General features: G+C 72.7%; 51 protein-coding genes and 1 pseudogene (1 of these 52 running past the window's edge). 22 read left to right on the top strand and 30 right to left on the bottom strand.

What is annotated here, in order from left to right; translation table 11 throughout:
- Both ACFYR0_RS02410 and ACFYR0_RS02405 read left to right on the top strand, forming a co-directional pair.
- On the top strand, positions 1-248 hold the 3' portion of the coding sequence (locus ACFYR0_RS02410) for a hypothetical protein (RefSeq protein ID WP_389321119.1). The gene continues 220 nt to the left of window position 1, outside the view; 248 of the gene's 468 nt are visible here — the last part of the coding sequence; the start codon falls outside the window, past its left edge; the stop codon is at positions 246-248.
- Positions 245-574 (top strand): hypothetical protein, encoded by a 330-nt coding sequence (locus ACFYR0_RS02405; protein WP_389320863.1) that lies wholly within the window; start codon positions 245-247, stop codon positions 572-574. The genes ACFYR0_RS02410 and ACFYR0_RS02405 overlap by 4 nt, the downstream gene beginning before the upstream one ends.
- A 10-nt stretch (positions 575-584) precedes the next feature.
- On the opposite strand, the gene ACFYR0_RS02400 is transcribed toward ACFYR0_RS02405, so the two are convergent.
- On the bottom strand, positions 585-761 hold the full coding sequence (locus ACFYR0_RS02400; RefSeq protein WP_389320861.1) for a hypothetical protein: 177 nt from the start codon (positions 759-761) through the stop codon (positions 585-587).
- A gap of 147 nt (positions 762-908) precedes the next feature.
- Between ACFYR0_RS02400 and ACFYR0_RS02395 the strand changes: the two genes are divergently transcribed.
- A complete protein-coding gene (locus ACFYR0_RS02395; protein WP_389320858.1) occupies positions 909-1961 on the top strand; it encodes a chitinase in 1053 nt (350 codons plus the stop codon).
- 122 nt (positions 1962-2083) lie between these two features.
- Here ACFYR0_RS02395 and ACFYR0_RS02390 read toward each other — a convergent pair whose 3' ends face one another.
- Positions 2084-3466, bottom strand: a complete 1383-nt coding sequence (locus ACFYR0_RS02390; protein WP_389320855.1) for a glycine--tRNA ligase — start codon at positions 3464-3466, stop codon at positions 2084-2086.
- 216 nt (positions 3467-3682) lie between these two features.
- Between ACFYR0_RS02390 and ACFYR0_RS02385 the strand changes: the two genes are divergently transcribed.
- From ACFYR0_RS02385 to ACFYR0_RS02370, 4 genes are read left to right on the top strand one after another with little or no spacing between them, the layout of a single operon-like run.
- Positions 3683-4642, top strand: a complete 960-nt coding sequence (locus ACFYR0_RS02385; protein ID WP_389320852.1) for a metal ABC transporter substrate-binding protein — start codon at positions 3683-3685, stop codon at positions 4640-4642.
- A gap of 17 nt (positions 4643-4659) precedes the next feature.
- The gene (locus ACFYR0_RS02380) at positions 4660-5427 is read left to right on the top strand and encodes a metal ABC transporter ATP-binding protein (protein ID WP_389320850.1); all 768 of its coding nucleotides are present in this window, start codon (positions 4660-4662) and stop codon (positions 5425-5427) included.
- On the top strand, positions 5427-6329 hold the full coding sequence (locus tag ACFYR0_RS02375) for a metal ABC transporter permease (protein ID WP_386378404.1): 903 nt from the start codon (positions 5427-5429) through the stop codon (positions 6327-6329). The genes ACFYR0_RS02380 and ACFYR0_RS02375 overlap by 1 nt, the downstream gene beginning before the upstream one ends.
- Before the next feature lie 58 nt (positions 6330-6387).
- Positions 6388-6801, top strand: a complete 414-nt coding sequence (locus ACFYR0_RS02370) for a Fur family transcriptional regulator (RefSeq protein ID WP_386378405.1) — start codon at positions 6388-6390, stop codon at positions 6799-6801.
- Between the two features lie 271 nt (positions 6802-7072).
- Here ACFYR0_RS02370 and ACFYR0_RS02365 read toward each other — a convergent pair whose 3' ends face one another.
- The 3 genes from ACFYR0_RS02365 to ACFYR0_RS02355 are packed head-to-tail and all read right to left on the bottom strand — an operon-like array spanning position 7073 to position 9326.
- On the bottom strand, positions 7073-7906 hold the full coding sequence (locus ACFYR0_RS02365) for an isoprenyl transferase (RefSeq protein ID WP_389320846.1): 834 nt from the start codon (positions 7904-7906) through the stop codon (positions 7073-7075).
- An 18-nt stretch (positions 7907-7924) separates the two neighbouring features.
- Positions 7925-8671, bottom strand: coding sequence for a DNA repair protein RecO (gene recO / locus ACFYR0_RS02360; protein ID WP_386378407.1), 747 nt, complete (start codon positions 8669-8671; stop codon positions 7925-7927).
- Between the two features lie 49 nt (positions 8672-8720).
- Positions 8721-9326 carry a DUF1266 domain-containing protein gene (locus ACFYR0_RS02355; RefSeq protein WP_389320842.1) on the bottom strand — a complete coding sequence of 202 codons (606 nt, stop codon included), beginning with the start codon at positions 9324-9326 and terminating at the stop codon, positions 8721-8723.
- Between the two features lie 196 nt (positions 9327-9522).
- Between ACFYR0_RS02355 and ACFYR0_RS02350 the strand changes: the two are divergent.
- The 7 genes and pseudogenes from ACFYR0_RS02350 to ACFYR0_RS02320 form a co-directional block, all read left to right on the top strand.
- Positions 9523-9690: pseudogene (locus ACFYR0_RS02350) on the top strand (alpha/beta hydrolase); the annotation flags it as partial.
- Positions 9691-9776: 86 nt separating this feature from the next.
- A complete protein-coding gene (gene bla, locus ACFYR0_RS02345) occupies positions 9777-10715 on the top strand; it encodes a class A beta-lactamase (RefSeq protein WP_389321116.1) in 939 nt (312 codons plus the stop codon).
- A gap of 137 nt (positions 10716-10852) precedes the next feature.
- A complete protein-coding gene (locus tag ACFYR0_RS02340; protein ID WP_389320840.1) occupies positions 10853-12451 on the top strand; it encodes an ABC transporter substrate-binding protein in 1599 nt (532 codons plus the stop codon).
- Positions 12452-12455: 4 nt separating this feature from the next.
- Positions 12456-13418, top strand: coding sequence for an ABC transporter permease (locus ACFYR0_RS02335; protein ID WP_389320837.1), 963 nt, complete (start codon positions 12456-12458; stop codon positions 13416-13418).
- Positions 13415-15472 carry a dipeptide/oligopeptide/nickel ABC transporter permease/ATP-binding protein gene (locus ACFYR0_RS02330; protein ID WP_389320835.1) on the top strand — a complete coding sequence of 686 codons (2058 nt, stop codon included), beginning with the start codon at positions 13415-13417 and terminating at the stop codon, positions 15470-15472. Before ACFYR0_RS02335 ends, ACFYR0_RS02330 begins: the two co-directional genes overlap by 4 nt.
- Positions 15472-16491 (top strand): oligopeptide/dipeptide ABC transporter ATP-binding protein, encoded by a 1020-nt coding sequence (locus ACFYR0_RS02325; RefSeq protein ID WP_389320833.1) that lies wholly within the window; start codon positions 15472-15474, stop codon positions 16489-16491. Before ACFYR0_RS02330 ends, ACFYR0_RS02325 begins: the two co-directional genes overlap by 1 nt.
- On the top strand, positions 16488-17414 hold the full coding sequence (locus tag ACFYR0_RS02320; RefSeq protein ID WP_389320830.1) for a dihydrodipicolinate synthase family protein: 927 nt from the start codon (positions 16488-16490) through the stop codon (positions 17412-17414). Before ACFYR0_RS02325 ends, ACFYR0_RS02320 begins: the two co-directional genes overlap by 4 nt.
- A 66-nt stretch (positions 17415-17480) precedes the next feature.
- On the opposite strand, the gene ACFYR0_RS02315 is transcribed toward ACFYR0_RS02320, so the two are convergent.
- The 4 genes from ACFYR0_RS02315 to leuA form a co-directional block, all read right to left on the bottom strand.
- Positions 17481-18668, bottom strand: coding sequence for an exo-alpha-sialidase (locus ACFYR0_RS02315; RefSeq protein WP_389320828.1), 1188 nt, complete (start codon positions 18666-18668; stop codon positions 17481-17483).
- 70 nt (positions 18669-18738) lie between these two features.
- Positions 18739-19065, bottom strand: a complete 327-nt coding sequence (locus ACFYR0_RS02310; protein ID WP_389320825.1) for a hypothetical protein — start codon at positions 19063-19065, stop codon at positions 18739-18741.
- A gap of 139 nt (positions 19066-19204) precedes the next feature.
- Positions 19205-19903, bottom strand: coding sequence for a TerB family tellurite resistance protein (locus ACFYR0_RS02305; RefSeq protein WP_386378426.1), 699 nt, complete (start codon positions 19901-19903; stop codon positions 19205-19207).
- A 207-nt stretch (positions 19904-20110) separates the two neighbouring features.
- On the bottom strand, positions 20111-21832 hold the full coding sequence (gene leuA, locus ACFYR0_RS02300; RefSeq protein ID WP_389320822.1) for a 2-isopropylmalate synthase: 1722 nt from the start codon (positions 21830-21832) through the stop codon (positions 20111-20113).
- Positions 21833-22239: 407 nt separating this feature from the next.
- Here leuA and ACFYR0_RS02295 point away from each other — a divergent pair, with 407 nt between their 5' ends.
- The 3 genes from ACFYR0_RS02295 to ACFYR0_RS02285 are packed head-to-tail and all read left to right on the top strand — an operon-like array spanning position 22240 to position 24972.
- Positions 22240-23310, top strand: a complete 1071-nt coding sequence (locus tag ACFYR0_RS02295) for a M4 family metallopeptidase (RefSeq protein ID WP_389320818.1) — start codon at positions 22240-22242, stop codon at positions 23308-23310.
- Positions 23311-23330: 20 nt separating this feature from the next.
- Positions 23331-23597: a protealysin inhibitor emfourin gene (locus ACFYR0_RS02290; RefSeq protein WP_389320815.1), complete on the top strand. Its 267-nt coding sequence runs from the start codon at positions 23331-23333 to the stop codon at positions 23595-23597.
- Positions 23598-23643: 46 nt separating this feature from the next.
- Entirely contained in the window at positions 23644-24972 is a 1329-nt protein-coding gene (locus ACFYR0_RS02285; protein WP_389320812.1) for a GH1 family beta-glucosidase, read from the top strand.
- A 224-nt stretch (positions 24973-25196) separates the two neighbouring features.
- Here ACFYR0_RS02285 and era read toward each other — a convergent pair whose 3' ends face one another.
- Positions 25197-26183: a GTPase Era gene (era, locus tag ACFYR0_RS02280; RefSeq protein ID WP_389320809.1), complete on the bottom strand. Its 987-nt coding sequence runs from the start codon at positions 26181-26183 to the stop codon at positions 25197-25199.
- A gap of 185 nt (positions 26184-26368) precedes the next feature.
- On the opposite strand from era, the gene ACFYR0_RS02275 reads away from it, so the two are divergent.
- Entirely contained in the window at positions 26369-27676 is a 1308-nt protein-coding gene (locus ACFYR0_RS02275) for an ammonium transporter (RefSeq protein WP_389320806.1), read from the top strand.
- Positions 27673-28011 (top strand): P-II family nitrogen regulator, encoded by a 339-nt coding sequence (locus ACFYR0_RS02270; RefSeq protein WP_389320803.1) that lies wholly within the window; start codon positions 27673-27675, stop codon positions 28009-28011. The genes ACFYR0_RS02275 and ACFYR0_RS02270 overlap by 4 nt, the downstream gene beginning before the upstream one ends.
- A gap of 7 nt (positions 28012-28018) precedes the next feature.
- Here ACFYR0_RS02270 and ACFYR0_RS02265 read toward each other — a convergent pair whose 3' ends face one another.
- The 7 genes from ACFYR0_RS02265 to ACFYR0_RS02235 form a co-directional block, all read right to left on the bottom strand.
- Positions 28019-28372, bottom strand: coding sequence for a cytidine deaminase (locus ACFYR0_RS02265; protein ID WP_389320800.1), 354 nt, complete (start codon positions 28370-28372; stop codon positions 28019-28021).
- 100 nt (positions 28373-28472) lie between these two features.
- The gene (locus tag ACFYR0_RS02260) at positions 28473-28832 is read right to left on the bottom strand and encodes an MmcQ/YjbR family DNA-binding protein (protein WP_389320797.1); all 360 of its coding nucleotides are present in this window, start codon (positions 28830-28832) and stop codon (positions 28473-28475) included.
- A complete protein-coding gene (locus ACFYR0_RS02255; protein WP_389320795.1) occupies positions 28829-30130 on the bottom strand; it encodes a hemolysin family protein in 1302 nt (433 codons plus the stop codon). The genes ACFYR0_RS02260 and ACFYR0_RS02255 overlap by 4 nt, the downstream gene beginning before the upstream one ends.
- Positions 30131-30149: 19 nt before the next feature.
- A complete protein-coding gene (gene ybeY, locus ACFYR0_RS02250) occupies positions 30150-30647 on the bottom strand; it encodes an rRNA maturation RNase YbeY (RefSeq protein ID WP_389320792.1) in 498 nt (165 codons plus the stop codon).
- A 13-nt stretch (positions 30648-30660) separates the two neighbouring features.
- Positions 30661-31728 (bottom strand): PhoH family protein, encoded by a 1068-nt coding sequence (locus tag ACFYR0_RS02245; RefSeq protein ID WP_389320789.1) that lies wholly within the window; start codon positions 31726-31728, stop codon positions 30661-30663.
- Between the two features lie 616 nt (positions 31729-32344).
- Positions 32345-33445 (bottom strand): carbohydrate kinase family protein, encoded by a 1101-nt coding sequence (locus ACFYR0_RS02240; protein WP_389321113.1) that lies wholly within the window; start codon positions 33443-33445, stop codon positions 32345-32347.
- Positions 33446-33591: 146 nt separating this feature from the next.
- Positions 33592-34887: a glucarate dehydratase family protein gene (locus ACFYR0_RS02235; RefSeq protein WP_389320786.1), complete on the bottom strand. Its 1296-nt coding sequence runs from the start codon at positions 34885-34887 to the stop codon at positions 33592-33594.
- A gap of 233 nt (positions 34888-35120) precedes the next feature.
- On the opposite strand from ACFYR0_RS02235, the gene ACFYR0_RS02230 reads away from it, so the two are divergent.
- Complete coding sequence (locus tag ACFYR0_RS02230) at positions 35121-36305, top strand: MFS transporter (RefSeq protein WP_389320784.1); 1185 nt, start codon at positions 35121-35123, stop codon at positions 36303-36305.
- 249 nt (positions 36306-36554) lie between these two features.
- On the opposite strand, the gene ACFYR0_RS02225 is transcribed toward ACFYR0_RS02230, so the two are convergent.
- The 10 genes from ACFYR0_RS02225 to hrcA all read right to left on the bottom strand — a co-directional run bounded on the left by ACFYR0_RS02225 (position 36555) and on the right by hrcA (position 47911).
- Positions 36555-37544 carry an adenosine deaminase gene (locus ACFYR0_RS02225; RefSeq protein WP_389320781.1) on the bottom strand — a complete coding sequence of 330 codons (990 nt, stop codon included), beginning with the start codon at positions 37542-37544 and terminating at the stop codon, positions 36555-36557.
- Positions 37545-37603: 59 nt separating this feature from the next.
- Positions 37604-38509 (bottom strand): ribonuclease Z, encoded by a 906-nt coding sequence (locus ACFYR0_RS02220; protein WP_389320778.1) that lies wholly within the window; start codon positions 38507-38509, stop codon positions 37604-37606.
- Positions 38510-38515: 6 nt separating this feature from the next.
- On the bottom strand, positions 38516-38869 hold the full coding sequence (locus ACFYR0_RS02215) for a histidine triad nucleotide-binding protein (protein ID WP_389320776.1): 354 nt from the start codon (positions 38867-38869) through the stop codon (positions 38516-38518).
- Between the two features lie 68 nt (positions 38870-38937).
- Complete coding sequence (locus tag ACFYR0_RS02210; protein ID WP_389320773.1) at positions 38938-42165, bottom strand: S41 family peptidase; 3228 nt, start codon at positions 42163-42165, stop codon at positions 38938-38940.
- 296 nt (positions 42166-42461) lie between these two features.
- Positions 42462-43001, bottom strand: a complete 540-nt coding sequence (locus tag ACFYR0_RS02205) for a hypothetical protein (protein ID WP_389320772.1) — start codon at positions 42999-43001, stop codon at positions 42462-42464.
- Between the two features lie 282 nt (positions 43002-43283).
- Entirely contained in the window at positions 43284-43676 is a 393-nt protein-coding gene (locus tag ACFYR0_RS02200; protein WP_389320769.1) for a VOC family protein, read from the bottom strand.
- 15 nt (positions 43677-43691) lie between these two features.
- A complete protein-coding gene (locus ACFYR0_RS02195) occupies positions 43692-44429 on the bottom strand; it encodes a 16S rRNA (uracil(1498)-N(3))-methyltransferase (protein ID WP_389320767.1) in 738 nt (245 codons plus the stop codon).
- Positions 44426-45514: a nitronate monooxygenase gene (locus tag ACFYR0_RS02190; protein ID WP_389320764.1), complete on the bottom strand. Its 1089-nt coding sequence runs from the start codon at positions 45512-45514 to the stop codon at positions 44426-44428. Before ACFYR0_RS02190 ends, ACFYR0_RS02195 begins: the two co-directional genes overlap by 4 nt.
- A gap of 246 nt (positions 45515-45760) precedes the next feature.
- Positions 45761-46894 (bottom strand): molecular chaperone DnaJ, encoded by a 1134-nt coding sequence (gene dnaJ / locus ACFYR0_RS02185; protein WP_386378450.1) that lies wholly within the window; start codon positions 46892-46894, stop codon positions 45761-45763.
- Positions 46895-47911, bottom strand: coding sequence for a heat-inducible transcriptional repressor HrcA (hrcA, locus tag ACFYR0_RS02180; protein WP_389320760.1), 1017 nt, complete (start codon positions 47909-47911; stop codon positions 46895-46897).
- Positions 47912-48089: 178 nt separating this feature from the next.
- Between hrcA and ACFYR0_RS02175 the strand changes: the two genes are divergently transcribed.
- Together ACFYR0_RS02175 and ACFYR0_RS02170 are read left to right on the top strand one after the other, a co-directional pair.
- Positions 48090-48821 carry an MBL fold metallo-hydrolase gene (locus ACFYR0_RS02175; RefSeq protein ID WP_389320757.1) on the top strand — a complete coding sequence of 244 codons (732 nt, stop codon included), beginning with the start codon at positions 48090-48092 and terminating at the stop codon, positions 48819-48821.
- Between the two features lie 31 nt (positions 48822-48852).
- Positions 48853-49665 carry a DUF3097 domain-containing protein gene (locus ACFYR0_RS02170; RefSeq protein ID WP_389320755.1) on the top strand — a complete coding sequence of 271 codons (813 nt, stop codon included), beginning with the start codon at positions 48853-48855 and terminating at the stop codon, positions 49663-49665.
- Between the two features lie 373 nt (positions 49666-50038).
- On the opposite strand, the gene hemW is transcribed toward ACFYR0_RS02170, so the two are convergent.
- The 3 genes from hemW to ACFYR0_RS02155 form a co-directional block, all read right to left on the bottom strand.
- Positions 50039-51271 carry a radical SAM family heme chaperone HemW gene (gene hemW / locus ACFYR0_RS02165; protein WP_389320752.1) on the bottom strand — a complete coding sequence of 411 codons (1233 nt, stop codon included), beginning with the start codon at positions 51269-51271 and terminating at the stop codon, positions 50039-50041.
- Between the two features lie 71 nt (positions 51272-51342).
- Complete coding sequence (locus tag ACFYR0_RS02160; RefSeq protein ID WP_389320750.1) at positions 51343-53112, bottom strand: SpoIIE family protein phosphatase; 1770 nt, start codon at positions 53110-53112, stop codon at positions 51343-51345.
- A 660-nt stretch (positions 53113-53772) separates the two neighbouring features.
- Entirely contained in the window at positions 53773-55644 is a 1872-nt protein-coding gene (locus tag ACFYR0_RS02155) for an AMP-dependent synthetase/ligase (RefSeq protein WP_389320747.1), read from the bottom strand.
- Positions 55645-55918 lie beyond the last annotated feature (274 nt).

The following is a 55918-nucleotide window of genomic DNA, read 5'->3' as shown; positions in this document are numbered from 1 at the left end:
CCGTCCCGGCCCCGGCCTGCCGCGACGACTTCCCGCCGGAGACCGTCGCGGGCCTGTCCCACCACCGGGCGTCCTATCTGCCACTGGCCTTCGACTGCGTCCGCGCCGACGGCGGCACCTACTCCGCCGAGCCGTCGTACGCGTGGATGAACCCCACCGCCGCCGGTCTCGGCCTGACGGCGGCGCTGCTCGCGATCGGGGCGGGGTACGCCACGGAGCCGCGCGCCCGCCGGGAGGCACGGCGGTGATCCGGCGCTACCCGCTGCCCCTGCTGGTGAACCTGCTGCTGGGCGTCCCGGCCCTGGTCCCGCTGCTGAGCGCCCGCTGGTACCTGGCACACGGCCACTGCGGGCAGGACGACCTGCGCCGGCCCGACCTGGATCACTGCACCTACGACCAGATCGAGAGCAGCGGCTTCGTGCTGTTCGGCCTGGTCGGGGGCGGCCTGCTCGTGCTGGCGCTGGTGCTGCTCGCCGACGTGCTCGGGCCGCTGCGCCGGGAGCGGCCGCTGACGCCCTGGCTGGTGACGCTTCCGGCGCTGTTCGTGCCGTACGCCGCGCTGTCGGCGCTGTGACCTCAGGCCCTCAGGGCCGCAGCCCGCGCAGCGGCAGGTCGACGACCGCGGTGAACTCGGCCTCGGCGCCGGGCTGTTCCCACTCCTCGTGGTAACCGGGGTCGCGGAAGCGGCCGGTGGCCTGGAAGACGGCCCCGGCGGCGGCCTCCGGGCCGGCGGCGAACACGCCGTCGGCGTACCGCCGCATGACAGCCGACAGATTTCAGTATCTGTCGGCCCATACATGTCGGTCACCACCCTGGAGAGATGATTGGTCCAGACCTCTTGACGAAAGGTCTGGACCAAGAGCACTGTCATGTCAGCGCCACCTCACCGACCCCCACCGGGAGGCCCGATGCTCCGCCGTGCCCTGCGCCTGCTGACCTGTGCCCTCACCACCGCCGTCCTCGCCCCGCTCGCGATCGCCACCGCGCCCGCCGCCTCCGCCGCCGACACCTGCGCGGTGAAGCCACGGCCCACGGGCAAGGTGCTCCAGGGCTACTGGGAGAACTGGGACGGCGCCGCCAACGGGGTTCATCCGCCCTTCGGCTGGACCCCGATCACCGACTCCCGCATCCGCGCCCACGGCTACAACGTGATCAACGCGGCCTTCCCGGTCATCCGCTCGGACGGCACAGCGCTGTGGGAGGACGGCATGGACACCGGCGTGAAGGTGGCCACGCCCGCCGAGATGTGCGCCGCGAAGGCCTCCGGCCAGACGATCCTGCTGTCCATCGGCGGCGCGACGGCGGGCATCGACCTCAGCTCGGCCACCGTCGCCGACCGCTTCGTGGCGACGATCGTGCCGATCCTGAAGCGCTACAACTTCGACGGCATCGACATCGACATCGAGACGGGCCTGGTGGGCAGCGGCGACATCAGCCGGCTCTCCCCCTCACAGGCCAACCTGATCCGCATCATCGACGGCGTCCTCGCCCAGATGCCCGCCGGCTTCGGCCTGACCATGGCCCCGGAGACCGCCTACGTCACCGGCGGCAGCATCGTCTACGGCTCGATCTGGGGCGCGTACCTGCCCGTCATCAAGAAGTACGCGGACAACGGCCGCCTGTGGTGGCTGAACATGCAGTACTACAACGGCAGCATGTACGGCTGCTCCGGCGACTCCTACGCGGCCGGCACCGTCCAGGGCTTCACCGCGCAGACCGACTGCCTGAACAAGGGCCTCGTGATCCAGGGCACGACCGTGAGGGTGCCCTACGACAAGCAGGTCCCGGGCCTGCCCGCCCAGCCCGGCGCGGGCGGCGGCCACATGTCACCGAGCCTGGTCGCCCAGGCCTGGCGGCACTACGGCACGTCCCTCAAGGGCCTGATGACGTGGTCGGTCAACTGGGACGGCTCGAGGAACTGGACCTTCGGCGACAACGTCAGGGCGCTCCAGGGCCGTTGACCGGGCAGGCCCCCGGACAAGGGAGAGCCCACCCTCCCGCCCCGCGGTCACGGGCGGGAGGGTGGGCGAACACCCGGGGGTCCAGGGGGCGGAGCCCCCTGGCACCTCGGCAAGAAGGCCGGTCAGCAACCCAGAAGACGCGAGGCGAGGTAGCCCTCGATCTGGTCCAGCGACACGCGCTCCTGCTTCATCGTGTCGCGCTCACGCACGGTCACCGCGTTGTCGTCGAGCGTGTCGAAGTCGACCGTGACACAGAACGGCGTACCGATCTCGTCCTGACGGCGGTAGCGCCGCCCGATCGCACCGGCGTCGTCGAACTCGATGTTCCAGTGCTGGCGCAGCGCCTGGGCGAGCCCCTTGGCCTTCGGGGACAGCTCGGGGTTGCGGGACAGCGGGAGCACCGCGACCTTCACCGGGGCGAGGCGGTGGTCGAGGCGGAGCACGGTCCGCTTCTCCATCTTGCCCTTGGCGTTGGGCGCCTCGTCCTCGACGTAGGCGTCCAGCAGGAAGGCGAGCATGGTGCGGCCGACACCGGCCGCGGGCTCGATGACGTACGGAGTCCAGCGCTCGCCGGCCTCCTGGTCGAAGTAGGACAGGTCCTGGCCGGAGGCCTTGGAGTGCGCGCCGAGGTCGTAGTCGGTGCGGTTGGCGACACCCTCCAGCTCGCCCCACTCGGAGCCGCCGAACTGGAAGCGGTACTCGATGTCGGCGGTGCGCTTGGAGTAGTGGGAGAGCTTCTCCTGCGGGTGGTCGTACCAGCGCATGTTCTCTTCACGCAGGCCCAGGCCGGTGTACCAGTTCCAGCGCTGCTCCATCCAGTACTCCTGCCACTTCTCGTCCTCGCCCGGCTTGACGAAGAACTCCATCTCCATCTGCTCGAACTCGCGGGTGCGGAAGATGAAGTTGCCGGGCGTGATCTCGTTGCGGAAGGACTTGCCCATCTGCGCGATGCCGAACGGCGGCTTGCGGCGCGAGGTGGTCTGCACCTGGGCGAAGTTGGTGAAGATGCCCTGGGCGGTCTCGGGACGCAGGTAGGCGACCGAGCCGGAGTCCTGGGTCGGGCCGAGGTGCGTGGAGAGCAGGCCGGAGAACTGCTTGGGCTCGGTGAACTGGCCCTTGGTGCCGCAGTTGGGGCAGTTGATGTCGGCCAGGCCGTTCTCGGGGGTGCGGCCCTTCTTCTCCTCGAAAGCCTCCTCCAGGTGGTCCGCGCGGAACCGCTTGTGACAGGAGGTGCACTCGGTGAGCGGGTCGGTGAACGTGGCGACGTGACCGGAGGCGACCCAGACCTCGGGGGCGAGGATCACGGAGGAGTCGATACCGACGACGTCCTCGCGCGAGGTCACCATGTAGCGCCACCACTGGCGCTTGATGTTCTCCTTGAGCTCGACACCCAGCGGCCCGTAGTCCCAGGCGGCACGCTGACCGCCGTAGATCTCACTGCAAGGGAAAACGAAGCCACGGCGCTTGCTCAGGCTGACGATGGTGTCGATCTTGTCGGCGGCCACGGTGCTCTCTTCATTACGACGACGAATGCTGACGGGTGCGGCGCGTAGCGCCTCGATGAGGGGGGTGGTCGGGAGACGGGCGGGCGAAGCGAGGTCGCTTCCAGCGAATGCTTCAGGTTACCGGCGTTGCCTGCCCCTCGACCAAATCGGTCCGGCCTCCGGGCCGTTCCGCAGGCTTGTTGACAATGGTTTCCATCATTGCTGAAAATGAGTGTCATGAACGTACGACGACATCACATATCCGGGCTCGCGCTCGCCGCGGCCGGCCTGCTCGGCATGGGCACCCTGTCCGCCTGCTCCACCGCCGGCGCGGCCGCGGGCGACACGGACAAGTTCGATGTCGTGGCGTCCTTCTATCCGATGGAGTTCCTCGCCGAGCGGATCGGCGGGGCGCACGTCAGCGTCACCACCCTCACCGAGCCCGGCCAGGAGCCGCACGACCTGGAGATCAGCGCCCGACAGACCGCGCAGCTCCAGGAGTCCGACGCCGTCCTCTATCTCGCCGGCCTCCAGCCCGCCGTGGACGACGCGGTCGGGCAGTCCTCGGCCGGCACGAAGATCGACGCGGCGAAGCTCACGCACCTCGAGGACCTCGGCGTCGAGGACGGCCACGACCACGGCGGCTCCGCAGAGGAGGGCTCCGAGGAAGGCGCCCACCTCGACCCGCACGTCTGGCTCGACCCGGTCCGGTACGCCGAGATCGCCGAGGGCGTCGGCAAGGCCTTCGAGAAGGCCGACCCGGAGCACGCCGCCGACTACCGGAAGAACACCGCCGCCCTGGTCGAGGAGCTCGGCGGCCTCGACACCGCCTTCGCGCAGGGCCTGAAGGACACGAAGACCAAGACGTTCTTCACCAACCACACCGCCTTCGGCTACCTCGCCGAGCGCTACGGCCTGACCCAGGAGGCCATCTCCGGCCTCGACCCGGAGAGCGAGCCCAGCCCCGCCCGGATCAGGGAACTCCAGGAGGAGGCCGAGGCCGACGGCGTCACCACCGTCTTCTACGAGACCCTCGTCTCCGACAAGACCGCGAAGACCCTCGCCTCCGACGCCGGACTGCGCACCGACGTCCTCGATCCGCTCGAGGGCATCACGGACAGGTCCCGCGGCGACGACTACCTCCAGGTCATGCGGGCCAACCTCAAGGCCCTCCAGACCGCCCTGGGCACGAAATGACCGTCACGGAGGACGCCATGGGCGAGCCCGTCATCTCCCTGCGCGGCGTGCGCGCCGAGCTGGGTTCCCGCACCGTGCTGCGCGGCATCGACCTCACCGTCCGCCGCGGCGAGGTCGTCGCGCTGCTCGGCGCGAACGGCTCCGGCAAGTCGACCGCGGTCCGCAGCGTCATCGGCCAGGTCCCGGTGTCCGCCGGGGAGATCGAACTCTTCGGCACCCCGCGCCGCCGCTTCCGCGACTGGGCCCGTGTGGGCTACGTACCGCAGCGCACCACCGCCGCGGGCGGCGTGCCCGCCACCGTCACCGAGGTCGTCTCGGCGGGCCGGCTCTCCCGCGCCCGTCTCGGCGTCCTGCGCAGGGCGGACCACGCGGCCGTACGACGGGCCCTGGAGCTGGTCGGCATGGCCGACCGGGCCAAGGACCCGGTGGAGGCCCTGTCCGGGGGCCAGCACCAGCGGGTGCTGATCGCCCGCGCGCTGGCCTCAGAGCCCGAGCTGCTGATCATGGACGAGCCCATGGCGGGCGTCGACCTCGCCAGCCAGGAGGTGCTCGCCGAGACCCTGCGCACCCAGGTCGCCGCAGGCGCCACCGTGCTGCTCGTGCTGCACGAACTGGGCCCGCTGGAGCCCCTGATCGACCGGGCGGTCGTCCTGCGCGACGGCTGTGTCCTGCACGACGGCCCGCCGCCGGAGGCCGTCGGCCAGCACGCGCTGCCCGGCCACGACCATGTTCACCCGCACGCGGCTCACGACGCCGAACCGATCCGGACGGGACTGCTGAGCTGATGGAATTCCTGAACTACGCCTTCATGCAGCGGGCCCTGCTCGCCGCCGTCCTCGTCGGCATCACCGCCCCCGCGATCGGCATCTACCTCGTCCAGCGCCGCCAGGCCCTGATGGGCGACGGCATCGGCCATGTCGCCATGACCGGTGTCGGCCTCGGCTTCATGCTCTCCTGGTCCCCGGTGTGGATGGCCACCCTGGTCTCCGTCGCGGGCGCGGTCCTGATGGAGCTGATCCGCTGGTACGGCAGGACCCGCGGCGACATCGCCCTCGCCATGCTCTTCTACGGCGGCATGGCCGGCGGCGTGATGCTGATCAACCTCGCGCCCGGCGGCGCCAACGCCAACCTGATGTCGTTCCTGTTCGGCTCGCTGTCCACGGTGTCCGAGTCCGACGTGACCGCCATCTGCGTCCTGGCCGGGTTCGTGATCCTCACCACGCTGCTGCTGCGCCGCCAGCTGTTCGCGGTCAGCCAGGACGAGGAGTTCGCCCGGGTCACCGGGCTGCCGGTGCGCGCGCTGAACCTGCTCGTCGCCGTCACCGCCGCGGTCACCGTCACCGTCGCCATGCGCGTGGTGGGCCTGCTGCTGGTGTCCGCGCTGATGGTGGTCCCGGTGGCCGCCGCCCAGCAGATCAGCCGCAGTTTCGCCGCCACCTTCGCCCTCGCCGTGACCATCGGCGTCGGGGTGACCCTGGGCGGCACGATCACCTCGTACTACCAGGACGTACCGCCCGGCGCGACGATCGTGCTGCTGGCCATCGCCGCGTTCGTCACGCTGACCGCGCTGGCCGCCCCGCTGGCCAGGCGCAGGGCGCGGGCTGCGGCCGCGGCGCATCCGGCCGGGGACCCCGCAGAGTGCGCGATCCCGGCCGGACGCGGCCCGGAGCGGGAAGTCGGCGTCTGACCGCCTTCCACCCGGGCTGGCACAATGGCCCGGCAGGCGAGACGTGAGGAGGCAACCGGTGACGACCGCTGGACCGCCCGTCAAGGGCCGTTCCACCCGCCAGCGAGCCGCGGTGGCGGCCGCCCTCGACGAGGTCGACGAGTTCCGCAGCGCGCAGGAACTGCACGACATGCTCAAGCACAAGGGCGACTCGGTGGGCCTGACCACGGTCTACCGGACCCTTCAGTCCCTCGCCGACGCCGGCGAGGTCGACGTCCTGCGCACCTCCGACGGCGAGTCCGTCTACCGCCGCTGCTCGACGGGTGAGCACCACCATCACCTGGTGTGCCGGTCCTGCGGCAAGGCCGTGGAGGTCGAGGGCCCGGCGGTGGAGTCCTGGGCGGAGGCCATCGCCGCGGAGCACGGCTTCGTGAACGTGGCGCACACGGTGGAGATCTTCGGCACCTGTGCGGAGTGCGCTGCGCGCGGCTGAGCTGCGGCGACGGGGCTGTACGGGGTGGTGACCACCGGCTGCCGAGTGCGGGTATCCCGTGGTTGCTCGCGCCCACGCGGCGGAGCCGCACATCGACACAGCCCCGCGCCCCTCAGGGCGTCGTACCAAGGCGCCTCACAGGAGTACGGGTACACCGTGGTTGCTCGCGCCCGCGCCCCTTCAGGGGCGCGGGGAACTGCGCGACCAGCCACCCAGCACCCGCACCCGGCGGCCGGAGGTCACCACCCCGCACTCCCGTAGGGTGCGCGCGCTACGGGAGCCTGCCCTCCATGGCGGCCAGTTCCTCGTTCGGGATGGCGCCGCCGAAGCGTCGGTCGCGGGAGGCGAACTCCAGACAGGCCCGCCACAGGTCACGCCGGTCGAAGTCCGGCCACAGCACGTCCTGGAAGACCATCTCCGCGTAGGCGCTCTGCCACAGCAGGTAGTTGGAGGTGCGCTGCTCGCCGCTCGGCCGCAGGAAGAGGTCCACGTCCGGCATGTCCGGGTAGTACATGTACTTGGACAGGGTCTTCTCGTTGACCTTCGACGGGTCGAGGCGGCCCGCCTTCACGTCCTCGGCGAGCGCCTGCGCGGCGTCGGCGATCTCCGCGCGGCCGCCGTAGTTCATGCAGAAGTACAGCGTGAGCCGGTCGTTGTCCTTGGTCTGCTCCTGGGCGATCTGGAGCTCCTTGGCGACCGACTTCCACAGCTTGGGCATCCGGCCCACCCAGCGCACCCGGATGCCCAGCTCGTCGAGCTGGTCGCGGGTCTTGCGGATGAAGTCGCGGTTGAAGTTCATCAGGAAGCGCACCTCGTCGGGCGAGCGCTTCCAGTTCTCCGTGGAGAAGGCGTACAGGGAGATCGCGCCGACGCCCATCTCGATGGCGCCCTGGAGCACGTCGAGGACCCGCTCCGCGCCGACCTTGTGGCCCTCGGTGCGCGGCAGCCCGCGCTCCTTGGCCCAGCGGCCGTTCCCGTCCATCACGATCGCCACGTGGTTCGGGATCAGCTCGCCCGGCAGCTTCGGCGGCCGCGCGCCGGACGGGTGCGGCTCCGGCGTCCTGTACTCGCGCCGCTGGCGCCCCAGGAACCCGCGTACGACCATGTGCTTCTCGTCTCTCTCTTACTTTTCCACGTACCGAAGGGAGCGCAGCCCGCGCTCCATGTGCCAGTGCAGATAGGCGGAGACCAGTCCGCTCCCCTCCCGGACGTACCGCGGTTCGCAGGCGTCCGCGGTCTCCCAGTCTCCCGTGAGCAGTGCGCCGAGCAGCACCAGCGTCTGCGGCGACGGGACGACGCTACCGGGCACCCGGCAGTCGACGCACACGGAGCCGCCCGAGGCCACGGAGAAGAAACGGTTCGGACCCGGCATCCCGCACTTCGCGCAGTCGCCGAAGCTCGGTGCGTAGCCGTTGACGGCGAGGGAGCGCAGCAGGAAGGCGTCGAGGACGAGGTGCGGGGCGTGCTCGCCCCGGGCCAGGGTGCGCAGCGCCCCGACCAGCAGCAGGTACTGCTGCACGGCCGGCTCGCCCTCGTGGTCGGTGAACCGCTCGGCGGTCTCCAGCATGGCGGTGCCCGCGGTGTAGCGGGCGTAGTCGGTGACGATCCCGCCGCCGTACGGCGCGATGGTCTCGCTCTGGGTGCACAGCGGCAGCCCGCGGCCGATCAGCTCGCTGCCGCGTGCGAAGAACTGCACGTCCACGTGCGAGAACGGTTCGAGCCGGGCGCCGAACTTGGACTTGGTCCGCCGCACGCCCCGGGCGACGGCCCGCACCCGTCCGTGGCCGCGGGTGAGCAGGGTGATGATCCGGTCCGCCTCGCCCAGCTTCTGGGTGCGCAGCACGATGCCGTCGTCGCGGAACAGACTCATGCCCTCATTCTCCCGCATGCGGACGGCCGCCAGGGCCGATGGCCCCAAGTCAGCGGGGGCGGTCCGGGTCGTAGATGGTGTCCCAGGGGACGACGTTCCAGGGGCTCGCGCGGTTCTCCGGGTCGAGGAGGGCTCGCACCTCGTCCTCGCCGGGGAAGGCGAGGTCCGGGAGCCCGCTCCGCCCCAGGCCGCGGCCGAGCAGGTAGTGCTCGCCGTACTCATGCCAGGAGGCGTAGGTGCGGGCGACGGACGGGACGATGTTCTTCAGCGCCGTCCAGGCGTCGGCCTCGCTGATCAGGCCCGCGGCGAAGGCGCGCCGGGAGATCTCGACGTACTGCGCGGCGTCCCAGGCGAGCGGGGCGACGCCGAGCATCCGCTGCGCGCGGGCCCGGTCCCCGGTCCTGGACAGTCCGTCGAGCCGGGCGACGAGGTCCTGTCTGCCGCGGATGCCCCACTCCTCGGCCAGTCGCCGGCGGACGCCGTCGTCGTCGAGGCGGGCGAGGGGGTAGAGGGTCGTGCGCGAGGGGCCCGCGTCCCAGGCGGCGGGAGCGCCGAGGGCCACCATCCACAGCTGGTGGCGGGTGAGGGGCGTGCGGAACCGCCGCTCGGCCCTCGGCCCGCGGCGCCGCCACCTCAGCAGATCCGGGAATCCCATGGCCCAGCACCCTACGTCACCCCGTTCCCGGGCCTCGGGGCGTCCCGGACGCCGGGGACGCCCCGAGGCGGGTGCTGGGGTAAACCCCCCTGGGAGGTGGGCCGTTGACCGGATGGGACGGGTGGGCGTGATCCACGAGGCTCGGAGCGTGAAGAAGCCGACCCGCATCGCCGGCATCGTCGGTCTGTCCGCGAACGGTGCCCGCAAGCTGCGTGAGGCGCTCGGCCGGCGTGCCGTGACGGTCACGGTGAACTCCACCGGCCACGACGCCCGTCTGGCCGACGGCAACGCCTGCGGCGACGCCGCGGTCTCCCGTTTCCTGGCCACGGGCGAGCGCCGGGACGGCGATCCGTACTGCCGCTGACGGTCCGGGGCAACTACGGCCGCAGTCCCGGACGTCCCTGGGAGTGGAAGATCATCCCGTTCGCGGGGGTGCCCACCGCCTGGGCGGTGCGCCTCCGCCGAGTTCCGGAGGTCGTCATCTCATCGTCCGTACCCTCCCCGTCCCGGCGTTCGCTCCTCGCCGCCACCGGTGCCGTCACCGCGACGGCCCTGCTGGCGGCGGCCCCCGCGGCCCACGCCTCGGGCCCGGCCGCCCCCGACCCGGTCACCGCCCGGCTGCTCGAGCTGGAGGCGGCGCACGGAGCCCGGCTCGGCGTGTACGCCCGCAACGTCCTCACCGGGCGCACGGTCGCCCACCGCGAGGACGAGCGGTTCCCCGTCTGCTCCCTGTTCAAGACGCTGGCCTCGGCGGCCGTCCTGCGCGACCTGGACAGGGACGGCGAGTTCCTCGCCCGGCGCATCCACTACACGCGGGACGACATCGTCGAGAACTCGGACATCACCGAGGCGCGTCTGAAGACCGGGATGACGGTCGCCGAGCTGGCCGAGGTCGCGATCACCCACAGCGACAACACGGCGGGCAACCTGCTGCTGCGCGAACTGGGCGGCCCCACCGCGATCACCCGGTTCGCCCGTTCGCTGGGCGACCCGGTGACCCGGCTGGACCGCTGGGAGCCCGAGCTGAACACGGCCGAGCCGTGGCGGCGCACCGACGTCACGACGCCGCGGGCGATCGGCCGCACCTACGCCCGTCTCGTCCTGGGCCGGGCCCTGAACGCCCCGGACCGCGAGCTGCTGACCCGCTGGCTGCTGTCCAACACGACCAGCACCACCCGGCTGCGGGCCGGCCTGCCCACCACCTGGCGGGTGGCCGACAAGACGGGTGGCGGCTCGTACGGCACCAACAACGACGTGGGCATCGCCTGGACGGACCGTGGCGTCCCCCTGCTCCTGAGCGTCCAGTCGACCCGCCCCACCCCGGACGCACCCCGCGTCGACGCCCTGATCAAGGAGACGGCCTCACTCCTGGCGGAGGCTCTCGCCTGACCCCCTGACGGCTCCGGACGCGTGGGACCGACGCCGTACAGGGGTCGGCGTCGGTCCCGCACAGGGGACATAAGCGCACGTAACATGACGGACCGGAAGAAGATCGGACGCTTCACCTCCCCCTGGAGGAGGCCGACGTGGCTCCTGGTGTTCCGGCGCCCCACCGCCGGTCACTGCTGACGTTCGCCGGTGCGCTCGGCGTCGGCGCCGCGGTGCCGGGGTGCGGTCCCGAGTCGACGATCGCCGTCGGCGGGGGCGGGGGCGGGGGCGGGACGACGCTGACGGCGGTGATCGGGTACGGCAACGACGGCAGCTGGGACCCGACACAGACGGCGTCCGCGTTCTCCATGGCGGCGAACAACCATCTCTACGAGGGGCTCGTCGACACCGATCCGGTGTCCCGCGCGCCCTATCCCGCGCTCGCCGTCGCGCTTCCCGCCGATCCCCGGGCCACCCGGTGGCGGTTCGATCTGCGGCGCGGTGCGGTGTTCCACGACGGACGGCCCGTCACCGCGGACGACGTGGTGTTCGTCTTCGACCGCGTCCTGGACCCGGGCACCCAGACCCTGGTGAAGGGCTTCTTCGCGCCCTGGCTGGAGAGCGTGCGTGCGACCGGGCCGCGCAGTGTCGAACTGGTACTCAGGTTCCCCTTCCCCGAGGGCCTTTCCCGGCTCACCCTCGCCAAGGTCATGCCCCGCCACGTGTTCGGGCGGCCCGGCGCCTGGGACGAGGCGATCAGGGGACTGGCGGTGGGCTCGGGGCCGTACCGGCAGACGGCCCACCATCCGAGGTCGAACACCGCCTTCGAGGCGTTCGCCGGCTACAACGGCCCGCTGCGGCCGGCGTTCCGCAGGATGAACTGGCTGTCGATCGTGGACGCCGCCCCGCGCGTGGCCCGGATGTCCGGCGCGGGCGCGCAGATCGCGGACAACATCCCCTACGCCGACATCGGCCGGCTGCGCGACGACGGACTGTCGGTGGCCGGCGGGTCCGGGATGAACAACCTGTTCCTGATGTTCAACACCCGGCACGAACCCTTCGACGACGTACGGGTGCGGCAGGCGCTGCGGTACGCCGTCGACACCGACAAACTCGTCCGGGTCGCCCTGAGGGGACACGGCACCCCGGCCTCGTCGTTCCTGGACGAGGGACATCCGGCGTACCGGCGGGCCCGCACCGTCTACACCCACGACCCCGACCGGGCTCGCGCCCTGCTCAGGGCGGCCGGGGTGAAGCGGCTGAAGGTCGACATCATGTCGGTGAACGTCAGCTGGGTCGTCGACTGCCTGCCCACGATCAAGGCGTCCTGGGACGCCATCGGGGTGCGCACGACGCTGTCGCCGCAGGAGACGACGGCCGTGTTCACCAAGCTGGACCAGAGGCGCGACTACCAGGTGGTCGCCGCGGCCTCCAACCCCGGCCAGTTCGGGCTCGACGCCGACCTGGTCATGCACTACAACCACGGCCCGCGGAACCTGTGGACGGGCTACGCCCGCTGGGCCGGCGACCCGGTCGCGCGGGGCCTGTTCGCGGACATGGACCGGGCCACCCGCGAACCCGATCCGGAGCGCAAGAAGGCGATGATCCAGGACTGCATCGACGTCGTCGCCGAACAGGGGGTGCTGTACCCGGTCGTCCACAACGAGCTGATGACCGCGTGGGACCCCCGGCGGCTGACCGGCCTGCGCGCCCAGCCCTACCCGGGCGTCAACCTGCTCCGGGCGAAGTGGATCTGACGGCATGACGGCCGTCGTACGCATCCTGGTCCGCCGACTCGCCCTGCTGGTGCCGCTGATGCTGGGCATCGTGCTGTTCGTGTTCCTGGTGATGCGGTTCTCGGACACCGACCCGGCCTCCGCGTTCTTCCAGGGCGCGAATCCGACACCCGGGCAACTACGCGCCTTCCGCGAGGAGCACGGCCTGCTCGACCCGCTGCCCGTGCGCTACGCCCACTTCGTCGACGACCTCCTGCACGGCGACCTGGGCACCAGCGCGCTGACCGGGGCACCGGTGCTGGAGCTGGTAGCGACCGCCCTGCCCCTCACCCTCCAGCTGACCTTCCTCGGCCTCGGCATCGCGATGGTGCTGGCGCTGCTCGGCGGGGTCGCCGCGGCGATCCACCGGGACCAGGTGCCGGACCATCTGGTCCGGGCGGTGTCCCTGATCGGCGTGGCCGCGCCCGGCTTCTGGCTGGCCCTGCTGATGATCCAGTACCTGGCGGTGGAGCTGGGCTGGTTCCCCACCGGCGGCTACATCAACCCGGCCGACTCGGTCACCGGCTGGCTGAGCACCATGGCGCTGCCCGCGCTCGCCCTGTCCCTGCCGGTCGCCGCCCAGCTCACCCGGGTGGTGCGCACCTCGATGGTGGAGGAGCTGGACAGGGACTACGTCCGCACGGCGATCGGCAGCGGGCTGCCGCCCCGGGTCGTGGTCGGCCGCAACGTGCTGCGCAACGCCCTGGTGAACCCGCTGACCGTGCTCGGGCTGCGGGTCGGCTATCTGCTGGGCGGCGCGGTCGTCATCGAGACGATCTTCGCGCTGCCGGGCATGGGCAAGCTGATGATCGACGCCGTGAAGAACGGCGACCCGGCCGTCGTGCAGGGCGTCGTACTGACCACCGCGGCCGGGTTCGTGGTGGTGAACCTGGTCATCGACATCCTCTACCTCCTGGTCAACCCGCGACTGAGGGACGCCGGACCGTGATCACGCGCAAGAACCTCACCGAGGCGCTCACCCGGCCGGGCGGTGTCCGGCCGCGCGCCTGGAAACGGCTGTCCGCGCCGTCGAAGGCCGCCGTCTGCCTGCTCGGCGTCGTCGCGCTGAGCACGGTGTTCGCGCCGCTGCTCGCCCCGTACGACCCGCTCGACCAGCAGCCGCTGACCGACGGCAGCGGGCATCCCTCGGCCGCCCACTGGATGGGCCAGGACAGCCTGGGCCGGGACATCCTGAGCCGGCTGATGTACGGGGCGCGCTGGTCGCTGGCCATCGGGCTGGGCGCGACCCTGCTGGCCCTGGTCGCGGGCGCGCTGCTCGGCGCGGTCGCCGCGACCTCCCGCAGAGGCGTGGACGAGACGCTGATGCGCTGTCTGGACGTGGTGATGGCGTTCCCGGGGATCGCCCTGGCGGCGGTCCTGGTCGCGGTGTTCGGCGGCGGCATCACCGTACTGATCTGCGCGATCGCGTTCCTGTTCACACCTCCGGTGGCGCGGGTCGTGCGGGCCAACGTCCTCGACCAGTACGGCGAGGACTATGTGACGGCCGAGCGGGTGATCGGCGCCCGCACCCCGCACATCGTCGTCCGGCACGTGGCCGTCAACTGTCTGGCTCCCGTCCTGGTGTTCTGCACGGTGCAGGTCGCCGAGGCGATCGTGTTCGAGGCGTCCCTGTCCTTCGTCGGCGCGGGGGTGCGGCCCCCGGACCCGTCCTGGGGCAGCGTCGTCGCCGACGGCAAGAACATGGTCCTGACCGGTGGCTGGTGGGCCACCGTCTTCCCGGGCCTGCTGATGCTGGCGACCGTGCTGGCGCTGAACGTCCTGTCGGAGGGGGTGTCGGACGCGTGGGCGGCCCCGGCGGCGGACCGGGGGGCGGCTGCCGGGGACGACGGGGACTCCGGGCAGGACGGGAAGGACGGGCACGCCGAGGGCGCCGGGGACGCCGACGGCTTCGGGCGGTCGGGGGACACCGGGGCGCGCCCGAAGCCGACGGCCGGTCCCGATGAACTACTCCCCCTCCCCGCCCTCGAGGCCGCCGCGCGCCGGCTGCGGGACCGGGCCCGGCCGCTCCCCGGGGGCGATCCCGTCCTGGCCGTGCGGGACCTCCACGTCGGCTTCGAGGGGCGGCACCGCGGCGTGGACGTCGTCGCGGGGGTCGGCTTCGAGGTGCGCCCCGGTGAGGTGCTGGGGCTGGTCGGCGAGTCCGGCTGCGGCAAGTCGCTGACCGCGCTCACCGTGATGGGCCTGCCGCCGAAGGGCGCCCGGGTGCGCGGCGGGATCCGTTTCCTGGGCCGCGACCTGACCGCCGTACCGGCGAAGGCGCGGCGACGGATGCTGGGCCACGACATGGCGATGGTGTACCAGGACGCGCTGTCCTCGCTGAACCCGGCGATGACCGTGCGGGCGCAGCTGCGGCAGCTGGTCCGGCGGGGCGGCCGCAGAAGCCCGGCCGAACTGCTGTCGCTGGTCGGCCTGGACCCCGTGCGCACGCTGCGCAGCTATCCGCACGAGCTGTCCGGCGGCCAGCGCCAGCGTGTCCTGATCGCGATGGCGCTGTCCCGCGACCCGAGGCTGATCGTCGCCGACGAGCCGACGACCGCGCTGGACGTGACGGTGCAGGCGCAGGTCATGAAGCTGCTGCTGCGGCTGCGCGAGGAACTCGGCTTCGCCCTGGTCCTCGTCTCGCACGATCTCGCGCTGGTCGCGGACGTAACCGACCGGATCGTGGTGATGTACGGCGGGCAGATCGTGGAGTCGGGGGTGACGGCCGGGCTGGTCGCGGCACCGGCCCACCCGTACACCCGCGGACTGCTCGGCAGTGTGCTGTCGCTGGAGTCCTCGGAGGAGCGGCTGAGCCAGATCCGGGGTGTCGTGCCGTCCCCGGCGGACTTCCCCGCGGGCTGCCGCTTCGCCGACCGGTGCGGACGGGCGGACGAGCTGTGCCGCGCGGCCGTGCCGCTCCCGGTGGGCCTCCCGGCGCACACGGTCGCCTGCCGGCACCCCGTGGTGGACCCGACGGCCGTGGAGAGCGAGGCGCTGACCTGATGAGCGCGCTGGTCGAGGTGAACGACGTGCACGTGGTGCACCGGGCGCGCGGCGGCGGGCTGCTGCGCCGGGACCGGGTGTACGCCCTGACCGGGGCGGGTCTGGCGGTCGCGCCGGGCGAGACGGTGGGGGTGGTGGGCGAGTCGGGGTGCGGGAAGTCGACGTTGGCGAAGGTGCTGGTGGGGGTGGAGCGGCCGGCCGCGGGCACGGTGTCCTTCCGGGGCCGGGATCTGTGGGCGATGCCCGCCGGGGAGCGCCGGGCGACCGTCGGGCGGTCCGCCGGGATGGTGTTCCAGGACCCCTCGACCGCGCTGAACCGGCGGCTGCCGGTGCGGCGCATCCTGCGCGATCCGCTGGACGTGCACGGGTACGGCGGCGCGGCCGGGCGGGACGCGCGGGTGCGGGAGCTGATGGCGCTGGTGGGCCTGCCGCCCGCGCTGGCGGACGCGCTGCCGGGGAGCCTGTCGGGCGGTCAGCGCCAGCGGGTGGCCATCGCGCGGGCGCTGGCGCTGGATCCGGGCCTGGTGGTGGCGGACGAGCCGACGAGCGCGCTGGACGTGTCGGTGCGCGCGCAGATCCTGAATCTGCTGCTGGATCTGAAGGAACGGCTGGGGCTGGCGCTGGTGTTCGTCTCGCACGACATCCAGACCGTACGGCGGATGAGCGACCGGGTGATCACGATGTATCTGGGCCGGATCGTCGAGGAGGCCCCGGTCGGCCTGGTCGCCGACCGCGCCCGGCACCCCTACACGCGTGCCCTGTTCTCCGCCGCGCCCGGTCTGCTGGCGCCGGTCGAGCCGATCCCGCTGAGCGGCCCGGTGCCGTCGGCGACCCGCCCGCCGAGCGGGTGCCCGTTCCGCACCCGCTGCTGGAAGGCGGACGAGCTGTGCGGAACGGTCATGCCGGACTTCTGCCGCGCTTCCGGGACAGAACACCGCTTTCGGTGCCACCATCCCGTGCACGAGGACGAGTCGACCCGCGATCTCGCCGCCCAGATCCGCCCCAGGGAGCCCCGATGACCCTGCCCGCCCCGCTGTCCGGTGTCGTACCGCCCGTCTGCACGCCCCTGACCCCGGAGGGCGAGGTGGACGTGCCCTCGCTGCGTCGGCTGATCGACCATCTGATGGCCGGCGGGGTGCACGGCCTGTTCGTGCTCGGATCGACCTCGGAGGCCGCGTTCCTGACGGACCGGCAGCGCCGTCTGGTGGTGGAGACCGCCGTCGGCCACGCTGGCGGGCGGCTGCCGGTGCTGGCGGGCGCGATCGACATGACGACCTCGCGGGTGGCGGAGCACGTCGCCTCCGCCGCCGCGGCGGGCGCGAACGGCGTGGTCGTCACCGCCCCGTTCTACGCCCGCACCCACCCGGCCGAGATCGCCCGCCACTACCGTCTGCTGGCGGCCGCCTCCCCGGTCCCCGTCGTGGCCTACGACATCCCGGCCGCGGTGCACTCCAAGCTGCCCGCCGACGTGGTGCTGGAGCTGGCCGCGGAGGGTGTGCTGGCCGGGCTGAAGGACTCCAGCGGCGACCTGGGCGCCTTCCGCGAGGTCCTCACCGGGGCGCGTGGCCTGCCCGGCTTCTCCGTGCTCACCGGGTCGGAGGTCGTCATGGACGCGGCCCTGGCGATGGGCGCCGACGGGGCGGTGCCGGGCCTGGCGAACGTCGACCCGCACGGCTACGTCCGGCTGTACCGGCTGTGCCGGGCGGGTGACTGGGAGCGGGCCCGCTCGGAGCAGGAGCGGCTGTGCACCCTGTTCCGCATGACCGGCGTCGGCGACCCCGCCCGGATGGGGCCGGGCTCCTCGGCGCTGGGCGCGTTCAAGGCGGCCCTGCGGCTGCGCGGCATCATCGACTGCCCGGCGACGGCCGCGCCCCAGGTGCCGCTGTCCGAGGGCGAGGTCGAGCGGGTGGGCAAGGTGCTGGCCGGGGCCGGGCTGCTGTGAGGCCCCGGCGCCGCGGCCCCTCGCCACGGCCCGCCGGGCCGCCCGCCCCGGCCCGGCCGAGCGGCCTCAGTACAGCAGCTCGGCCGGGAGCCTGCGGAACTCGATCGTCTCGTAGGCGCTCGCCGTCCCCGTCTCGTACAGCACCCCGACCGTGCCCGCGTCGATCCGGACCAGGTCGGAGTAGGCGGCCCTGCGGTCGGACAGGGTGAGCACCTTGGCGAAGGTGCGCCCGCCGTCGGTGGAGCGCCACAGCGCCAGGGCCTGGCGGGCGGTGGGCACCGAGGGCCCGGAGAACAGCAGCGGGGCGCCGGGATCGCCCAGTTGCAGCACGCTCGCCTGGACCACCGGCACGTCGTTCAGCGTGGGCTGGACGGCGTAGGGCCGCTCCAGGCTCTCGCCGCCGTCGGCGGACGTGCTGTCGAGCCGGTTGCCGGTGGACGGGCCGTGCTGGTCGCGGGCGGAGAAGTAGACCCGGCCGTCGGACAGTTGGGTGGCGCTGGTCTCGTTGGTGTTGGCGAAACCGTCGTAGGTGTCGTCGACGAGGCCGAGCCGCCAGGTGACGCCGCCGTCGTCGCTGTAGAGGGTGTGGCCGCCGTAGTAGCGGGGCTCCTGGCCGGTGTCGCCGGAGCCCGGGGCCGGGGCGGCCGAGTGGTTGGCGGGGACGACCAGCCGGCCGGCGTGCGGGCCCCGGGTGAGCACGACGGCGTGTCCGGGGCCGGTGGCGTACCAGCGCCAGCCGGGCGGCTTCACCTGCGCGGTGATCTCCCGCGGCGGGCCGAAGCTGCGGCCGTCGTCCCAGCTGCGCTGCACGAACACCCGGCGGCTCTGGACGTCGGTGACCTCACCGCGCATGATCTGCTCCTCGGTCACCGCCCCGCTGTTGTACGAGGTGACGAGGACGACGGCGCCGGTGTACGGGTCGAACACGGGGGCCGGGTTGCCCCGGGTGTCGCCCTCCCCGGCGGCCACGACCGTGAGCGGGCCCCAGGTGCAGCCGCCGTCGTCGGAGCGGCGCAGCACCACGTCGATGGTGCCGGTGTCGCCCGCCCCGTCCCGGCGGCCCTCGGCGAAGGCGAGGACCGTGCCGAGGCCGGTGGTGACGGCGGCCGGGACGCGGTAGGCGGCGTAGCCGCCCTGCCCGGCCACGTAGGGGACGGACCCCGTGCAGCCGGACGCGGCGGAGGCGGAGACCGGCACCGAGAGCGTGCCGAGAAGGACGGAGGCGACGAGGAGGGTACGGCTCAGACGGGTCATCCCTCTCCCTCACGGGTGGCGGAGATCCCGATGATCGCACGAGTCCTGACAGATCGTAGGATTTACTCCGTCACGGCGCTCCCGGCGTCACCAGCCCCGACTCGTACGCCACGATGGCCAGTTGCGGGGAGCCGTCGAGCTGGTCGCGCAGCGTCTCGGCCGTGCGGGTCTCCGCGGGGGTCTGCGGCGGCGCGGAGGCGAGGACGGAGATCTCGGTCCAGCCCTCGCCCGCGCGGCCCGGGGTGACGCCGTCGGTGGCCCGGATCGCGGTGACGGTGGCCTCGGCGCGCCCGGTCGGCGTCATCACGGTGAGGGGCCGGCCGGAGCTCCCCGGGCAGGCGGCGGCCGGGATCCGCGTCGGGGCGACGGACTCCGGCCGGTCGACGGAGGAGTCCACGGCTTGTCCGGACGCCCTCCGGACTCCCGCACGGCGGGGGCCGGATCGTCGGGCGCGAGGGCGAGTTCGGGGGTACTGCCCGAGGTGTGCCGCGGGCCCGGGTACTCCCGGGGGAGTAAGGGAGAGGTGAGGTGCCGGTTCAGGACGGCGTGCAGGCCGCCGCGAGGAGGCGGGTGACCTCGTCGGCCGTGATGGTCAGCGCGGAGCCGACCGTGGCGAGCACCTCGCGCTCCGCGGGGGTGTACGGGCCGTCGGCGAGGGCGATGCGGGCGCCCTGGAGGAGGATCGACTCGCGGCCGGGCGGGGCGAGGTGCGGGGCGAGCGGGTCGAGGGCCTCGTGGAGCTCTATGGCGAGACCGGGCCCGCAGGGGGCGCCGTAGACCCGGCCGGTGTCCGCGGCGAGCGCCTCGACCAGGGCGTTGAGCTGTTCCTCGGTGCAGTCGTCGAAGCCGGCCCGGCGCACGGCCGAGGCGGCGGCGCTCAGGGCGAACTGGGTGCGCGGGCCGCCGCCCGCGGCCAGCACCGCGAGGGCGACCGTGTGCACTGCGTCCCGGAGCATCGCGGAGAAGCGGCTGGTGGTGGGGTGGTCGAGGACGTCGGTGCCGTAGCGGCGGCGGCAGGCGGCGCACTCCACGGCGGGGCCGGTCTCGCCGCGCGCCACGAGGGGCACGCCCAGCACGGTGAAGCGGCGGCGGCCGGTCAGCCGCTGGTAGTTGCGGTCGCCCCCGCAGGCGGGGCAGAAGAACTGTCCGTCGCCCACGGCGGTCCACACGGTGCGGGTCCCCAGGATGCGCACAGCCTTGCCCGCCCGGCCGTCCCGTCCCCGTCCTGGCAGCACGTCGCACCTCCGTAGGCCCGCGGCGACATCGCCGCGCTGGCGTGATGTTAGCCACATTACGGAGGTGCAGTCAGCACCTTGGACGAGACCTTTCCGTGACCTGGGGTGTCGATTGGCCGGGAAACGACGGTGCCCCGCCCGCCGGGTGAGCGGCGGAGGGGGCGTCCGAAGCGGCCGGGGACCGGGCGGGGCGCCGGTCCGGTGAGGTCAGCGGGCGGCGCGGTTCACCGCGGAGACGACGGCCTTCAGCGAGGCACGTGTCGTGTTCGCGTCGATGCCGATGCCCCACAGGACCTTGCCGTCGATCGCGCACTCGATGTACGAGGCGGCCTGCGCGGAGGCGCCCTCGCTCATCGTGTGCTCCTGGTAGTCCAGCAGGCGTACGTCGATGCCGATGGACTGCAGGGCGTCGAAGAAGGCCGAGATCGGACCGTTGCCGGTGCCGGCCAGGACGGTGTCGACGCCGTCGACGGTGGCCTCCACCTTGAGCGTGTCCACGCCGTCGGTGTCGGTGGTCGACTGCCCGTTGCGCACCTGGATGCGGCCCCAGGGGTTCTCCGGGTTCGGCAGGTACTCGTCCTGGAAGACCGCCCAGATGTCCTTCGGCGTGACCTCGCCGCCCTCGGCGTCCGTCTTGGCCTGGATGAGCTTCGAGAACTCGATCTGCATCCGGCGCGGCAGGTCCAGCTTGTGGTCGTTCTTCAGGACGTAGGCGATACCGCCCTTGCCGGACTGCGAGTTGACGCGGATGACCGCCTCGTAGGAGCGGCCGACGTCCTTGGGGTCGATCGGCAGGTAGGGGACCGCCCACTCGATGTCGTCGACGGTGACGCCCTTCGCGGCCGCGTCGGCCTCCATGGCGTCGAAGCCCTTCTTGATGGCGTCCTGGTGGGAGCCGGAGAAGGACGTGTAGACCAGGTCGCCCACGTACGGGTGGCGCGGGTGGACCTCCATCTGGTTGCAGTACTCCCACGTACGACGGATCTCGTCGATGTCGGAGAAGTCGATCTGCGGGTCGACGCCCTGGGAGAACAGGTTCATGCCCAGGGTGACCAGGTCGACGTTGCCGGTGCGCTCGCCCTGTCCGAACAGGCAGCCCTCGACGCGGTCGGCGCCGGCCATCAGCGCCAGCTCGGCGGCGGCGACGGCGGTGCCGCGGTCGTTGTGCGGGTGGATCGACAGCACGACGTGCTCGCGGCGGGTCAGGTTGCGGTGCATCCACTCGAAGCGGTCCGCGTGCGTGGAGGGCGTCGAACGCTCCACGGTGGCGGGCAGGTTGAGGATGATCTCGCGGCCCGGACCCGGCTGGTAGACGTCCATCACCGCCTCGCAGACCTCCAGCGCGAAGTCCAGCTCGGTGTCGGTGAAGATCTCCGGGCTGTACTGGAAGCCGAACTCCGTCTCGGGGCCCAGCAGTTTCTCGGCGTACTCGACGACCAGACGGGTGCCGTCGACGGCGATCTGCTTGATGTCGTCCTGGGAGCCGCGGAAGACGACCCGGCGGAAGACGGGCGCGGTCGCGTTGTACAGGTGGACGGTCGCCCGCCGGGCGCCCTTCAGGGACTCCACGGTCCGCTCGATCAGGTCCTCACGGGCCTGGGTCAGTACGGAGATGGTGACGTCCTCGGGGATCGCGCCGGGCTCCTCGACGATGGAGCGCACGAAGTCGAAGTCGGTCTGGCCGGAGGCGGGAAAGCCGACCTCGATCTCCTTGTAGCCCATCTTGACCAGCTGGTCGAACATCCGGCGCTTGCGCTCGGGCGACATCGGGTCGATCAGGGCCTGGTTGCCGTCACGCAGGTCGGTGGAGAGCCAGCGGGGGGCGGCGGTGATCCGCTGGTCCGGCCAGGTCCGGTCGGAGATGTCGACCTGTTCGTACCGTCCGTACTTGTGGACCGGCATCGTGCTGGGCTGCTGGCGGTTCGCCATGAGTGCGGGGCTCCTCTTGGTGTCCGGATGGACGGCCGACACGCAACACGAAGCTCCGCGGGGAGGGAGTCGACCTGAACTACAGGCCCTCGCCGCGGCAGCTAAGAAGAAGCAGCCCGAAACGCATGATGCGCAGCATGCTAGCCGAGCCCTTCCGGTTGTGGCGGTGTGTATCAGTATGCGGGACCGTGTGCCATATCAGGACAAAAGGTGTGCCACGTCACGCCACCACCCACACCCCGAGGGGCGCGGAGCCGGGACGCGACTCCGCCGCGCGGGCGCCACCGGTCACGCGTGACCCGCGGCCGGTAGCACAGAGCGACCATCCACACCCCCCTCATCCCCACATTTCACCAATCATGGTGGCAACCGGTGACATCCCGCTCACCCGGTGCAATGGTTCCGCCATGACGACGAACGGGGGCTTCCAGCCCGTCTTCTGCACCATCGTCCCGCCCCACGTCCTCGACACGCTCGCCCGCGCCGAGGACCCCGCGCTCGCCGGACCCGCCCGCCGGACCCTCCAGCGCGACGCCTTCGAACGCACCCAGCGCCGCCTGACCACGGTGATCGGCGCGCCCGCGATCGCCGCGCCGCCCGAGGCGGAGACCGGACAGCCGCACCGCACGGTCTACGACGCCCGGCACCGGACCGCCCTGCCCGGCGAGAGGGTCCGCGGCGAAGGCCAGGAGCCCGGCAAGGACGCCACCGTCAACCGCGCCTACGCGGGACTCGGTGCCACCTTCGAGCTGTTCCGGAACGCCTTCGCACGCGACTCGATCGACGGCGACGGCCTCCCGCTGGACGCCACGGTCCACTACGACGAGGACTACAACAACGCCTTCTGGAACGGCGAGCAGATGGTGTTCGGCGACGGGGACGGGGAGATCTTCAACGACTTCACCATCCCCATCGACGTCATCGGCCACGAACTCGCCCACGGCGTCACGCAGTACACCGCGAACCTCGCCTACTTCGGCCAGTCCGGCGCCCTCAACGAGTCGCTCTCCGACGTCTTCGGCTCGCTGATCAAGCAGTACACCCTCGGCCAGACCGCCACCGAGGCCGACTGGCTGATCGGCGCGGGCCTGCTCGCCGAGCGCGTCACCGGCACGGCCCTGCGCTCGATGAAGGCACCGGGCACGGCGTACGACGACGACGTGCTCGGCAAGGACCCGCAGCCCGCGACCATGGACGACTACGTGCACACCGGCCGCGACAACGGCGGCGTGCACATCAACTCCGGCATCCCCAACCACGCCTTCTACCTCGCCGCCACCGCCCTCGGCGGTCACGCCTGGGAACGGGCCGGGCAGATCTGGTACGACGTGCTGACCGGCGGCCGGCTCACCGAGGACGCGCAGTTCGAGGACTTCGCCGCCCTCACCGTCGCGGCGGCCCGCGACCGCTACCGCGAGGGCGACGAGCTCCAGGCCGTCACCAAGGCCTGGGAGCAGGTCGGCGTGCGCACGCCGTAGTTCCGTACTAGACAGGAACCATGCGGATTCTGGTGCGGCGCACAGGTGGTTTCGGGGGCATCGAGCGGCATGCCGAGGTGGACACCTCGGGCCGTGACGACGCCCGGGAGTGGCAGGCCCTGGCCGACGGCGCGATGGCGGACGGCCGGGGCACGCCCCCGATCGGCGTGCCCGACGGGTTCAGCTACCAGATCACGGTGGACGGGAAGACCGTGTACTGCGCGGACCCACGGCTCACCGAGGAGCAGCGCAGGCTGATCAGCAGGGTGCTCAAGGAAGGCGCGTAACGGGTTCTTCCCGCCTGCCCGTTGACTTCCGTTACCGACGGTACGGATGATCCGGCGCATGGCGACTCATGAGCGCGACGCGATGCCCCGCTTCCCGGCCGGCTTCCTGTGGGGCGTGTCGACCTCGGCCCATCAGATCGAGGGGGCCGCTGAGCTGCGCGGCCCCTCCGTCTGGGACGAGTTCACGGCCGTGCCGGGCCGGGTGAAGGACGGCTCGACGGCGGCCGTGGCCTGCGACCACTACCACCGCTACCGCGAGGACGTGGCGCTGCTGGCCGGGCTCGGCGTGGACGCCTACCGGTTCTCCGTCTCCTGGCCCCGGGTGAACGCCCCCGGCGGCCTGGACTTCTACGACCGGCTCGTCGACGAGCTGTGCGCGGCGGGGGTCCGCCCGGTGCCGACCCTCTTCCACTGGGACCTGCCGGCCGCGCTGGACTGGCTGGAGCGGGACACCGCCGCGCGGCTGGCGGAGTACGTGTCGGTCGTCGCCGGCAGGCTCGGCGACCGCGTGGAGAAGTGGATCACCCTCAACGAGCCCGCCGAGCACACCCTGCTGGGCCATGCCCTCGGCGTCCACGCCCCGGGCCGGCAGCTGCTGTTCGACGCCCTGCCGGTCGCCCACCACCAGCTCCTCGCGCACGGCCTGGCCGTCCAGGCGCTGCGCGCGGCCGGCGCCACGGACATCGGTATCGCCAACTCCCACGGCCCGACCTGGCCGGCCTCACGCGACGAGGCCGACCTGGAGGCGGCCGGCTTCTACGACCTGCTGCTCAACCGCCTGTTCGCGGACCCGGTCCTGCTCGGGCGGTACCCGGAGGGCATCGCCGAACTCATGCCGGGCGACGTGGCCGCGGACCTGAAGGTCGTCGGGGAGCCCGTCGACTGGTACGGGATCAACTACTACGCCCCGACCCGGGTGGGCGCCCCGCAGGGCACGGAGATCGACTTCGGCGGCGTCCGGATGCCCGCCGAACTCCCCTTCTCCGTGAGGGAGATCGAGGACGTCCCGAGGACCGACTTCGGCTGGCCGGTGGTCCCCTCGGCGCTCACCGAACTGCTGACGGACTTCCGCGGCCGCTACGCCGAGCGCCTGCCGCCCGTCGTCATCACCGAGAACGGCTGCTCCTACGAGGGCCTCGACGACCAGGCCCGCATCACCTACCTGGACGGCCACGTCCGCGCGCTGCACCGCGCGATCGAGCAGGGCGTCGACGTCCGCGGGTACTTCGTCTGGTCCCTCCTGGACAACTTCGAGTGGGCGGAGGGCTACGAGCGCAGATTCGGCCTGGTCCACGTCGACCACGAGACCCGCACCAGAACCCCCAAGGCGTCATACGCCTGGTACCGGTCCCTGCTCAGGAACCAGCACACCTGAACGCCCCGAACGGGGCGCGGGTTCCAGTCCGTCCGAAGGCACGCCGCCGGCAACGCCCTGAAGGCGCACAGGTCCCAGCGCGCCCGATAAAGGCACACGGCCGACACCGCCCTGAGGGGCGCGGGGAACTGCGCGACAAGCCGCACACGACCCGCACCCGCCACCCCACCCGAGGAGGCACGCGCAGAAGGCGCCCTACAACGCCCTCGCGCCCCGAGCCACGCTCAAAAACCGAGCCTCCGCAACTGCTTCGGATCCCGCTGCCAGTCCTTGGCGACCTTCACATGAAGGTCGAGGAACACCGGCGTACCCAGCAACGCCTCGATCTGCTTGCGCGACTTGATCCCGACCTCCTTCAACCGCTTGCCCTTGGGGCCGATGATGATGCCCTTCTGGCTGGGCCGCTCGATGTAGACGAAGGCGTGGATGTCGAGGAGGGGCTTGTCGGCGGGCCGGTCCTCGCGCGGAAGCATCTCCTCGACGACCACGGCGATGGAGTGCGGCAGCTCGTCGCGCACACCCTCCAGCGCGGCCTCACGGATCAGCTCCGCGATCATGACCTGCTCGGGCTCGTCGGTGAGGTCGCCCTCGGGGTACAGGGCGGGGCCCTCGGGCAGCATCGGGATCAGCAGGTCCGCCAGCAGGTCGACCTGCTTGTTCGCGGTCGCCGACACCGGGACGATCTGCGCCCACTCGATGCCCAGCTCCCTGCCCAGCTGGTCGATCGCGATCAGCTGTTCGGCGAGGGTCTTGGAGTCGACGAGGTCCGTCTTGGTGACGATGGCGACCTTCGGGGACTTCTTGATCCCCGCCAGCTCCTTGGCGATGAAGCGGTCGCCGGGGCCGATCTTCTCGTTCGCCGGGAGGCAGAACCCGATCACGTCGACCTCGGCCCAGGTCGTGCGGACCACGTCGTTCAGCCGCTCGCCCAGCAGCGTGCGCGGCTTGTGCAGCCCGGGGGTGTCCACCAGGATCAGCTGCGCGTCCGGGCGGTGCACGATCCCCCGGACCGTGTGCCGGGTCGTCTGCGGCTGGTTGGCGGTGATCGCCACCTTCTGCCCGACCAGAGCGTTCGTGAGGGTGGACTTGCCCGCGTTGGGCCGTCCCACGAAGCACGCGAAACCGGCCCGGTGCTCCCCCGCTGCCTCAAGGGCGCGAGAGGTGCCCCCATCCTCGGCCGGCTGTTCGGATGACTGGTTGCGAGCGCTCATGCCGCTCATTCTCCCTGATCCCCGAAGCCGTACCGCACCACCGGCACGAAGACCGTTCCGCACGGCACCCACCGTGAGCTTCCGGAAACCCGACGGCAACGAAACCTCACGGAAACACACCCGTACGCGACCGGAAACCGACAGCGGTGAGTCTCTCTCGCATCCCCCACCCGTTGGAGACGACCGTGACCCTTGCCGCAGCGCACGTCGACACCGGCGACACGGCCTGGCTGCTCGCCGCCACCGCCCTCGTCCTGCTGATGACCCCGGGCCTGGCCCTGTTCTACGGCGGCATGGTCCGCGCCAAGAGCGTCCTCAACATGCTGATGATGAGCTTCGTCTCGATCGCGCTGGTCACGGTCGTGTGGCTGGCGGCCGGCTACTCGCTCGCCTTCGGCGAGGACGCGGGCGGCGGGCTGATCGGCGGCCTGGAGCACCTCGGCATGGCGGGCCTCGGCCCGGACAGCGTCCACGGCACGGTCCCCACCGTGCTCTTCGCCACCTTCCAGCTCACCTTCGCGATCATCACCGCCGCGCTGATCAGCGGTGCCGTGGCGGACCGGACCAGGTTCGGGGCGTGGCTGGTCTTCGTGCCCGTGTGGGCGCTGGCGGTATACGTCCCGGTCGCCCACTGGGTGTGGGGCCCGGGCGGCTGGATCGTCGCCGAGCTGGGCGCGCTGGACTTCGCGGGCGGTCTGCCCGTGGAGATCACCTCGGGCGCCTCGGGTCTCGCCCTGTGCCTGGTCCTGGGCCCGCGGCTGGGCTTCCGCAAGGACTCCATGCGGCCGCACAACCTGCCCATGGTGATGCTGGGCGCCGGTCTGCTGTGGTTCGGCTGGTTCGGTTTCAACGCGGGCTCGGCGCTGGGCGCCAACGGCCTGGCCGCCGCCGCCTTCCTCAACACCCTCGCCGCGGGCTGCACGGGCCTGCTGGGCTGGCTGTTCGTCGAGCAGCGGCGCGACGGCCACCCCACCACCCTGGGCGCCGCCTCGGGCGCGGTCGCGGGCCTGGTGGCGATCACCCCGTCCTGCGGCTCGGTGTCCCTGCTCGGCGCGCTCGTGGTCGGCCTGGCCGCCGGTGTCGTCTGCTCCTACGCCGTGAGCTGGAAGTTCAGGTTCGGCTACGACGACTCGCTCGACGTCGTCGGGGTGCACCTGGTCGGCGGTGTCATCGGCACCCTGCTGATCGGCGTCTTCGCGGTGGAGTCCATGACCGGCGGGCCCGAGGGCCTGCTGCACGGCGGCGGACTCGGCCAGCTCGGCAGGCAGCTCGTGGCGGTCGTGGCCGTCGGGACGTACGCGTTCGCGGTCACCTACGGCATCGCCAGGCTGATCGACAAGGTGCTGGGCTTCCGGGCCGAGGAGGACCACGAGCACACCGGCCTGGACCTTACGGTGCACGCGGAGACCGCATACGATCACGGCGTCCTGGGGCACGGCGCCCCGGTCGCCCACTCCGTCCCCACCGCCCAGAAGGTCAGGCCCCAGGCATGAAGCTCATCACCGCGATCGTCAAGCCTTACCGCCTCGACGAAGTGAAGAACGCCCTTCAGGAACTGGGCGTCCAGGGTCTGACCGTCACCGAGGCCAGCGGCTACGGCCGCCAGCGCGGGCACACCGAGGTCTACCGCGGCGCGGAGTACCAGGTCGACCTCGTGCCGAAGGTCCGGATCGAGGTCGTCGTCGACGACGCGGCCGCCGACGACGTGATCGACGCGGTGGTGAAGGCCGCGCACACCGGCAAGATCGGCGACGGCAAGGTGTGGGCGCTGCCGGTCGACACGGTCGTCCGGGTCCGCACGGGCGAGCGCGGCCCGGACGCCCTGTAGAAGGGTCCTAGCCGGCGGTGACGGTGGTGTGCACGGTCCCGTCCGGGCCGGCGACCAGCACCGGCGTCCCGGATCCGCCCAGATCGCGTACGGCGGCCAGGTCCGCGTCGGACGCCGACCGCGCCTCCGTCACCACCGCCGCGGCCTCGAGCGACTTCGCCCCGGACGCCACCGCCATGGCGACGGCGGTCCGCAGGGCGCTGAGCTCGAGCGAGTCCAGCTCCACCGTCCCCGCGACATAGGTCCGGCCGGTCTCGTCGCGGACGGCCGCGCCCTCCGGCACCCCGTTGCGGGCGCGGGCCGAGCGCGCCAGGGTGACGATCTTGCGGTCCTCGGGGTCGAGCGCGTTGCTGTCGGTCATGGGTCGAGGATACGTAGGCGTCCCGGGCTCACCCGGCGACGGGGTGCAGGGCCCCGCGCCGCCCCTCGGGGCCCGGTGTTCCGGAAGGGGACGGCCGGTCCTAGGGGCGGTCGAGGCGGAGGCGGTCGGGCCGGGGCAGGCCCGCGACGACGAGGTCGTAGGAGTCCTCGACGAGTTCGCGGACCAGGCCGTCGGGGAGGGTGCCGTCGGCCGTCACCGTGTTCCAGTGGCGTTTGTTCATGTGGTAGCCGGGGACGATCAGGCCCTCGTGCTCGGTGCGCAGCCGCACCGCGTCGTCCGGGTCGCACTTGAGGTTGACCGTCAGGGGCCGCGCGCCCAGGTCGGTGAGGGCGAACAGCTTGCCCCGGACCTTGAAGACGGAGATCTCCGGGCGGAACGGGAAGTCCTCCACCGCCGCGTTGAACGACAGGCAGAGGGCGCGCAGCTCCTGGGGCGTCACTCCGGCTGCTCCTCGGGGGTCCCGGCCGGTGCGACCGGCTCCACCAGCACGGTCACGATCTTGTTGCGGCGGCCCGCCGAGGACTCCGCGGTCAGCCTGAGCTGCCGGCCGTCGGGCAGTTCGACCGCCGAGGAGGCGCCGGCGATGGGGACCCGGCCGAGGGCCTTGGCGAGCAGTCCGCCGACGGTCTCCACGTCCTCGTCGTCGTACTCCTCCAGGTCGTACAGCTCGCCGAGGTCGGTGATGTCGAGGCGGGCGGTGACCCGGAAACGGTCCTCGCCCAGGCTCTCCACGGGCGGCAGTTCCCGGTCGTACTCGTCGGTGATCTCGCCGACGATCTCCTCGAGGATGTCCTCGATGGTGACGATGCCGGCGGTGCCGCCGTACTCGTCGACGACGACGGCGACGTGGTTGCGTTCCTTCTGCATCTCGCGGAGCAGGTCGCCGGCGTTCTTGGTGTCGGGCACGAAGAACGCCGGGCGCATCGCGGTCGACACCAGCTCGGACTCGGCGTCGCGGCTGATGTGCGTCTTGCGGACGAGGTCCTTCAGATAGACGATCCCGACGATGTCGTCCTCGCTCTCGCCGGTCACGGGTATCCGGGAGAAGCCGGAGCGCAGGGCGAGGGTGAGGGCCTGGCGGATGGTCTTGTAGCGCTCGATGAGGACGAGGTCGGTGCGCGGCACCATCACCTCGCGCACCAGGGTGTCGCCGAGCTCGAAGACGGAGTGCACCATACGGCGCTCCTCGTCCTCGATGAGGGACTCCTGCTCGGCGAGGTCGACCAGCGCGCGCAGCTCGGCCTCGGAGGCGAACGGGCCGCGCCGGAAGCCCTTGCCGGGGGTGAGGGCGTTGCCGAGGAGGATCAGCAGCGACGGGACCGGGCCCATCACCCGGGCCAGCGGCAGCAGCACGTACGCCGCCGCCGTGGCGGTGTTCATCGGGTGCTGGCGGCCGATGGTGCGCGGGGACACCCCGACGGCGACGTACGACACCAGGACCATGACCGCGATGGCGACCAGCAGGGCCTCGGCCGTGGAGTCGAACTCCGCGAGGCAGGCGTAGGTGACCAGGGCCGCGGCCGCCATCTCGCAGGCGACGCGGACCAGCAGGGCCACGTTCAGGTAGCGGGTGGGGTCGGCGGCCACCTGCGCGAGCTTCGCGCTGCCGCGGCGGCCGGACTTCACGGCCTCCTCGGCGCGGAAGCTGGAGACCCGCGCGATGCCGGCCTCCGCGCAGGCGGCGAGCCAGGCGACGACGGTCAGCAGGATCGCGCCGAGGACGAGTTGAGGACTCATGGTCGACTCGAGCGCTCTGCTACGAGACGGTCGGCGCGGGCGACGGGCCGGTCAGGCCCCTCTCCTGCCGCCAGCCGTCCACGATGGCCGCCTGGAGGCCGAACATCTCGGCCTTCTCGTCCGGCTCCTCGTGGTCGTAGCCGAGCAGGTGCAGCACACCGTGGACGGTGAGGAGCTGGAGCTCCTCGTCCATGGTGTGCTGCGTGTCCGCCTCGGCGCCCTGCTTGGCGGCGACCTCGGGGCACAGCACGATGTCGCCGAGCAGGCCCTGCGGGGGCTCCTCGTCGTCCTTGCCGGGCGGCCGGAGCTCGTCCATGGGAAAGGACATGACATCGGTGGGGCCTGGCAGGTCCATCCACTGGATGTGCAGCTGCTCCATGGCGTCGGCGTCCACGACGATCACCGAGAGCTCGGAGAGCGGGTGGATGCGCATCCGTGCGAGTGCGTAGCGGGCGATGTCGAGGATCGCCTGCTCGTCGACCTCGGTTCCGGACTCGTTGTTGACGTCGATCGACATGGTCGTGCTCGGTCTACTTCCCCTTGTGCCCGGCCTTGCCCCGGCCGCCCCTGTGCGCGCCGTTCTCCGTGCCGTGCTGGCTGTCGTACTGCTCGTACGCGTCGACGATACGGCCCACCAGCTTGTGGCGGACGACATCCTGCGACGACAACCGGGAGAAGTGGACGTCCTCGACGCCGTCCAGGATGTCCTGGACCTGGCGCAGGCCGGACTTGGTGCCGTTCGGCAGGTCGACCTGGGTCACGTCGCCCGTGATCACGATCTTCGAGTCGAAGCCGAGGCGGGTGAGGAACATCTTCATCTGCTCGGGGCTGGTGTTCTGGGCCTCGTCGAGAATGATGAAGGCGTCGTTGAGGGTGCGGCCGCGCATGTAGGCGAGCGGCGCGACCTCGATCGTCCCGGCGGCCATCAGCCTCGGGATGGAGTCGGGGTCGAGCATGTCGTGCAGCGCGTCGTAGAGCGGGCGCAGGTAGGGGTCGATCTTCTCGTACAGGGTGCCGGGCAGGAATCCCAGGCGCTCGCCCGCCTCCACCGCCGGGCGGGTCAGGATGATGCGGTTGCACTGCTTGGACTGCAGGGCCTGCACGGCCTTGGCCATGGCGAGGTAGGTCTTGCCGGTGCCCGCGGGGCCGATGCCGAAGACGATCGTGTGCTTGTCGATCGCGTCGACGTAGCGCTTCTGGTTGAGCGTCTTCGGACGGATGGTGCGGCCGCGCGAGGACAGGATGTTCTGGGTGAGAACCGAGGCCGGGGTCTCCTCCGGGCCTTCGCCGTTCTCGCTCGCCCTCAGCATGGCGATCGAGCGTTCCACTGCGTCCTCCGTCATCGGCTGCCCGGTGCGGAGCACGAGCATCATCTCGTCGAACAGGCGCTGTATCAGGGCGACTTCCGCCGCTTCGCCGACCGCGCTGATCTCATTGCCCCGGACGTGGATGTCGGCCGCCGGGAAGGCCTTCTCGATCACGCGCAGGAGGGAGTCTCCGGACCCCAGCACGGTGACCATCGGATGCTGGGCGGGGACGGTGAACTGTGCTCGTGCCTGCCCCTGCGCGGGGCTGTGAGCTGTGGGTGTCTGAGTCATGGGCCGGCTCTGTAGGCCTGCTTTTCCTCCTCGTCACGGCCGCGTGGCTGAGGGCGGCCTCGCGCCATCCAGAGTACGCCGGGGGGCGGTCGAGGCCGTAGGCCTTTTCATGAGGTGGGTGTGGCTGGGGTGGCCGTTGGTGCGGGGCGGTTTGTGGCGCGGGGCGGGTGCGGGCCGTCTTGCGCTTGTGCAGCGGGGCGGGTGCGGGCGCTCGTGGCGTGGGGCGGGTGCGGGCCCTCGTGGGCTGGTCGCGCGGTTCCCCGCGCCCCTGAAAGCAGGGCGGTGTGCGCCGGCGCGGTCACGTGGCGGAGCCGCGTATCGGCACAGCCCCGCCTCCCCGGCTCCCAGCCGCGGGCAGGCGTGCCGCTTGGGGCGGCACGGGTGGGCGCGGCGGCACCTTCCAAGGTCGGGTGGTGGGACGCCGGGACCCGGGGTGGGCGGGGAGCGGCCCTGGATCGGGGCGGGTGGGGGCGCCCGGACCCGGGGCGGGTGGGGGTGGCCGGACCCGGGTGGGCGGGGAGCGGCCCTGGAAGGGGCGCCCGGGCCCGGGGAGGGTCGGGGGCCCATGCCCGGGCTGGGTGGGGCGCGGCCTGGGCCGGGGCGCTCGGGCCGGGGGTCAGGTGGATTTGCCGAAGCCGATCGTGGGGACGGCTCGGCGCAGCGGCCAGGGGCGTACGCAGTCGTCGGGGACCAGCCGGTCCAGGAAGGCGTAGCGGCGCAGGGCCGCGGGGTCCTGGTCGGCCAGGGAATGGACCTTGCGCCACCACGCGGCCACCTCGCTCCAGCCCGGCGCCGACAGCGACCCCCCGAACTCCTGCACGGACAGCGCCGCCGTCAGCCCGGCGAAGGCCAGCCGGTCCGCCAGCGGCCACCCGGCGAGCGTGCCCGTGACGAAGCCGGCCACGAACACGTCCCCCGCCCCGGTGGGGTCGAGCGCCTCGACGGCGATGGCGGGGACCTCGGCGGTCTCCCCCGTACGCCCGTCCATGGCGTAGGCCCCCTCCGCGCCGAGCGTCACCACGACGACGGGCACGTAAGCGGTCAACGCCTGCGCGGCAGCGCGGGGGCACCCGGTGCGGGTGTACCGCATGGCCTCCTGCGCGTTGGGCAGAAAGGCCTCGCAGTGCTCCAGATCCGCCAGCCCCGCGAGATCCCACGCCCCGGTGTCGTCCCAGCCGACGTCGGCGAACAGCCGCGTCCCCTGCCCCGCGGCCTGCGCGATCCACGGCGCCCGTCTGCCGGGTGTGAGGGAGGCGACGGCGGCCCGGGCCCGGGGCGGGCAGTCCGGCGCGGGCTCCTCCGGCGGGGGCTCGTGGCCGTGGGAGACCATCGTGCGCTCCCCCTCGTAGGCCATGGAGACGGTGACCGGCGAGTGCCAGCCCGACACCGTCCGCGACGAGCCGAGGTCGATCCCCTCGCCCTGCTCCAGCGCGTCCCAGCAGTACTCCCCGTAGTGGTCGTCGCCGAAGGCCGCCGCGAGGGAGGTGCGCAGCCCGAGGCGGGCCAGCGCGGTGGCCATGTTGGCGACGCCGCCGGGGCTGGAGCCCATGCCGCGCGCCCAGGACTCGGTGCCGCGCACGGGTGCGGAGTCCAGCCCGGTGAAGATGATGTCGAGGAAGACGGTGCCGGTGAGGTAGACGTCCCACGGCGGGTCCGCGGGCGCCCGCAGCCCGGCGAGCGGGTCGACCTGGGACCTGCGGTGCGGCCCCTGCCCCATGGACACCTCGGACGCGATCACGATGGCGCTCCTGACACATGGCGGACACATGGTGTGGATTCAGGCCAGTGTGCATCACATCACCCCGGGCGGGCCGTCCGCACCGCACCGGCCGCACCCGCACCACCGCCCCCACGGACACGGTCCTACCAGCGCGGCACCCCTGGCGTCACCCACCCCGGCTCGGCGACCCGCATCGCCGCGGCGTCGTCACGGTCGCGCAGCCGGCCGTCGTCCGCCAGCCAGCGCCGGTGCAGGAAGTCCAGCCGGTCACGGTCGAGTTCGACGCCGAGACCGGGTGCGTCGGAGACCGTGACGCGACCCCCGGTGAAGGCGATCCGCTCGGCGAGGACGTCCTCGGACTGCCAGGGGTAGTGCGCGTCGCAGGCGTGGCGCAGTCCGGGCACGGTGGCAGCGACCTGGGTCATGGCGGCCAGGCTGATGCCGAGATGGGTGTTGGAGTGCATGGACATGCCGACGCCGAAGGTGCGGCACACGGCGGCCAGGTGCTGGGTGTTGCGCAGCCCTCCCCAGTAGTGGTGGTCGGAGAGCACGATCCGCACGGCACCGCGCGTGAACGCCTCGGGGATCTCGCCGAAGGTCGTCACGCACATGTTGGTGGCGAGCGGCACGTCGGTGCGCGCGGCGACCTCGGCCATCGCGGCGGTGCCGAGCGCCGGGTCCTCCAGGTACTCCAGGACGTCCCGCAGGGCGTCGGCGACCTTCACGGACGTCTCCACCGACCAGGCCCCGTTGGGGTCCAGCCGCAGCGGCCGCCCCGGGAACGCCTCGGCGAGGGCGCGCACGGCGGCGACCTCCTCGTCGGGCGGCAGGACACCGCCCTTGAGCTTGAAGGAGGTGAACCCGTGGCGCTCGGTGAAGCGGCGGCCCTGCTCGACGATCCCGGCGGGGTCGAGGGCCGCGCCCCAGTCGTCGCGCTCGGCCGGGACGCCCTGCGGATGCTCGGCCCACCTGTAGAACAGGTAGGCGCCGTACTCGACGGAGTCGCGCACCTTGCCGCCGAGCAGGGCGTGCACGGGCAGCCCGAGCGCCTTGCCGAGCGCGTCGAGACAGGCGACCTCGAAGGCGGAGACGACGGACAGACGGAGCTTGTCGGCGGTCCGGACCCCCCGCAGCCCGCCGACGTCGACGGAGTCGTCCACGCGTGAGGCGTCGACCCCGACGCCGTCCATCAGCGTGAACAGCCCGTTGAGGTCGTCGACCCGGCGTCCGGGCAGCAGCGCGGCCAGTGGCCGGGCGAGTTCGAGGTATCCGGTGTCGCCGTAGGTCTCCCCGACGCCGGTGGTCCCGTCGTCCGTCACGATCTCCACGATCAGGCGCGGCGTATACGGCTGGTGGACGCCCTGGGTGTTGAGCAGCGGCGGGTCGGCGACCAGCACGGGCGTGAGTCGGACCTCGGCGACGGTCGGGGCGTGGGGCACGGACGACCTCCGGCAGTTGTTCAAGTATGTGAAAGACGAACGCGCATGCGAACAGCGCCGCGCTTATACCCAGTCCCCCGACCACCAAACGGGAACGTGCCCCACATCACATCACCCGCCCTCCCCCGCGCCCGCCCGGTCTTGATACAAATTGCCCGCGCGTTCCTGTCCGTCGACAGTCGTCGCCCAATCCCCCTTTTGTGCCGCTTCTTTCGCATGCCCTGGGAACGCCCGTGTCCGCCCCCCGCACCACTCCCTGGCCGCTCGTCGCCCTGTTCACGGCCGGGTACCTCGCTCCCTATCTGCTGCCGACCCTCGTCGGCCGGCTCGACGCCTTTCTGCCCGTGTCCGCGACCCAGGCGGGTGCCATCGGCAGCGCGCTGCTGCTGAGTTCGGCGACCGCCGGGTTCCTGCTGGCCTCACTGGTCGAGCGGGCAGGCCCTCGCCGCCTCGCCCGCGCCGGACTGCTGCTCGCCGTCACCGGCTACGGCACGGCCGCGCTGCTGCACGCCGTACCGGCCGTCGTCGCCGGAGCGGTCGTCGGCGGCTTCGGCTCGGGCACGGTGACCGCGGTCGCCGCCACCCGGATAGCCGCCGAACGCGATCCGCACCGCGCCTCCGCGCTCGGTCTGCTCGGCGTCTCGGCGCTGGCGGGCGCCGTCTACCTGACCGTCCCGCACCTCGGCCCCGGCCACGGGCTGCCGCCGGCCGCGATCGCGCTGACCGCGATGGCCGTGTGGCCGTTCACCGGGCGGCTGCCCGCCGCCGCGGCCGTACCGCGCGCCCGGCGCGAGCGCGCCCCGCTCCCCCACCTCGGCGCCGGTCTCGTCCTGGTCGCCGTCATGCCCTTCTGGTCGCTCGCGCAGAACGCGCTGTGGGGCGTCAGCGGCCGCATCGGGCTGACCCAGGCCCATCTCACCGAGGCGACCGTCGGCGCGGTCTTCGCCGTCGCGCTCGGCGCCGGACTGCTCGGCGTCCTCGGCGCGGGGGCGCTCGGTCCCCGGCTCGGCCATGCGCTGCCCGTGGGCGCGGGGACGGTCCTGATCGCCGGGTGCATCGTGGTCAGCGCCTCGGCCACGGGCCTGCCGGCCTTCGCGGGCGGCGAGATCGCCTGGAACGCCTGCTACCCGATCGTCCTGTCTTATCTGATCGGCCTCGCCGCCTCCCTCGATCCGCGCGGCCGCTGGGCGGTGCTCGTCGGCTCGGCGTCCTCGCTGGGAACGGCCGCGGGCCCGCTGACCGGCAGTCTGCTCTCCGCGCAGGCGGGCTTCCCGGCGATGGGCGCGATCCTGGCGGCCGGGCTGCTGCTGATCGCCGTACCGATGACGGCCGTGGCGCTGCGGGCGGGCCGCCGGCCGCTGCCCGTGGTCGAGATCGCCGTGGAGAGCCCCGCCCCGCGGACGGCCACGGCGGCCTGAGGCACTGCGCGACGGCGGCCACCGGAAGCAGACCCCCAGCACCGGAACCGGCCGCCTGTAGGGCGTGTTTCGAAAGTCCCGTCGTCCGCCCGAGGGGCGGGCCCCGCGGCGTCCGGTGCCTGCGCCCCCAAGGCGCCGGAGCGCCCTGACAGCGGAGCTGTTCGGGCGTTTCGGCAACGCCGCTGGGGGTCCCCCTCCGGGGAGTGCGTGCCAGGCGTCGCGAGGCAGGCGCGACTTTCGGACCCCGACCTAGAACTCGTACGCCTCGACCTCGGCGAGGCAGCGCGCCCGGCGTTCCTCGTCGTCGTCCAGGAAGGAGGCGAGGAAGGAGTTGCGCGCCAGGGCGCGCAGGGTCTCGTCGCCGAGGTGCAGTTCCTCGCGCACGGCGGTGAAGTTGTCGCCCGCGTAGCCGCCGAAGTAGGCGGGGTCGTCGGAGTTCACCGTGCACAGCAGGCCCGCGTCCAGCATCGCGGGCAGCGGGTGCCCGGCGAGGGAGTCCACCGCCCGCAGCCGGACGTTGGACAGCGGGCACAGCGTCAGCGGGACGCGGTCCCGGACCAGCCGGGCCACCAGGGCCGGGTCCTCCATGCAGCGCAGCCCGTGGTCTACGCGCTCCACGCCGAGCACGTCCAAGGCCTCGGTGATGTACTCCGGCGGGCCCTCCTCGCCCGCGTGCGCCACCCGGCGCAGCCCGAGCGCGGCGGCCGCCTCGTACACCGCGCGGAACTTCGCGGGCGGATGGCCGACCTCGGCCGAGTCCAGCCCCACGCCGGTGATCAGGTGCAGATACGGCTCGGCCTCGTCCAGTGTCCGCAGCGCGGACTCGGCGGACTCGTCGCGCAGGAAGCACATGATCAGCCGGGTGGAGACGCCGTGGTTCTCCTCGCTGTGCTCCAGCGCCCGCCACAGCCCCTCGACGACCGTGCCCATGGACACACCGCGCGCGAGGTGGGCCTGCGGGTCGAAGAAGATCTCCGCGTGCCGCACCCCCTGCGCGGCGGCACGCGCGAGATAGGCGTCGGCGAGATCGGCGAAGTCCCGTTCGGTGCGCAGGACCGCCATCAGCTCGTAGTACAGGTCCAGGAAGGACTGGAGGTCGTCGAAGCGGTACGCCTCGCGGAGCGCGTCCGTGTCGGCGTACGGCAGGGTCACGCCGTTGCGCGCGGCCAGCTCGAAGGCCAGCTCCGGCTCAAGCGTGCCTTCGATGTGGAGGTGCAGTTCGGCTTTGGGGAGGGGCATTACGGCATCGTACGACCGTATCGCCCTCGTTTCGGAACTGCCGCGATCGGCGGCGGGTCCTAACGACGCTTCGGAAGGGCCACCCGGAGCAGGTCGTGCGCCACGGTCAGCTCACCCTCGAACCCGGCCGCGCGCGCCTGGCGCTCGAACTCCTCCGGGTCGGTGTAGCGCTGGCTGAAGTGGGTGAGCACGAGGTGGCGCACACCGCCCTCCCGGGCCACCCTCGCGGCCTGGCCCGCCGTCAGGTGACCGTGGTCCGTGGCGAGCCGCTCGTCCTCGTCGAGGAACGTCGACTCGATGACCAGCATGTCGCAGCCCTCGGCGAGCGCGAACGCCCCGTCGCACAGCCGGGTGTCCATGACGAACGCGAACCGCTGGCCGCGCCGCACCTCGCTGACCTCCTCCAGGGACAGGCCGTCGAGCACCCCGTCGCGCTGGATACGGCCCACGTCCGGGCCCCTGACGCCGTGCGCGGCCAGCTTCTCGGGCAGTATGCGGCGGCCGTCGGGCTCGGTGAGGCGGTAGCCGAAGGACTCCACGGGGTGGGAGAGCCGGCGGGCCTCCAGCAGGTAGCCGGGCGTCTCGGCGATGACGCCGTCCCCTGCCACCGGGGCCTCGGTGAGCCGGACCGACTCCCGGTAGGCCGTGGAGTAGCGGAGGCGGTCGAAGAAGTGGCGGCCGGACGCCGGGAAGTGGGCGGTGACCTCGTGCGGCACCTGGTCGAGGTTCACGCGCTGGATCACCCCGGCCAGGCCCAGCGAGTGGTCGCCGTGGAAATGCGTGACACAGATCCGGTTCAGGTCGTGCGCGGCGACCCCGGCGTGCAGCATCTGGCGCTGCGTGCCCTCGCCGGGGTCGAACAGCAGGCCGTCGCCGTCCCAGCGCAGGAAATAGCCGTTGTGGTTGCGATGCCTGGTCGGGACCTGGCTGGCGGTGCCCAGCACCACCAGTTCACGAGCGGACACGACACCTTATCCCGGGGGCCATTCGAGGCCGCGGCCCCCGAGGACATGGGCGTGGGTGTGCCACACCGTCTGGCCCGCGCCGCTGCCCGTGTTGAAGACGATGCGGTAGCTGTCCAGCTTGTCCTCGTCCGCGACGGACCGGGCCTCACGCAGCACGTCCGCGGCGATCGCCGGTTCCGCGGCGGCCAGTTCGGCGGCGTCGGCGTAGTGGACCTTGGGGATCACCAGGACGTGGGTGGGAGCCTGCGGGTTTATGTCGCGGAAGGCGACCGTGGTGTCCGTCTCCCGCACGATCGTCGCGGGGATGTGCTTCGCGACGATCTTGCAGAACAGGCAGTCTTCCTGAGCTTCGCCCGCCATGCGGCTCCCTCCGGGGTGGGGTGACGTGAGGCATCGTATCGTCGGCGTCCGCGAGTTGCCGTGGCCGGTCACTCCTCGTCCCCGACGACCGGGGGTGTCTTCGGCGGCCGGGTCCTGAGCCCCTCCAGGGCCAGCCGGATCGCCTCGTCGAGCTGGGTGTCCCTGCCCGCCGCCCAGTCCTGCGGCGTCTGCACGACCTCCACGTCCGGGTCAACGCCGTGGTTCTCCACGCCCCAGCCGTAACCGTCCAGCCAGAAGGCGTACTTGGGCTGGGTGATCAGCGTGCCGTCCACCAGGCTGTAGCGGCTGTCGATGCCGACGACCCCGCCCCAGGTGCGCACCCCGACGACCGGGCCGAGACCGAGCGCCTTGATGGCGGCGTTGACGATGTCGCCGTCGGAGCCGGAGAACTCGTTGGCCACGGCGACCACCGGACCGCGCGGGGCGTCCTGGGGGTAGCTGTAGGGCCGCATGCCGCGCGGGACGGCCCAGCCGACGATGCGGCGGGCCAGTTTCTCCACGACCAGCTGGGAGGTGTGGCCGCCGCGGTTCTCGCGCAGGTCGACGACGAGTCCCTCGCGGGCGACCTCCACCCTGAGGTCGCGGTGGATCTGCGCCCAGCCGGGGGCCTGCATGTCGGGGACGTGCAGATAGCCGAGGCGGCCGCCGGAGACCCGGTGGACATGGGCGCGGCGGTCGGCGACCCAGGCGTGGTAGCGCAGGGGCTCCTCGTCTGCCAGCGGGACCACCACGGCATGGCGGAGGTCGCCGCCGCCCGAGGGGGCGACGGTCAGTTCCACCGGCCGGTCCGCCGTGCCCACTAGGAGCGGCCCGGGGCCGGTCACCGGGTCCACCGGCACTCCCGCGACCGCTACGACGGCGTCCCCCGGCCGCACGGCCACGCCCGGCGCGGCCAGCGGGGAGCGGGCCTCGGGGTCCGAGGTCTCGGTGGGCAGGACGCGGTCCACCCGCCAGGTCCCGTCCTCGTGGCGCGAGAGGTCGGCGCCCAGCAGACCCTGCCGGTCGCCGCCGTGGCCGCCGCCCGGGATGACGTAGGCGTGGGAGGTGCCCAGTTCGCCGTGCACCTCCCAGAGCAGGTCGACGAGGTCGTCGTGGGTGGCGACGCGGTCCACGAGGGGGCGGTAGCGGTCCAGGACGGCGTCCCAGTCGACGCCGTTCATGTCGGCGCGCCAGAAGTGGTCGCGCATGATGCGGCCGGTCTCGTCGAACATCTGGCGCCACTCGGCGGCCGGGTCGACGGTCCGGCGGACCCGCCCGAGGTCGACGGTGATGTTGGAGTCGCTGTCGACGTCGGAGGAGGCCCGCCGGTCGCTGGGGACGACCTTGAGGTGGCCGTCGGTCCACAGCAGGACCCGCTTGCCGTCTCCGCTGACCGCGAAGTGGTCGGCGTCGGAGGCGAGATGCTCCACGCGCTGCCCGGCGAGGTCGTAGCGCTCCAGCTCGGTGTGCGGGTCGGGCGCGTCGGGCGTGGCCCGGGAGACTCCGAGGACACCGCGCACGGGGTGGCGCAGCCACAGCACACCGTCCTTGGCGGCGCGCAGGTTGGAGTAGCGGGCGGCCTCGACCGGGAAGGGCACGATGCGGTCGGCGAGGCCGTCGAGGTCGATACGGGTGGTGGGGGTGCCCTCGCTGTCGGGGGTCTCGTCCTTGTCGGACACCTCGAAGGGGCGGCCGTGGCGCTGCGGGCCGAAGGGCGAGGGCGTGGTCGCGGCGAGGGTGATCAGATGCGGACGCGATCCGGTGACGAAGGCCAGGTCGAAGACGTGCTCGTCGTAGACCGGGTCGAAGGAGCGGGTGGAGAGGAACGCGAGGTGCCTGCCGTCGAGGGTGAAGGCGGGCGCGTAGTCCTGGAAGCGCAGCGGGGTCGCCTCGGTGACCGTCAGGTCGGTGGTGTTGGCGAGCCTGAGCTGGCTGAGCGGGTGCGGGCCGGGGTGGGACCAGGCGAGCCAGCCGGAGTCGGGCGAGAAGGCGAGGCCGGACACGTCGCCGTGCTCGCTGCGGTCGAGTTCGCGGACCTCGCCGCTCTCGCGTTCCACGAGGAGCACGCGTCCGTCGTGCGCGGCGACCGCGGCGCGGGTGCCGTCGGGGGCCATGGCGAGGCCGAGGACCCGGCCCAGCCGGCCGGCCGCGACACGGCGCGCGGTGGTGCCGGGCGCGGGGCCGGTGGCGGGCGCGAACTCCAGGGCGTCCTCGCCCTCGGCGTCCGTCACCCACACCGCCCATTCCTCGCCCTCGACGCGGAAGGTGCGCGGCAGCCGGGCGCGGACGCCGGGTTCGGCGGCCAGGACGCGGGTGGGGCCGGCGCGGTGGGTGACCCAGTGGACCGCGCCGCGCACGTTCACCGCGCTGCCGCGGGCGCTGTGGTCGGGGGCCGCGGAGCCGAACCAGCGGCCGGCGTCCACGGTGTGGGGCTGCCGGTCGGTGCGCTGGCCGCCGAGCCGGACGTCCAGGCGGCGCGGCTCGGCGCCCTCCAGGTCGTCCAGGAGCCAGAGTTCGCCCGCGCGGGCGTAGACGACCCGGTGGCCGTCGCTCGTCGCGTGCCGGGCGTAGAAGCCTCCGAGGGGGGTGTGGCGGCGCAGGTCGGAGCCGTCGGCGAGGGAGGAGTACAGCGCGCCGGTGCCCTCGTGGTCGGAGAGGAAGGCGAGGCGCTCGCCCACCCAGCAGGGGTGCTCGATGTTGCCGTCGAGGTTCTCGTGCAGCCGGACGAACTCGCCGGCGCCTTCCTCGCCGCCGACGGCCCGGTCGATCCACAACTTGCCCGCGGTACCGCCCCGGTAGCGCTTCCACCACGCCGCCTCGCGGCCCATCGGCGCGGACAGCAGCACGGTGGCCGGGCCGAACGCCACGTCGCCGACGGGACCGTAGGGCAGCGTCTCGGCCGGGCCGCCGTCGAGCGGGACGGCCCGCGCCCAGGTGCGGCGCAGGGTGGCCTGGCCGTGGGTGCTGAGCACCAGGACCCGGCCGTCCGGGGTCCAGCCGCGCACCTGGGTCTTCGCACTGCCCCAGTACGTCAGCCGCCGGGCGGGTCCGCCGTCGGCCGGGGCGATGTGCACCTCGGGGGTGCCGTCGCGGGTGGAGGTCCAGGCGACGGTGGTGCCGTCGGGCGATATGCGCGGCATGGTCACCGGCATGTTGTCGGCGCTCACCCGCCACGCCCGGCCGCCGTCGAGCGGCGCGAGCCAGACGTCGTCCTCGGCGACGAAGGCGACCGACTCGCCGTGCAGGTGCGGGAAGCGGAGGTAGGCCGACGGGGTCGGAGCTGCGGTCTGCGTCACGCGATCAAGCGTATGCAGCGGAGGCGGGCGAGGCGGGCGGTTCCGATCACTTGGCCGTGGCCGGGGGCTGCTTGGGCACCTCCGGGGGCTGCTTGGCCACCGCCGGGGGCTGCTTGGCCACCGCCGGGGGCTGCTGATGACCTCCGGAGGCTGCTAGGCCACTGCCAGGGGCTACTTGACGGCCTCCGGAGGCTGCTTGGCCACCGCCGGAGGCTGCTAGGCCACTGCCAGGGGCTACTTGACGGCCTCCGGAGGCTGCTTGGCCACCGCCGGGGGCTGCTGACGACCTCCGGGGGCTACTTGCCCTGCACCGGGCGGCATTGCGGGTAGTCGTCGCACCAGACGGTCTGGGTGACGGTCACCGTGACGGCGGGGCCGGGCACCTGGCCCGCGGGCGGGGTGGGGGCGGCGTCGCAGTCGCCGAGGCCCTGCACGCGGAACACCTGCCTGCCGCCGACCTTCGCGGTCAGGTCGCCGCGTACGCACGCCCCGTCGACCGCGCGGGTCACCCGGCCGTCGACCGTGATGTCCTTGCCGTCGTCGGTCTCGCCCTCGCAGTGGACGGTGGCCACGTCGTCCCGCGTCGCGGACGGCGAGGCGCTGTCGCCGCCGTCCACCTTGGCCGTGCAGGTGAGCCAGCGCACGTTCGCGTTCATCCGCTCCAGCTCCCGGGTGGCCAACTGATCGGTGGTGAACGAGACCGTGGCCGAACTAAGACCCGCCGGGTCGCACGCCGCCACCCCGCCCACGGCGATCACCGCGAGCGCCAGCGCTGCCGCGCCCCGCCGGGTCCGTCGTCCTCGTCCGCCGCGCCAAATCCGTCGCAATGCCCCCATGGGGGACAGCCTGCCACCGCCCCGCCCGTCGCGGTAGTACGCATACGGCCATCGCGCGTGTGTGCCAGGGCCCTTCTGGCGGATCTCCGGGGGAGAAGGAGCGGCGTCCGGTGCGTGCGGTCGGCGTGCGGCGCGGAGGGTCATGTGGCGGAGCCACCTGTCCCTTCGCACCGTGCGGCTGGGGGTACCTCCCACGCCCTTGAGGCGCTGGGGGAGTGCGTGCCGGGGCGTCGCGACGCCGCGGAGAGCCGTCAGAAGGGCCCTGAGGCCCTTCTGACGGATCTAGCCCCCGAGCAGCAGCCACTCCTGAAGCTCCACCAGGTTGCCCTCGGGGTCCTTGAGATGGGCCACCCGCATCCGGTCGGTCATCGGCGCCGGGCCGTGCAGGAGTTCGGCGCCGCGGCCGGTGATCTGCTCGCAGTACGCGTCGAGGTCGTCCACCCGCAGCACCACCAGGGACCGGTGCCCGGCCGCCGTGTCGCCCAGTTCGCCCAGCACCGCGGCCATCATCGCCCGGTCCTGCAGCGCGATGCCCGCGGAGCCGGCGGCGGGGCTGAACTTCTCGTACGGTCCTTCGGTCGCGCCCGACCGGGGCTTGAGGCCGAGGACGTCGGCGTAGAAGCGGTAGCAGGCGGCGAAGTCCGTCACCAGCAGCCGTACCTGGGCGAGTTCCATGACCTTCCCCCGTCCTCAGGACCAGCGGCCGGTGCGGCCCAGCAGCAGGGCCGCCGCCGCGGTGCCGGCGGTCGATGTCCGCAGCACGGTGCGCCCGAGGACGTAGGGCTTCGCGCCCGCTTCCGCGAACAGCGCCAACTCCTCCGGGGACACGCCCCCTTCGGGGCCGACGACCAGCACGATCTCGCCCTCGGCGGGCAGTTCGGCGGTGGCGAGGGGTTCCTCGCCGCTCTCGTGGAGCACGGCGGCGAAGTCGGCTCTGGCGAGAAGTGCCGCAACCTGCCTGCTCGTCGCGGCGTCCGCGACCTCCGGGAAGCGCACCCGGCGGGACTGCTTGCCCGCCTCGCGGGCGGTGGCCCGCCACTTGGCGAGGGCCTTCAGCCCGCGCTCGCCCTTCCACTGCGTGATGCAGCGGGAGGCGGCCCACGGGACGATCGCGTCCACGCCGGTCTCCGTCATGGTCTCCACGGCGAGTTCACCGCGGTCGCCCTTGGGCAGCGCCTGCACGACGGTGATCCGGGGCTGTTCCCCGGGCTCCTCGTGGACCGGGGCGAGCTCCACGACCAGCCGGTCCTTGCCCTCGGCGGCCTTCACCACGCCCTCGGCCCAGCGCCCGAGCCCGTCGGTGAGCACCACGTCCTCACCGGACCGCAGCCGCTTCACCGAGACGGCGTGCCGTCCCTCGGGGCCGTCGAGCACGAACTCGCGTCCCACGCCGTCGAGCCGGTCGACCACGAACACGGGAGCCGTCATCCGTGCGCACCTCCTTGTGCCGGAAGGTCCGACAACGCTGTCCTGGCCGCGGCGAGTTCCCCGGCCAGTACCTCCACCAGCCGCCCGGCGGGCAGGTCCCGTGCCATGCGGTGCCCCTGGCCCGCCCACAGCGACATCGCCTGGGCGTCGCCGGCCTTCGCGGCCGCCTTGCGCAGCGGCGCGGTGAGGTGGTGGACGTCGGGGTAGGCGGCGGGGGCGTAGGGGCCGTGCTCGCGCACGAAGCGGTTCACCAGCCCGCGGGCCGGGCGCCCGGAGAACGCCCGGGTGAGCTCGGTGCGTACGTAGAGGGGGTCGGTCAGCGCCTGCTTGTGCAGCGCGGACGCCCCGGACTCGGGCGTGGCGAGGAACGCGGTGCCGAGCTGGGCGGCGCTCGCGCCCGCGGCGAGCACGGCGGCGATCTGGCTGCCGCGCATGATGCCGCCGGCGGCGACGATCGGCAGGGCGACGGTCTCGCGGACCTGCGCGACGAGGGACAGCAGGCCCGTCCCGGCCCGCTCGGCCCCGGGCAGATCGCGGTGGGTGCCCTGGTGGCCGCCGGCCTCCACGCCCTGCACGATCACCGCGTCGGCGCCGGCCCGCTCCACCGCGAGCGCCTCCTCGGCGGTGGTCGCGGTGACGAGCGTGACGGTGCCGACGCGGCGCAGGGCCGCCAGGGCCTCCGCGGCGGGCACGCCGAAGTGGAAGGAGACCGCCGGGACAGGGTTGTCCAGCAGGACGGCCAGCTTGTTGTCGTAGCCGTCGTCGCGGCCGCTGTCGGGATCGCCCAGCTCGGTCTCGTACCAGGCGGCCTCGCCGGCGAGCTGGTGGGCGTAGACGTCGACCGCGGCGGGGTCGGGGTGTTCGAGGACCGGCATGAAGAGGTTCACGCCGAAGGGGCGGGCGGTCAGTCCGCGCAACTGCTTGATCTCCTGGTACATGCCGTCCGTCGTCTTGTACCCGGCGGCCAGGAAGCCGAGCCCTCCGGCCTCGGACACGGCGGCGGCGAGCTGCGGCACGGAGACGCCGCCCGCCATGGGGGCCTGCACGATCGGAAGGGGGAGAAGACCGGTCAGCGCGGAGGACATGCCCGCATGTTGTCACGTCCTTCGAACAAGTCCGAATCGGGACTTCCGGGAGGCATAGGCCTGTGGCACGGGTGGCTTTCACCTGTTTGCGAGAGCCACCCGAGCCGTACGGCGAAACCGTCGGGCGCCGTCGGTCAGCGACCGTTGAACGCGTCCTTCAACCGCCAGAACAGTCCCTGCTGCCCCGGCTGACCGTGCCCGCCCGGGGGCCGACCCCCGGACCCCCGGCAGCCGGCCCGACACCCGTCAGCGACCGTTGAACGCGTCCTTCAACCGCGAGAACAACCCCTGCTGCCCCGGCTGGAACTGTCCCTGGGGGCGTTCCTCGCCGCGGAGTTTGGCCAGCTCGCGCAGCAGGCGCTCCTGCTCCGGGTCGAGCTTGTTCGGGGTCTGGACCTCGACGTGGACGATGAGGTCGCCGCGGCCGCCGCCGCGCAGGTGCGTGACGCCCCGGTTGTGCAGCGGGATCGACTGGCCGGACTGGGTGCCGGGCCGGATGTCGACCTCCTCCATGCCGTCGAGCGTCTCCAGCGGCACCTTCGTGCCGAGGGCCGCCGCCGTCATCGGGATGGTCACCGTGCAGTGCAGGTCGTCGCCGCGCCGCTGGAACGTCGAGTGCGGCAGCTCGTGGATCTCGACGTAGAGGTCGCCGGCCGGACCACCGCCGGGGCCGACCTCGCCCTCGCCGGCGAGCTGGATCCGGGTGCCGTTGTCGACACCGGCCGGGATCTTCACCGTCAGGGTCCGGCGGGAGCGGACCCGGCCGTCACCGGCGCACTCCGGGCACGGGGTCGGCACGACGGTGCCGAAGCCCTGGCACTGCGGACAGGGCCGCGAGGTCATGACCTGGCCCAGGAAGGACCGGGTGACCTGGGAGACCTCACCACGGCCGCGGCACATGTCGCAGGTCTGCGCGGAGGTGCCCGGCGCCGCGCCCTCGCCGCTGCACGTGGTGCAGACGATGGCCGTGTCGACCTGGATGTCCTTGGTCGTGCCGAAGGCCGCCTCGTCGAGCTCGACCTCGATCCGGATCATCGCGTCCTGGCCGCGCCGCGTACGCGAACGCGGGCCGCGCTGGGACGCCGTGCCGAAGAACGCGTCCATGATGTCCGAGAAGTTGCCGAAGCCGCCCGCGCCGAAGCCCGCGCCCGCGCCGCCGGCCTGCGAGAGCGGGTCGCCGCCGAGGTCGTAGACCTGCTTCTTCTGCGGGTCCGACAGCACCTCGTAGGCGGCGTTGATCTCCTTGAACCGCTCCTGGGTCTTCGGGTCCGGGTTCACGTCCGGGTGCAGCTCGCGCGCGAGCCGCCGGAAGGCCTTCTTGATCTCATCCTGCGACGCGTCGCGACGCACGCCGAGAACGGCGTAGTAGTCCGTGGCCACTTACGACTCCGCCAGGATCTGTCCGACGTAACGTGCCACTGCGCGTACCGCTCCCATCGTTCCCGGGTAATCCATGCGGGTCGGTCCGACCACGCCGAGCTTGGCGACTGCCTCGCCGCCCGAACCGTAGCCCACCGACACCACCGACGTGGAGTTGAGTCCCTCGTAGGCGTTCTCGTGACCGATGCGCACGGTCATGCCCGAATCCCCCGCCTCGCCCAGGAGCTTGAGGAGCACGACCTGCTCCTCGAGGGCCTCCAGGACGGGACGGATGGTGAGGGGGAAGTCATGTCCGAAGCGCGTCAGATTGGCGGTGCCGCCGATCATCAGCCGCTCCTCGGTCTGTTCGACGAGCGTCTCCAGGAGGGTGGAGAGGACCGTCTGGACCGTGCCGCGGTCCTCCGGTTCGAAGGCCTCCGGCAGATCCTGCACCAGCGGGGGCACATCCGTGAAGCGCCGGCCCGCCACCCGGCTGTTCAGCCGCGCCCGCAGATCCGCGAGCGAGGCCTCGCCGAACGGCGCCGGGCAGTCGACCATCCGCTGCTCGACCCGGCCGGTGTCGGTGATCAGCACCAGCATCACCCGGGCCGGGGCCATCGACAGCAGCTCGACGTGCCGGACCGTGGACCGGGTCAGCGAGGGGTACTGCACGACGGCCACCTGCCGGGTGAGCTGCGCGAGCAGCCGCACCGTGCGGGCCACGACGTCGTCGAGGTCGACGGCGCCGTCGAGGAAGTTCTGGATCGCCCGCTTCTCGGGGGCGGTGAGCGGCTTGACCTCGGCGAGCTTGTCGACGAACAGCCGGTAGCCCTTGTCGGTCGGGATCCGTCCGGCGCTGGTGTGCGGCTGCGCGATGAAGCCCTCGTCCTCCAGGGCCGCCATGTCGTTGCGCACGGTCGCCGGGGAGACGCCGAGGTTGTGGCGCTCGGTGAGGGCCTTGGAGCCGACCGGCTCCTCGGTTCCGACGTAGTCCTGGACGATGGCGCGCAGCACCTGGAGCCTTCGTTCACTGAGCATCGCGCACACCTCCAGCAGTCGTCACCCTGGCGCTCTGTCCCTCTGTTGCCCCCGCCTGGCACTCGGAACATGGGAGTGCCAGCCTCACCGGCCCAGTGTACGGCTGTCGGGTGGCCCCCCGGCAAGACCGGTCCCGTACGACCGTGCCCCGCGAGGGCGTCACCGTTAGCGTCGCGGTATGACGGTGACTTGGGAAGACCTGGGATGGGAGCCGCTGGCCACAGGGGTCGGCCGGTGCCGGCTCCCGGTGTGGGACTGCACGGCGGGGCTGGTCCTCGGAGACGGCGCGGCGCTCCTGATCGACGCGGGTTCGAGCCTGTCTGAAGGGAAACTGCTGCGGACGCGGGCCGCATGGCTGGCCGGCCGCGATGTGACCCATCTCGCGCTCACCCACCCCCACTTCGACCATGTCTTCGGCGCTGCGGCGTTCCCGGACGCGGAGGTGTTCGGCGCGGTGGGTGTGGACGGGGCCCTGACCGGGGCCCGCGCGGGCGACGAACTGCGCGCGGACGCGGTGCGCCACGGTCTGGACGCCGAGGCGGCGCGCGAGGCCTCGGCCGCGCTGGCCGCGCCCCGCCACCACGTCACCGGCGAGTGGACCCTGGACCTGGGCGGCGGCCGCCAGGTCCTGCTGGCCAACGTCGGCCCCGGCCACACCGCCCACGACCTCGCGGTCCTGGTCCCCGGTTCGCCCGAGGTCGTCTTCTGCGGCGATCTGGTCGAGGAGTCCGGCGAGCCGCAGGCGGGCCCGGACGCGGTGCCCTCCCGCTGGCCGGACGCGCTGGACCGGCTGCTCGCCCTGGGCGGCGAGGACGCGCTGTACGTCCCCGGTCACGGAGCGGTGGTGGACGCCGCGTTCGTCCGGCGGCAGCGGGACGAGCTGGCGCGGCGGTTCGGCGTGTCGCCCTGACGGGGCCCCGGCTTCTCCTATCGTCATCCGAATGCGCCAGTACTCCGCCGACCTCACCCCGCCGTGGAAGAAGCCCCAGCCGGTTCCCGAGGTCCCGGCCGAGCCGGGTCTGGTGGTCGAGGAGCCCGGCACCGGCTTCTGCGGCGCGGTGATCCGCTGCGAGGCGGGCACGGTGACCCTGGAGGACCGCTTCGGCAAGCACCGCGTGTTCCCGCTGGAGCCGCGCGGCTTCCTGCTGGAGGGGCGGGCGGTGACGCTCGTGCGCCCGTCCTCCGCCCCCGCCCGCCCCGCCCGTACGGCGTCCGGTTCGGTGGCCGTGCCCGGCGCCCGCGCGCGGGTGGCCCGGGCCGGGCGGATCTACGTGGAGGGCCGCCACGACGCCGAGCTCGTCGAGAAGGTCTGGGGCGACGACCTGCGGATCGAGGGCGTGGTCGTGGAGTACCTGGAGGGCGTGGACGACCTCCCGGCGATCGTCGCGGAGTTCGCCCCCGGTCCGGACGCCCGCCTCGGCGTCCTGGTGGACCATCTCGTGCCGGGCTCCAAGGAGTGGCGCATCGCGCAGGAGGTGACCGGCGAACACGCCCTGGTGGTGGGCCACCCCTACGTCGACATCTGGGAGGCCGTGAAACCGGCGTCCCTGGGGATCGCCGAGTGGCCCCGCGTCCCGCGCGGCCAGGACTGGAAGACGGGCGTGTGCCGGGCCCTGGGCTGGCCGCCGGAGAACACCGGCGCGGTGTGGCAGGCGATCCTGGGACGGGTCGGGTCGTACAAGGACCTGGAGCCGGAGCTGCTGGGCTGCGTGGAGCGGCTGATCGACCATGTGACGGTGCCGGTCGAGCCCTGAGGCGGGGCGCGGCCGGGGCTCCGGCCGTCTGGTGGACCCTGGAGCTCCGGCGCCGGCCGTCCGGTGGGCGCCGAGGCAGGGCTCCGGCGCCGCCGTCCCGTGAACCCCTGGGCTCCGGCGCCGGCCCTCCGGTGAGCCCCTGGGCTCCGGGGCCGGCCCGTCCGGTGGGCTCCGGGGCTCCGGGGCCGGCCCGTCCGGTGGGCTCCGGGGCTCCGGGGCCGGCCCGTCCGGTGGGCTCCGGGGCTCCGGGGCCGGCCGTCCGGTGAGCCCCTGGGCTCCCGCGCCGGCCGTCGGGTGAACTCCGGGGCTCCCGCGCCGGCCGCCCGGTAAGCCCCCAGGCAGGACTCCGCCGCCGTCCGGTCGCCCCGGCCGCTCAGTCCACCAGGTCCCTGACCACCGCGTCCGCCAGCAGCCGTCCCCGCAGGGTCAGCACCGCCCGGCCCTCGTCGTACGGCTCCGGCCGGAGCAGTCCGTCGGACAGGGCCCGGCGGGCGGCGGCCAGGCCGTCCGCCTTCAGCAGGTCCAGGGGCGCGCCCTCGCGCAGGCGCAGCTCGAGCAGGACGCGCTCGACCCTGCGGTCCTCGTCGGTCAGCAGCTCACGGCCCGCGCCCGGGGAACGGCCCTCCGCGAGCGCCGCCGCGTACGCCCCCGGATGCTTGACGTTCCACCAGCGCACGCCGCCCACGTGGGAGTGCGCTCCGGGGCCCGCGCCCCACCAGTCGGCCCCGCGCCAGTAGAGCTCGTTGTGCAGACAGCGGGCGGCCTCGGAGGTGGCCCAGTTGGACACCTCGTACCAGTCGAAGCCCGCCTCCGAGAGCATCTGCTCGGCGATGAGGTAGCGGTCGGCGTGGACGTCGTCGTCGGTCATCGGGACCTCGCCGCGCCGGATGCGCCGGGCGAGCTGGGTGCCCTCCTCGACGATCAGGGCGTACGCCGAGACATGGTCCGGGCCCGCCCCCAGCGCCGCCTCCAGCGAGGCCCGCCAGTCGTCGTCGGACTCGCCGGGGGTGCCGTAGATCAGGTCGAGATTGACGTGCTCGAAGCCCGCCTGCCGGGCCTCCGCGACACAGGCCTCGGGCCGGCCGGGGGTGTGGGTGCGGTCCAGGACCCTCAGCACGTGCTGCCGGGCGCTCTGCATGCCGAAGGAGACGCGGTTGAAGCCGCCCTCGCGCAGGGCGCTCAGATAGGCCGGGCCGACGGACTCCGGGTTGGCCTCCGTGGTGACCTCTGCGTCGGGTGCCAGGCCGAACTCGTCGCGGACGGCCCCCAGCATCCGTACGAGGTCCTCGGCGGCCAGCAGGGTCGGTGTGCCGCCGCCGACGAAGACCGTGCGGACCTCGCGCGGGTCGTCGCCGAGCACCTTGCGGGCGAGGCGGATCTCGTCGATCAGGGTCTCGGCGTAGTTGTCGCGGGAGGCGAGCACACCGCCGGTGCCGCGCAGCTCGGTCGCGGTGTAGGTGTTGAAGTCGCAGTAGCCGCAGCGGGTCGCGCAGTACGGGACGTGCAGGTAGAAGCCGAGGGGCCGGTCGGCGGACCCGGCGCGCGCGGACGCGGGCAGCGCGCCGTCGGCGGGGACGGGCTCGCCGTCGGGAAGTGCGGAGGGCATGTCCTCCAGTGTCCCCCATGTGTCCCCCGTGCCCGGTCCGGCCGGGTTCCGGGAGTCCCGCCGGGGTTCTCTCAGGTCCGGGGCCGTTCGGCCTGGAGGACCAGCAGGGCCAGGTCGTCCTCCGGAGGCTGGACCCCGAAGTCGTGGACGAGCCGTCGGATGCGTTCCGCGATCAGCTCGGCGTCCAGGCCCGCGCAGCCGGCGAGCGCGGTGGCGAGGCCGTCGCCGTCGTCGAACTGGCGTGAGCCGTCGCGCCGCTCGGTGACCCCGTCCGTGACGCAGAGCAGGCTGTCGCCGGGCCGCAGCGCGAAGGTCTGACTGGTGTACGTCTCGTCCTCGACGACCCCGAGCAGGGTCTGCGGCCGCGCGACCGTACGGACCCCGCCGTCCGGGCCGAGCAGCAGCGGCAGCGGGTGTCCGGCGGAGGCGAGGGTGCAGCGGACCCCACCGTCGAAGGGCACGAGCTCGCCGAACAGCAGCGACAGGAAGCGTGTCTGCGGCCCGTCCCCGGGCAGGGCGGGGCCCACCAGGGCGCGGGCGGCGGCGTCGGCGGTCTCGGTGGCGTCGTCGAGGAGCAGCTGGTTGAGGCGGTCCAGGACGTCGGCGACGCGGTAGCCCTCGCGGGCCAGCAGCCGCAGCCAGGGCCGGGCGAGGCCGATGACGACGGCGGCCTCCGGACCCTTGCCCTGGACGTCGCCCACGGCGAAGCACCAGCGGCCGTCGCCGGCCGGGAAGAGGTCGTAGAAGTCGCCGCTCGGGCCGCCCTTGTCGAGCGGCTCGTAGACGAGCGCGCTGCGCACGCCGGGGATCTGGGCGACCGCGCCGGGCAGCAGGCCGCGCTGGAGCACGGCGCTGATGGTGGCCTGGCGGGCGTACTGCCGGGCGGCGCCGATCGCGAGCGCCACCCGGCGGGCCAGGTCCTCGACCAGCCCGGTGATCTCGTCGGGGAAGCGCAGGATCCCGGCGCGGCCGATGACGAGCGTGCCCAGCGGGCGGCCCCCGGCGATCAGCCGGTACGCGAGCGCCGAGCCGTACGGGGCACCCGGCGCGAGGGCGGCGGCGGGCCAGGGGTGCCCGACGGGCCCGGAGCGCAGGCCGTCCGGCGGGCGGGGCGGTTCCTTCTCCAGGGCGCGGCGCAGTTCCTCGGTCCGGTCCTCGCAGCCGTGCCAGACCCGCCCGAGGCGCGGTCCGGGCGCCCCGCCGCCCTCGCTCCAGCCGCGCCCGGTGGCCTCGTCCTCCAGCCAGATCGCACACCAGTCGGCGAGGCGCGGCACGATCAGCTGCCCGGTCAGCGCGGCCACCAGGTCCTCGTCGAGCTGTCCGGCGAGCAGGTCGGAGGCCTCGGCGAGGAAGGACAGCGCGCCACGGCCGAGCCAGTCGCCGTCGCGGTCCGCCCGCGCGGTCTCGTGACCGAACAGGGCGCAGGCGTCCAGGGCGGTGTCCGGATCACAGCCGCCGTCCTCGCCACCGAGCCGCGCCCAGACGGTCCTGGCTCCCCCGCGATAGGTGACGCCCCAGCTCTCGGCGAGCCCCGCGACGAGCCGCAGACCACCCCCGTACTCGTGGCTCTCCCCGGCGCCGACGCTCGGCCGTGCCGGGTGCCGGTCGCTGACCTCGACGACGAGGGACCCGTTGTCGGGCTCCAGCCGGCAGGCCAGCTCCACGTCGGTCCCGGTGTGCACCACGGCGTTGGTGACCAGTTCGCTGACCACGACCAGGGCGTCGCCCGCCAGCCGCTCGCCGAGCAGGTCGGCCCCCGCCACCCCGAGCTCCGCCCACTGCCGGAACGCCCCGCGCGCCAGCCCCCGCGCGTTCGCGGGCGCGAGCGACCCCCCGCTCACGGTCGTACGGAAGCGGGGGTCACCGGGCCGCGCGGAGGCGGGGGGAACGGTCTCCCGTTGCACCGGAATGGCCCCCATGGACGGCTCCCGAGCAGGTAGGACGAATGCACATCTGTCGCCCGCCACAGTGACAGAAAGACCCCACCCATAAGCACCGAGTAACCAATCAACGCCACCCCACCCCCCATCCGTGCTACGGTGCCGCCCCCCAAAAAAGCCACCCGAGGAACAACGCCCCAAGGGACGCGGGCAACTGCGCAATCGTCAGGGGCACGGGGAACTGCGCGGTCTCCAGGGGCACGGGCAACCGCGCGACCTCCAGGGGCGCGGGGAACTGCGCGACCTCCAGGGGCGTGGGGAACTGCGCGAACAACCACAACGGACCCGCAGGAACCCACCGGCCCTTCAAGAGGCGCGGGGAACTGCGCAATCTTTCAGGGGCGCGGGCAACTGCGCGTCGTCAGGGGCGCGGGGAACTGCGCGACCAGGCACGGCACCCGCCGCACCCACACGCCACCCCCGGCACCCCCGACCCAAAAGGGGCGCGGGGAACTGCGCGACAGGCCACGGCACCCGCCGCACCCGCCACACAGCCCCGCACCCCCAAGCCCGCACGTGCCAAACCCCACGCGGCAAGCGGAACGCGCCAAGCGAAAAGAACTACGCCTCCCGAGCCCCCGCGTACATCTCCTCCAGGAGATGCGAGTACTCCCGCTCCACAACCGGCCGCTTCAACTTCAGACTCGGCGTGATCTCACCGTGCTCGACATCGAGATCCCGCGGCAGCAGCCGGAACTTCTTGATCGTCTGCCAGCGCTGAAGCCCCGAGTTCAGCTGCTTGATGTACCCCTCGACCATCTCCACCGTCGCCGGCGCGGCCACGATCTCGGCGTACGACCCCTTGATCCCGTTGTCCGCGGCCCACCCGCCGATCGCGGCCTCGTCGAGCGCGATGAGGGCGGTGCAGAAGTTCCGGTCCGCACCGTGGACGAGGATGTTGGAGACGAACGGGCAGACCGCCTTGAACTGCCCCTCGATCTCGGTGGGCGCGACGTACTTGCCGCCGGAGGTCTTGAAGAGGTCCTTCTTGCGGTCGGTGATGCGCAGGTAGCCGTCGGGCGACAGCTCGCCGATGTCACCGGTGTGGAACCAGCCGTCCGCCTCCAGCACCTCGGCGGTCTTCTCGGGCAGCCCGTGGTAGCCCTGCATGACACCGGGACCGCGCAGCAGGATCTCGCCGTCGTCCGCGATCCGCACCTCGCAGCCGGGCAGCGGCTTGCCCACGGTGCCGGTGCGGTAGGCCTCGCCCGGGTTGACGAAGGACGCGGCGGAGGTCTCGGTGAGGCCGTAGCCCTCCAGGATGTGGATGCCGGCGCCGGCGAAGAAGTAGCCGATGTCGGGCGCGAGGGCGACCGAGCCGGAGATACAGGCGCGCAGGTTCCCGCCGAAGGCCTCGCGCAGCTTGGAGTAGACGAGCTTGTCGGCGACCTTGTGCTTGGCGGCGAGGCCGAAGGGCGCCTTCGCGGTGCCGGTACGGCGGAAGTTGTCCTGGGTGACCTTGGCGTACTCGCGGGCGACCCCGGCCGCCCACTGGAAGATCTTGTACTTGGCGGGACCGCCGGCCCGGGCCTTGGCGGCGACGCCGTTGTAGACCTTCTCGAAGATGCGCGGCACGGCGGCCATGTAGGTCGGCTGGACGACCGGCAGATTCTCGATGATCTTGTCGACCCGGCCGTCGACGGCGGTGACATGGCCGACCTCGATCTGGCCGGAGGTGAGCACCTTGCCGAAGACGTGCGCGAGCGGCAGCCACAGGTACTGCACGTCGTCCGGCCCGACCAGCCCGGTCGCGGCGATGGCCTTGGCCATGTACGACCAGTTGTCGTGCGGCAGACGTACGCCCTTGGGGCGGCCGGTGGTGCCGGAGGTGTAGATGAGCGTGGCGAGCTGGTCGGCGGTGATCGCCGCGACCTTCTCCTTGATCAGCCCGGGGTCCCGCTCCAGCCGGGCGGCGCCGCGGCTCTCCAGTTCGGCGAGGGAGAGCACCCAGTCGCCGGTCTCCACGCCCTCGGCGTCGATCACCACGACATGGGTGAGGTCGGGCAGGTCGGCGCGCTTCTCCTGGGCCTTGGCCACCTGCTCGGCGTTCTCCGCGATCAGCACCCGGCTGGCGGAGTCGGCGAGGATGAACGCGGCCTCGTCGGCGTTGGTCTGCGGGTAGATCGTCGTGGTCGCCGCGCCGGCGCACATGATGCCGAGGTCGGCGATCAGCCACTCGACCCGGGTGGCGGCGGCGAGGGCGACACGCTGCTCGGGCTCCACGCCGAGCTCGATGAGCCCGGCGGCGAGGGCGTAGACCCGCTCGGCGGCCTGCCCCCAGCTCAGGGACTTCCACTCTTCCGGACCCTGCCCGTCGGCGGCGGGCACCGGGTAGCGGTACGCCTCGGCATCCGGCGTGGCGGCCACGCGTTCCAGGAAGAGAGCCGCGACGGACGGCGGACGGTTCTCGATCAGAATCTGTGTGTCGCTCACGACATCCTCCGGGGCCCGCGACGATGCGGCTGGCTCAGGGCGGCTAGCGCCAACACTGCGGCTTGGTTCTCACCCACGAGTCCTTGTTTAACTCGCGAGTAACTATCGAGCAGGGACAGGTTAGAGCCCCGTCGGCTCCTGCGTAAGGGTGTGCGGCCTGTCACTTCCTACAGACACGTACCCGCCGGTCGGTCGGGCACGAACGTGCCGGTCCTGCGAAGACGCCCCCGGCACCCGGGCGACGACCCGCCCGCCCGTCCCCCGCGAACGCACC

Source organism: Streptomyces sp. NPDC005017 (genome assembly GCF_042873115.1).
In the GTDB taxonomy this organism is placed as follows: domain Bacteria; phylum Actinomycetota; class Actinomycetes; order Streptomycetales; family Streptomycetaceae; genus Streptomyces.
This window is presented reverse-complemented; position numbering and strand designations above follow the sequence as displayed.

What these genes read in the sequence shown, in the direction of transcription:
- ACFYR0_RS02335 (WP_389320837.1), top strand. Translation starts at nt 12,456, where the DNA reads ATGACGGCCGTCGTACGCATCCTGGTCCGCCGACTCGCCCTGCTGGTG.
- ACFYR0_RS02320 (WP_389320830.1), top strand. Translation starts at nt 16,488, where the DNA reads ATGACCCTGCCCGCCCCGCTGTCCGGTGTCGTACCGCCCGTCTGCACG.
- ACFYR0_RS02400 (WP_389320861.1), bottom strand. Translation starts at nt 761, where the DNA reads ATGCGGCGGTACGCCGACGGCGTGTTCGCCGCCGGCCCGGAGGCCGCC.
- ACFYR0_RS02295 (WP_389320818.1), top strand. Translation starts at nt 22,240, where the DNA reads ATGACGACGAACGGGGGCTTCCAGCCCGTCTTCTGCACCATCGTCCCG.
- ACFYR0_RS02380 (WP_389320850.1), top strand. Translation starts at nt 4,660, where the DNA reads ATGGGCGAGCCCGTCATCTCCCTGCGCGGCGTGCGCGCCGAGCTGGGT.
- ACFYR0_RS02365 (WP_389320846.1), bottom strand. Translation starts at nt 7,906, where the DNA reads ATGGTCGTACGCGGGTTCCTGGGGCGCCAGCGGCGCGAGTACAGGACG.
- ACFYR0_RS02205 (WP_389320772.1), bottom strand. Translation starts at nt 43,001, where the DNA reads ATGGGGGCATTGCGACGGATTTGGCGCGGCGGACGAGGACGACGGACC.
- ACFYR0_RS02190 (WP_389320764.1), bottom strand. Translation starts at nt 45,514, where the DNA reads ATGTCCTCCGCGCTGACCGGTCTTCTCCCCCTTCCGATCGTGCAGGCC.
- hemW (WP_389320752.1), bottom strand. Translation starts at nt 51,271, where the DNA reads ATGCCCTCCGCACTTCCCGACGGCGAGCCCGTCCCCGCCGACGGCGCG.
- recO (WP_386378407.1), bottom strand. Translation starts at nt 8,671, where the DNA reads ATGAGTCTGTTCCGCGACGACGGCATCGTGCTGCGCACCCAGAAGCTG.
- ACFYR0_RS02270 (WP_389320803.1), top strand. Translation starts at nt 27,673, where the DNA reads ATGAAGCTCATCACCGCGATCGTCAAGCCTTACCGCCTCGACGAAGTG.
- ACFYR0_RS02395 (WP_389320858.1), top strand. Translation starts at nt 909, where the DNA reads ATGCTCCGCCGTGCCCTGCGCCTGCTGACCTGTGCCCTCACCACCGCC.
- ACFYR0_RS02245 (WP_389320789.1), bottom strand. Translation starts at nt 31,728, where the DNA reads ATGACTCAGACACCCACAGCTCACAGCCCCGCGCAGGGGCAGGCACGA.
- ACFYR0_RS02355 (WP_389320842.1), bottom strand. Translation starts at nt 9,326, where the DNA reads ATGGGATTCCCGGATCTGCTGAGGTGGCGGCGCCGCGGGCCGAGGGCC.
- ACFYR0_RS02265 (WP_389320800.1), bottom strand. Translation starts at nt 28,372, where the DNA reads ATGACCGACAGCAACGCGCTCGACCCCGAGGACCGCAAGATCGTCACC.
- ACFYR0_RS02240 (WP_389321113.1), bottom strand. Translation starts at nt 33,445, where the DNA reads ATGGGGCAGGGGCCGCACCGCAGGTCCCAGGTCGACCCGCTCGCCGGG.
- ACFYR0_RS02385 (WP_389320852.1), top strand. Translation starts at nt 3,683, where the DNA reads ATGAACGTACGACGACATCACATATCCGGGCTCGCGCTCGCCGCGGCC.
- ybeY (WP_389320792.1), bottom strand. Translation starts at nt 30,647, where the DNA reads ATGTCGATCGACGTCAACAACGAGTCCGGAACCGAGGTCGACGAGCAG.
- ACFYR0_RS02315 (WP_389320828.1), bottom strand. Translation starts at nt 18,668, where the DNA reads ATGACCCGTCTGAGCCGTACCCTCCTCGTCGCCTCCGTCCTTCTCGGC.
- era (WP_389320809.1), bottom strand. Translation starts at nt 26,183, where the DNA reads ATGAGCGCTCGCAACCAGTCATCCGAACAGCCGGCCGAGGATGGGGGC.
- ACFYR0_RS02375 (WP_386378404.1), top strand. Translation starts at nt 5,427, where the DNA reads ATGGAATTCCTGAACTACGCCTTCATGCAGCGGGCCCTGCTCGCCGCC.
- ACFYR0_RS02290 (WP_389320815.1), top strand. Translation starts at nt 23,331, where the DNA reads ATGCGGATTCTGGTGCGGCGCACAGGTGGTTTCGGGGGCATCGAGCGG.
- ACFYR0_RS02175 (WP_389320757.1), top strand. Translation starts at nt 48,090, where the DNA reads ATGACGGTGACTTGGGAAGACCTGGGATGGGAGCCGCTGGCCACAGGG.
- ACFYR0_RS02225 (WP_389320781.1), bottom strand. Translation starts at nt 37,544, where the DNA reads ATGCCCCTCCCCAAAGCCGAACTGCACCTCCACATCGAAGGCACGCTT.
- ACFYR0_RS02215 (WP_389320776.1), bottom strand. Translation starts at nt 38,869, where the DNA reads ATGGCGGGCGAAGCTCAGGAAGACTGCCTGTTCTGCAAGATCGTCGCG.
- leuA (WP_389320822.1), bottom strand. Translation starts at nt 21,832, where the DNA reads ATGGCGAACCGCCAGCAGCCCAGCACGATGCCGGTCCACAAGTACGGA.
- hrcA (WP_389320760.1), bottom strand. Translation starts at nt 47,911, where the DNA reads ATGCTCAGTGAACGAAGGCTCCAGGTGCTGCGCGCCATCGTCCAGGAC.
- ACFYR0_RS02200 (WP_389320769.1), bottom strand. Translation starts at nt 43,676, where the DNA reads ATGGAACTCGCCCAGGTACGGCTGCTGGTGACGGACTTCGCCGCCTGC.
- ACFYR0_RS02285 (WP_389320812.1), top strand. Translation starts at nt 23,644, where the DNA reads ATGATCCGGCGCATGGCGACTCATGAGCGCGACGCGATGCCCCGCTTC.
- ACFYR0_RS02255 (WP_389320795.1), bottom strand. Translation starts at nt 30,130, where the DNA reads ATGAGTCCTCAACTCGTCCTCGGCGCGATCCTGCTGACCGTCGTCGCC.
- ACFYR0_RS02325 (WP_389320833.1), top strand. Translation starts at nt 15,472, where the DNA reads ATGAGCGCGCTGGTCGAGGTGAACGACGTGCACGTGGTGCACCGGGCG.
- ACFYR0_RS02195 (WP_389320767.1), bottom strand. Translation starts at nt 44,429, where the DNA reads ATGACGGCTCCCGTGTTCGTGGTCGACCGGCTCGACGGCGTGGGACGC.
- ACFYR0_RS02170 (WP_389320755.1), top strand. Translation starts at nt 48,853, where the DNA reads ATGCGCCAGTACTCCGCCGACCTCACCCCGCCGTGGAAGAAGCCCCAG.